This window comes from Bacillus cereus group sp. MYBK95-2, from assembly GCF_051915225.1.
GTDB classification, from domain to species: Bacteria; Bacillota; Bacilli; order Bacillales; family Bacillaceae_G; genus Bacillus_A; species Bacillus_A cereus.
Genome location: NZ_JBQAEH010000002.1, coordinates 458716 through 513960 on the forward strand (window position 1 = coordinate 458716; position 55245 = coordinate 513960).

A 55245-nucleotide genomic window follows, 5' to 3' on the forward strand; every position below is an offset into this window, starting at 1 on the left:
GCTGCGACGATTGGAGTGGTGATTGAAAAATGGAAATGAGATTAGATGTATTATTACTTTTACTAGCAGCAGGAGCTGTTACACTCGTGCCACGTATTTTACCTCTACTCGTATTTAGCAAACTACAAATTCCAGACTGGGGTTTAAAATGGTTAAATTACATACCAATTGCAATATTAGCAGCACTTTTAGCACAAGTTTTATTTATGCACGAGACGATGCAGTGGGATTATCTTATTGCAGCAATTCCAACATTTCTTGTAGCGATATATACTCGTAGTTTATTAGGTACAGTATTAACGGGAGTGGTTGTGATTATTTTGTTACGTTTCTTTTTCTAAAAAGGATTACGCTCATATAATAGCGAAAAGTGTAATAACATGAAAAATATAGGGGTGGTGTTATGATACTTTTAACGATAGGAGCAATTTTGTTAACGTTGTTTATTTTCTTTACTATCGGTTTCGTTACGTTTATGATGTTTGTTGATAAGGCGACACCTCAAATATATTATACACCTTGTGAATCAGTGACAGTGAAAACTAAAGGTAAACATAGAAGGAAGAAAAGTTGAAAGTTGGCTTTTCTTCCTTCTTCTATTACATCCCCGAAAGAACTAACAAAAACAGCCCAAATAAAAAACTAATAAAGGAAAGAAAACCGATATATATGGAGAACACACGATTGTTTCTCCATTCGCGCCAGAAAGTGATAAAACCTAATATACAAAGGAAAAACCAAATGGGTAGGAATAGGAACTCACTAATCTTTTCGGGAAGTAACGCATAAAAAGTTGATAAATATAAAATCCAATTTGTAAAAAATAAAATGCAAACGATAATAGATTGTAAGTAGGGCCGTTTGGAAAACTCCCCCTTTTTTACGGTTACGAAAATAATAGTTAGCACTGAGAAAAAGGCAATGAATATGAAAATAAGTAAGAGTAATGTAAGTGTCATTTACATCTCCTTTATAAGAGTGTTTTTTACAAGAAATGAATCTATTACATTATATGCTTGTTTTGTAGAGTGCTCGTTATATTTTTCAGTGTACGGATTTAGAAATCCATGTTCACCGTGTAGTTGTTTTATTTCTAATAAAGGGTTATTCTGTTGCTGCAATGTTTGAATGAAAGAGGATACTGAAAAACTAGATTCTTTTTCTGGGAATATAAGTAATGTAGCGCATGTAGGCTTTATGTGAACATAGTCGCGTATACGAGAACCGTAACATCCGATAATAAAATTTATTTTCGGATCGTTACTACATAGCCATGAGATGGTAGCTCCAACACTAAAGCCGATAAGTCCAATATGTGTATAACTACTAGAAAGATGAGAAATGAATTCTTCAATTTGCTTTTTTCCATCATCAAATCCAATATGATTTACAAAATGTTCATATGCTTTTTCTTCATCACGATAATGAAATGCGTGTTGTGATTGTAGAAGATTAGGGCAGAATACATCTATATGAGATGAAGTAAAGTGGTTGGTAACGTGATGCATATGGTCGTTCACACCATATATTTCATGAACAATAACGAGAGCTAATTTTTCCTTCATAGTTATAAAGTACCTCTATGAAACTTAAATTCTTTCTCAACAAGGCAAATACGCAGATGGAAGTTTTCATACCATTGCTCACGACCTCTTTTTTTCGCTTCTTTATGTAAGGTGTTCTTCTTCCAATTTTCAATCGCATCAAGTGATTCCCAATAAGAAATTGTTATTCCGAGTCCAGAATTACCTCTTGCACTTTCTACACCTAAAAATCCAGGTTGTTGCTTTGCAAGTTTCTCCATTTCTTCGGCAACGGTATTATAGTCTGTTGTATCATTTGATAAATTAGAAGTGAATATAACTGCATAATAAGGCTTGTTTTTTTCTAAAGTAGATGCCATTATTTTTCCTCCTTAATGTATAGTACGAATAATTAATCCATAGTTTGTATTTTAGCAGGTCACAAAAAGAAAAGAAGTAGAAAATTCTTATTTTTTCAGCTCATGTAAAATAAAGGGTTGAAGAAATTTATAGTAAGTAATCTGAAAGAAGAAAAATGCCACTTCAAAAGAGAAGTGGCATTTCTTATATTTCCTCTAAGCTATTAACTGGAACAGTTAATTCGCGTTCTGGGTTTTTTACTTCATATATGCGGGCGGTTTCATTGCTTTCATCGACGTGTTGAATCATAACAGGCATGCCTTGAAAACTGACATTGGCTTGCTCTGCTGACACAGAAAGCTCTATTGCACGTTGTATATTCATTTATATTCCTCCCATCATTATTATCTTTGCTAAAAAAGAGGAGTAATATACCATTTAGAGACATTCTTAAAGTTTTTGTATTATTTGTAATGTTTCTTTAATAAATGAAGTGAAGATGGAATCAGGATAGGACTGTACGATTTCATATGCTTCTGTTACTTCTTCAAGAGCTCTTTTTTTATCATTAAGTTTCACATAACAAAGAGCGCGATATGCCCCAGCTGTTGTAAGTCGTGCGTGATCAAGTGGATGGTTTATATAATCTGGTATGATAGCGCGTTGCAATGTTTTTAAAGCTTCTTCGTATTGTTTTAAACCATACAAAGCTTTTCCTTTTTCAAGATAATATGATCCATCATCTTGAAAAATTGGCTCATCTTTTAATTTTTCTCGAAATTGTTCTAAATGTTCTAATGCAACTGTATATTCATTAGCAATTGTGTTGTAGTAGAAAGCTTTTAAAAGATCAATAACCGCCGCAGAGAAATTATCTTCTGTAAAAATGGCGAATTGCTCTGATTTTTTTATGTAATGTAAATATTGTTCTTTATCAGCCGTGATTACTTTTTGATAAGATAAAATACGATAAAATTCATCTGTTTTATAATACACTTGATGCTTTTTTGAAAATGCAAGTGCATCTAAAATGACACTTTCACATTGTTCGTAATCACCACATGCAAGAAAAATAATTGCTTCATATAAATATAATTCGATATGTATAATGAGATCCATTTCTAAATGTTTCTCTTCATAGTCATTTCGGATACTAGCTATAAGTTGTAAACATTCAGCATATTTTTTACGTGTGAATATCGTAAAGGATAATTTTAATTTTGTTTCCGTACTATCCCGGTATAACGTATATTTCTCAAAAATAGAAGTAGCCTTTTCAACGTAATATTCAATATTGTAATCTTTCATTTTAGCCGCAGCTGTTACAAACTGTTTATATAAACGAGCAGTATTCAAAGTGGGAGGTAGCTCTTTTTGAACGATCGGTAGTAAAACCTCATATACTTCATCGTACTTGTTTGCTTTTATTAGTTTCTCCGTTTGTTGAATGAGTTCTACAATTTCTACATCATCTTCTTCTAATAAAAAACTCGTTTCACATTCAAGTTTGTCAGCGATATATTGTAGTGTTTTCATAGAAGGTGTAGCTTTTCCATTTTCAATTTGACTTAGCATACTTTTTGTGAGTTCTGAACCTGCTAGATCAGTTTGAGTAAGCTTTTTTTCTTTTCGTAACGTTTTAATTTTTTCACCGAGAGTAGCCATATAATTGCTCCTTTATAGTTAGAAAGTTAAATGTCATTAAACTTTTTGTTGTAAAAATTGGAAAGTTAATTATATAATAAGTTTAACACAATTTAACTTTTAAGGGGAGAGTGTCAAAAATGGGGGATATAAGTATAGGACAACATGATTCAAGAATGAAGATTGCAACGAGAAATATTATTTTAATGATGATTGGGAAAATGACGTCTTTGCTAGGAGCCGGTATTTATACGTTTGCAATGGGATTATACGTATTAAAGACAACGGGTTCAGGAATGGGGTTTGCAACTACGCTTATTTGTGGATCGATTCCAAGGCTAATCTGTGGACCAATTGCTGGTGCTGTAGCTGACCGCGTCAATCGAAAATGGCTTGTCATCGGTACCGATTTGTTAAGTAGTTTAACAATGTTTATTATGTTTATCCTTGCAACTACTTTTGGGCCATCACTTCTGTTTATTTATGTTTCAGCAGCATTATTATCAATTTGTGCGAGTTTTTACTCTGTTTCATTAACTTCATCTATTCCAAGTTTAGTAGATGAAGGACGTATTCAAAAAGCGAGTGCTTTGAACCAGACGGCAGCTTCTTTATCAAATATTTTAGGGCCGATTATTGGCGGAGTTGTATTTGGTTTCTTTTCAATTCAGTCGTTCTTTTTGTTAAATAGCATTACATTCTTTTTAGCGGTTGTTGTGCAATTATTTATCGTATTTGATTTATACAAAAAAGAAATGGCTGAAAGTAAAGAGCATTTCTTGACGAGTATAAAAGAAGGGTTTTCATATGTAAAAAGACAGCATGAAATATATGGTTTAATGAAAATTGCAGTAGGGGTAAACTTTTTTGCGAGTGCACTTTTCGTTTCACTTCCATATATTATTGTTCAAAATTTGCATCTATCTTCGAAGCAACTCGGTGTTGTAGAGGGAATGTTAGCAGTTGGGATGTTAATTGGTGCAATTGCGTTATCAGTACGTAAAGAAGTGAATAATCCGTTTCGTTCTGTTTATATTGGGTTGCTTTTATTTGCGGGCTTGAGTTTATGTACAGTGTTTCCATTAGTAGTCACCATCCCGAAAGTAGCAAGTTTTATTTACTATATCGCTTTTATGATGTTAACTGGTATATCAATGATGGTTGTAAATATCCCGATGCAAGTACATTTGCAAAAGACGACAGATCCAAGTTATTTAGGACGCGTTTTCGGCTTACTTGAAACAATTTCTACTGCAATCGCACCGCTCGGTATGATTGTGTATGGATTATTATTAGATATGTTGCCAACTAGCATTGTTATGATGACATTAGGCGGAGGTTTATTGTTAGTTGTATTAGTAGGAATAAAGAAGCATGTAATGAAAAAGCAAGTGGATGTGTCTGTCTAAAAGGCAATTTGACTTAATAAAATAAAAATGACCGAATTAGTATTTTAGTTTTTGAAACTCTTTTTCATGTATGTTACAGTATAGTGAGCAGGCAAAGAAAAGGAGACAACAGCATGAAAAAATTAAGTTTTGTTATGCTTTTTCTATTAGTCGTAATGGCTGGATGTAGCAATTATGACACATATATTGAAACAGGTATGCAATCATTGAAAGATGAAAAGTATAGTGATGCAACAATGTGGTTCGAAAAAGCAGAAAAAGAGAAATCAGGAAATGAAGCGAAATCATATAAAGAAGTTGCTGAGAGAATGGATCACGGAGCAACAGCATTAAAAGACGGTAAGTATTTAGAAGCGAAAGACATTGCAAATGAAGTGTTACAAAAGAAAAAAGATGATGAACTTGAAAAAGCTGTAACATCAAATGCAGAGAATATGCTTCAAAAAGCAAAAGATGTGGAAGAGAAAGTAAATGAAAGAGTGGCAAAGCGTAGAAAGGTAGAAGAAGAAGGAATCGATAAACTTATTAAAGCTGTCGATAGTATAGATGAAGTGAAAGAAAAAGAGAAGAAAGTATCAGAAGCATTAGATAAGGCTGAAGAGGCGCAAGCAAAAATTGAGGCAAAGAAAAATAAATAGATTTATAGTTTAAAAGGCTGTCGTGCATAACGACAGCCTTTTAATTTTTTGTTGTAAATGAAGTGATGCTTTGTAGTAAAAAAGAAATGATTTTAGAATTCCATCTGTCCTCATGATGAATCGTATAAATATTACGCTGAAATTCAAATTCAGGGATTGGTATATAGCATAGCTCATTTCGTTGTATTTCTTGCTCGATAGCAAGTTTAGAAATAAAGGCAATTCCATTACCATATTTTAAAATTTGTTTCATCGTTTCTAATGAGTCTAATTCAATTTCAGATTGGAATGTAATGTTGTGCGCCAACGTCCATTGTGTAAGTAAATCTCTCGTTGTAGATGGATTACGATGCAATAGTATGCGTTCCTTTTCGATATTTTGTAACGATACATTGTCTTTCTTTGAAAAATGATGTTCTTTGGAAAAGGCAAGAACAAGTGTATCGGGCATTATATTCGTTTGTTTTAAAAGTGGTTCATCAAATGGAGCAGCGGAAATTATCCCAAGATCGATTTCGTGATTTTGTAGCATCATTCGAATTTCAGGGGCTGTTTTCACTAGTAGCGTTATTTTTATATTGGGAAATTCGCATTGAAATTGATGAACGACTTCTGGCAAAAGATAAGTCGCTGGTACATAACTAGCGCCGATTGTTATAGCACCTTTATGAAAATCTTTAAACTCTTGCGTGACACGTCTAGCTTCTTTCATAAGCGCATCTATTTTACAAGCATAATGGTGCAAAGCCTCACCAGCCTCTGTTAAGAAATACCTTCCAGAACGTAATTCAAATAAAGACACACCGAGTTCTTCTTCTAAGCTTTTTATATGAAATGTAATAGTTGGTTGTTTAACGCCAAGTTTTTCTGCAACGATTGTAAGCTTTTTGTATTTCTTAATAAGTACTACAATTTCTAATTTTAAGAGATTCATTATGAATTGCCGCCTTTTTTATTTTAACTATAGAAAAAATCTATAGAAATAAATAGTTTATTAGAAGTTTTTTAATTTAATCTTTACAGTACATTAACATTGAGTATAAATCTTCCATATAGAATGAAAGCAGGTTAAGAATGAGGGGAGAGAGGTGAAGCAATGGATATTACAATTAGTGGATTAGAAAAGACATTTGGAAAAATACAGGCGTTAAAGCCGTTGCAGATTGTAATGAAACAAGGGGAATTCACTACACTTTTAGGACCTTCGGGGTGTGGGAAAACGACTTTGCTTAGAATGATAGCAGGACTTGAAGAACCGGATAAAGGAGAAATATATTTTGGAGACCAGTGCATGTATTCTGCTACAAAAAAGATAAAGACATCTCCTCATGAACGGAATATCGGTATGGTATTTCAAGATTTTGCTTTATGGCCGCACATGACTGTTTTTGAAAATGTTGCATTTGGTTTAAGGGCTACAAAGCAAACGAATCATTTACGAGAAAAAGTAGAAGATGCGATAAAGCGAGTTCGCCTGCAAGGTATGGAGAAACGGTATCCACACGAACTTTCTGGTGGACAGCAACAACGTGTCGCATTCGCTAGAGCAATTGTAACAAAACCTCACTTTATTTTGTTTGATGAACCGCTAAGTGCACTCGATGCAATTTTGCGAGAAGAAATGAGAATAGAGCTTATGGATATCGTTCATTCCATTGGTTTAACTGCACTGTATGTCACTCACGATCAAATAGAAGCAATGTCAATGTCAGACCAAATTATTGTCATGAAACAAGGAGAAATATTACAAAAAGGAACACCGGAAGATATTTATGTGAAACCGTCTCATGAATTTGTTGCCAAATTTGTTGGTAAGGCGAATTGGCTTGTAGAGGGTGAAAAAATGATTCGTCCAGAGCATGTGAGTTGGACAAAAAATGATGTGTGCGAAATGTATACAGGTGAAATTCAGCACGTTACATATGTAGGAGAACGTTATGAAGTGAAAGTAAATATGGGGACTTTAGGCATCTGGACAGCCTATCACAATAGTAAGCTAAGCATCGGTAAACCAGTATCGTTATATGTGCCAAAAAAATGTATTCATCATATAGGGGGAGAATCGTATGAAGAAATTCAGTTCGCTTAAGTCTTTATTTGTATGTACTTTATTATTTTCGGCTGTAGTAACAGGGTGTAGTTCAAAGACAGGTAATGCAGATGCAAAAAGTAAAAATACGAATGAAAAGAAAATTGTTGTATATAGTGCAGGACCAAAAGGGTTAGCAGAAAAAATTCAAAAAGACTTTGAAAAGAAAACTGGTATAAAGGTGGAAATGTTTCAAGGGACAACTGGTAAAATTTTAGCGAGAATGGAAGCTGAAAAGAAAAATCCAGTCGTTGATGTAGTCGTACTTGCATCATTACCAGCGATGGAAGGATTAAAGAAAGAGGGTCAAACGTTAGCTTATAAAGAAGCGAAACAAGCTGATAAGCTGCGTTCTGAATGGTCAGATGATAAAGGACATTATTTCGGGTATAGTGCTTCAGCATTAGGGATTGTGTACAATACAAAAAATGTGAAGACAGCGCCTGAAGATTGGAGCGATATAACGAAAGGAGAATGGAAAGGGAAAGTGAATCTTCCAGATCCAGCACTTTCAGGTTCAGCTTTAGACTTTGTAACAGGATACGTGAAAAAGAATGGACAAGATGGATGGAATTTATTTGAGCAGCTTAAGAAAAATGAAGTTACAGTAGCAGGAGCAAATCAGGAAGCGTTAGACCCAGTTGTAACAGGTGCGAAAGATATGGTCATTGCGGGTGTTGATTATATGACGTATAGCGCAAAAGCAAAGGGTGAACCTGTTGATATTGTATATCCAAAAAGCGGAACAGTTATTAGCCCACGTGCAGCTGGGATTATGAAGGATAGTAAAAATGTTGAAGGTGCAAAAGAGTTTATTGATTATTTATTATCCGATGATGTACAAAAACAAGTTTCTAAAGCGTATTTATTGCCTGGTAGAACAGATATAAAAGCTGAAAATAGACCAAATGTAGAAGAGATTCCAGTATTAAATATTGATTGGAAAACAGTTGAGAAAGAGCAAGATGAAATAGGAAAACAATTTAAGAAAGTATTTCAATAAGATGGTGATTCCATGGTAAATCGATTCGTATCAGTAAGACAAGTTGGAATGACGGTAGCGTTATTACTTGTGGCGATGTTAATCGTCATTCCACTTTTTCTTATTTTATTTTCTAGTGTATATGAAAATAGTAGTTGGAACTTTTTAAAGCCTTTTGAAGTGATGCAGAGTGGTGGATTAGCGGGGATTTTTCTAAATTCGATGCTTCTAGGTGTACTCGTTGTAATAGGTGCTACAATATTTGCATTTCCATTGGCATTTATTATGAGCAAAACAGATGTAGGAAAGTATAGTAAGTTAGATATTGTTTTTATGATTCCATTTATGACACCGCCGTATATTGGATCGATGGGCTGGATTTTGTTCATGCAACCTAACGGCTATTTTGAACAATTTTTCCCGATGCTAAAGACAGTTTCATCATCGTTTTTTAGTTTAGGAGGTATGGTATTAATTATGAGTCTGCATTTATTCCCATTCCTTTATTTCATGCTGAAAAATACGTTACTTCAGATTGGGAGTAGTAAAGAAGAAGCTGCAGCAGTTCATGGCGGAAGTTTTTTCTATCGTTTAAGAAAAATAATATTGCCGTTATTAGTATCAAGTTATGTAATGGGTGCTTTACTCATTTTCGTAAAGACGATTGCTGAATTTGGAACACCGGCTACATTCGGACGTAGAATAGGATTCCACGTGTTAACATCAGAAATCCATAAATTTATTTCGAGTTGGCCAATTGATTTTAGTAGTGCAACAGCATTATCTTCTTTATTACTTAGTGCTTGTATGCTCATTTGGTATATGCAAAATGTATTGAATCGAAAGTATTCATATGCAATAGTTAGTGGAAAAGGTGTGAAATCTAAAAGATATACTTTGTCTATATTTACGCGCGTTGTAGCATGGATGTATGTAATTGGTTTATTAATCGTATCAATTGGAATTCCATACTTTTCTATACTTATTGCTTCTTTTTCAAAATTAAGAGGCGGCGGTTTACATGTAAATAACTTTACAACAAGTCATTATGAAGCATTGTTTACAATGGGGTCTCCGGGATTAGAGGCTTTATGGAATAGTTTTCTTTTTTCACTCGTAACAGCGATTATTGCGGTAATGATTGGAGTCTTTTTGGCACTTATGATTCGAAAGGGGAAAAAAACCTCTGAAAAATGGCTTGATATGTGCGGTATGTTACCGAATATGGTACCAGGAATCGTTATGGTTGTAGGTCTTATTCTATTTTGGAATTCACCATATATGCCTATGTCAATTTACAATACACCAGTCATGGTTATCGTAACGTATGTTGTGCTGTTTTTACCTTACACGGTGCAATATGTAAAATCATCACTCGGACAAATTGATGATTCTCTCATGCAGGCAGGAAGTGTTTTTTCTGGAAATTATATTTATATTTTTAGAAAAATAATATTGCCTCTTATTATCCCAGGCATTCTTGCTGGATGGGCGATGACATTTACAATTTCGATAAGAGAGTTAGTAGCATCGCTTCTCGTATTACCTCCATCAGTAGAAACGTCAGCAACGTTTATTTTTGCTCAATTTGAACAGGGTGAAGTATCTATAGGCATGGCGATGGCCGTTGTTTCTGTTGGACTTACAACAATATGCTTATTACTGCTACAACATATGGAGCAAAAGCGAAAAGGGGTAGTATGATGAGGGTAGAAGTATGGGGAGGAGCAGGAGAGTACGGTCGCTCCTGCTATTTTGTAAAAAATAAAGAGACGAAAATAGTATTTGATTGTGGTATTAATCGATCTTATGAGGATGGTTATCCAAAAATAGAGAGAGAAGCTGCTCCATTTTTAGATGCGGTATTTTTATCACATATTCATGAAGATCATACGATGGGTTTACCTTTATTAGCGAAGTATGGATATAAGAAAAAAATTTGGACGACTCGTTATACGAAGGAGCAACTGCCGTTATATTATGAAAAATGGAGAAACTATAATGTGATGCAAGGGTGGAATTTACCTTATAGCGACCAACACATAAAAGATTTAAATTATGTATGTATTGATGAGATTAGCAATCCAAATGAATGGGTACAAATTACTCCTACATTGCGGTTTCAATGGGGATATAGTGGGCATGTATTAGGAGCTGTTTGGTTTTTAGTTGATATGTGTAATACATACGTATTTTATTCAGGCGACTATTCAGCAGAGTCTAATATACTACGAGCTAATTTACCTGAGAAATTGGGCCACAATATAAAAGTTGCAATTGTAGATGCCGCTTATCACACAGAGGATGTTTCGCAAAATGAAAGATTAGACAATCTATGTGCAGAAATTGAACGAGTTATGCAAAATAAAGGAATAGCATTATTACCGCTGCCACAACTTGGTAGGGCACAAGATATAGTATTGTATTTATATGAACGATATAAAGAATTTCCGCTTATAGTAGATAAAGAAATTTTGGCTGGATTTGAAGAGATGTTCGTATATAAAGATTGGATAAAAAATAATGAAGAACTTAAATGGGTTATGGAGAGTTTAAAAAGAAACATAATAGTGATGGATAATGATATTAGTATGCAAAATAGTTACGGAATAGTTGTAATGAGTGATGCGAATATGCAAACGAAACGAGCGCAGTTATATTATGAACAACTTCGGAATGAAAAACGGAATGCCGTTATTTTTACTGGGCATATTGCGAAAGGGAGTTTTGCAGAAAAAGTTATGAAAGAGCATGTAAGGAATACATGTAGGGTGAATCGAGTTGCGTATAAAGTTCACCAAAGTATAAGAGACGTTAAAGAGATGTTAAATACATTATTACCAGAACATACGGTGCTAGTGCACGCTTTGAAAGAGGATACGGATCGATTACAACAAAAGCTAAGTACAGCAGGATATGAAAATGTATATTCACTTGCAATGGAACGTATAGAAGTCATTTGAAATGTAAAGGGGATAGGTATATGAAAAAAGTATTTGTATTCGTAAGCATTTTCTTTTGTTGTTTCCTTTATAACGTTAAGGAAGGGTTTGCAGCTAGTCCAATGAAACCTAGTTTTGAAGTGAAGTTATTATTGAAGCCAGAACAAGTATTAGGTGATAACAAAGAGATGAAGCAAGAGGTACTAGAACATTTCCAGGCTGGTACAAAATATGAAAGAATACAAGTGCAATTTTTAGATACTGCGAATAAAAGTTTAAGCGAGGAAGGTTGGTTTGCTAGAATTCGAAAGAAAGAATTTAGTAAAGATTTTGAACTAACATATAAAAAAAGATATCCTATTCCAAATGGTGTAATTCAAGATGCACTAGAAGTAGCTAAAAAAGAAGGATTCGATAGTAATACGGATAGTTATGAGGCGGAAATAGATTGGGGATTTGAGAAGAAAACATTAAGCATTTCAAATAAGAAAAGTTACAGTGCTAAAGGATATGGAATACTTGATTTACCAAATAAACAAGCTGCTCAAAACATGTTAATAGAAAAATTACCAGGGAAAATGAACAAATGGTTGTATACAAATTGGGGAGAAGAGATGTTAAAGAATTCCCGTATTTACGGTCCTGTATTAATGAAACGATATACAGGAGAGTTTGAAAACATAAAAGCAAATATTGAAATTTGGCCATTAAGTAATACAGGAAAATTAGAAGATGACTTCGTAATAGAAGTGTCATTTAAAACAAATGAAGAAAGTATTGCGACAAAACAAAGGGAATTATTAATGGCGAGTTTAGAGAAAAAAGGCTGGTTGTTACCGAAAGATAGTTTGAAGACAGAGCTTATTTTTCAGTAAATAGTAAAAAGGAATCCATATGCCATGGATTCCTTTTTATATATGAGTATTAAGCTAAATCAACTGACACAAACATATCACTATTTTGAAGGTTTTTAGAGCGTAAACTATAAGCAACTACCTTCTTTTTATATTGTTTTACAACATCAACATGCTCTTCATGACTATAAATATAAAATGTAAAATCTTTTTTACCACGTTTTGCATTGATAATTAAAGGAGTGCCTTCATTATGGGGTGGTGCATAATAGCGATCTAAAAATAAACCTTCGTTAAAATCATGAATAATTTTTGATTTCTGTTCGCCTACTAAGTTATTTCCGTTCATTGTAACAGTCACATTCTCTTCTTCGAGTTGTGGATGTGTTTCAAAGCGACTAATAATGGATTCAATAACAGAGTTAGGAAGGCTAGAAACGATAATTTTAAATGCTCCAAATACAACTAACATTACAATAAACCAAGTCGTCATAGTATATCATCCCCTTTATTCTATTTAATAATATAACTCATATGGTAATAGTACATATGGTGAAGTTTTGTATAATTTGTGAAAAATATGCCATTTTCACGAACGAAATGTTAGAAAAATCAATTTTGTTACAAAAAGTTGAAATCGAAGTATTTTAAAAGAAAAAGGTTTATAATAAAAATATAACTAATAACCACATTACTAATTATAAGGAAGTGTAACTATGAGTACTGTAGCAATCGTATATGGTATTATTCTTTCCACAATTATTGTTTTGTTTTTTGTTGGGGTTTCACGTTATATTCATAAATGGAAAGAAGGCGTTGCGAAATTAAATCACATTGAAGAAGAACTTAGTGATTTAATGTTACATCATGGTAAGTAAACATTTATTTTTTAACTAAAAAATGTGAAGGATATCACAAAGCATGCTTTCCTAATGAAGGCATGTTTTTTTGTTGTTTAAGAAAAGAAGTGTTTTTGTATAAATAATCTAATTATTACTTAAAAAGGGAAATTTATTTAGTATAATATATAATATGTTTATTTTAGGGGGAGTATCATGAGGGGATTAAAAGTTGTTGGAATTATAGCTGGAATTACTATAGTAGGCTGTATAGCTTTCTTTTCAGTGAAGGAATATGTCAATTCCAAAGAAGACTCTAATTATGTGCTAAATTACATAAAAGAACATAAGGATGATAAAACAACTTCTTTAATTGTTAAAAGAAATGGTGAAACATTGACATCAATAAATGAAAAAGAAAAACTACCGCTAGCAAGTATGTCGAAAATCATTATAGCAATTGAATATGCTAAGCAAGTAGATGAAGGGAAAATAAGAAAAGACGAGCAAATTTCATTGAAAGAATTAGAAAAATACTATGTGAAAAATACTGATGGTGGTGCACACCCTGCATGGCTAGATGATGTAAAAGTTAAAGAGTTAGTGAAGGGTGGTCAAACTTCTTTAGAAGAAGTAGTGAAAGGAATGATCCATTATAGTTCGAATGCGAATGCATCATATTTATTAGACAAGCTTGGAGCAGCGCGGATAAATGAAAGTTTGAAAGAGTTAGGCTTAAATAGTCACGATGAATTTTATCCAACGTATACAGGGGCATTATATATGAGGGGCTATGTTGAAAAAGAACTGCATATTCCTCAAAATAAAGCATTGGACAAGCTACGTAATATGTCTAATGATGAATATGTTAAGCATGTATGGCAAATACATGAATGGATGAAAGACGAGAAAGAATGGACAAAACGCGAGATATCTTTAAAAGCCGATATGGACTTTCAGCGTATTTGGTCAGATCGGTTTATAGGTGCAAATGCGAAGGATTACATGAGTTTACTGGAAAAGATAAATAGCAGAAATTATTTTACACCACAAATGCAAGGTGAGATTGAGAATATATTTAAAGGAACCGTAGGAGAGGGTATGTTCGAATTTGCTGGACAGAAAGGTGGTTCTACTGCATTTGTATTAACAAATAGTTTCTATGGTACTGATAAAAAAGGGAATAAGATTGAGATTGTCTTTATGATGAACAATTTGAGTGAAAAAGCATTTGAAAAGCTTCTAAGTAATATGGATTACTTTATTCGAGATATTGTCATAAGTGAGAAATTCAGAAATAAATTATAATGAAATAATTTTATTATGTAAACAAAGGGGCACTTATGAAAAGTGCTTTTTTGTAATACAGGATTTTCCAATCTTATTATTGAATATAAATTGAAAATAAGAAAGGAGGTTGAAAAATGACAACAATATATTTCGTTCGCCATGCCCATTCTACATATACAAAAGAAGAACGGGAACGACCTTTATCTGAAAAAGGGCACTGTGATGCAGAGAATGTAACACATTTATTAAAAGATAAACATATTGATGTTGTTATTTCTAGTCCGTACAAAAGAGCAATCCAAACTGTACAAGGAATTGCGAATACATATAAATTATCAATACAAACAGAAGAAGATTTGCGTGAAAGATTATTGAGCACAGAGCCAGTATCAAATTTTAATGATGCTATGCAGAATGTGTGGGAAGATTGGAGTTTTGCATACGAAGGCGGAGAATCGAATGATATCGCACAAAGGCGCGCTGTAATATGTATGCAAAATATATTAAAACAATATGAAGGTAAGAATATTGTAATAGGTACGCATGGAAATATTATGGTATTACTCATGAATTATTTTAATTCGAAATATGATTTTGAGTTTTGGAAAACACTTCATATGCCTGATGTGTATAAATTAAATTTTGATAAAAATCGTTTCATTTCTGCTGAAAGAATAGAGAAAACAGGTCATCGGTTAAATATTTTGTAAAAGTTTATCAAAAAAAGAGGAAAGAGAGAAGTTATTGTAGAAGTATGACTTTGTAACATAAAAAATATATGTTAAAGGAGGCTGTTTACATGTTTGAGAAAGAGAAAGAAGGGCTTATTGAAGTTCAAAACGTATATGAAATTGCACCAGAAGATGGAACAATCATTGGTATGGCAACGGAAGAAGAAATGGAAATTGCTGCTGAACTAGAGTTACAGTACTATGCCCATTCTCGTTTGTTAGAAGCAAATATTCAGTTAGACGGTTCCTCCTACAAAGAGTTACTTCAGGAGTTCCAGGAGTACGAAAGAAAATCAATGAGCTTTTGGCGAGCGATACATAAACGTTTAGCTGTGCCATGGGCGTGGGTACTACGTATTGATGTTGCGAATGGCCCTATATATGTAAGTAATGGAAGTTCATATTACGAAGAAATCGATGATGAAGAAGATTATGAATAGATAAGTAAGGAAGCAGCTTTAGTTGCTTCCTTTTTTTATTTGTAAGAAATGAATCGCTTCAATAATAATATCTGGTCGATCATTTTCTATACCGTGACTAGCATGTTCGGCAAGAATATATTGGCTGTTAGTTGAGAGGTGTAATTGTTCGTGAATTAGTTCTTGCCACATTGCTTCAAGTTGTGTTGCTTCCTCTTTTGGCATGCCACCATTAGTCAATTGAGTAATAGAATATTGAGGATCTCTACCGATAACGATTAATGGTATTTCTAATGTTTTACATAGCTCTTTTAGTGAGAGAGCACAGTTTTTCCACTCCGATAGTTCAGAAGCTGTCGCTTTATATAATGAAGGCGAGGTAGAGAATTCAATTTGCTGTTTTGATTGATCGGTGAGAATAGGTTTTAGTTCGTTATAAAGTGTGTCTACATCCATTTTTGAATACATATTATATTTTTGAAACCAAACATCATCAGAATCAGTTTGATCAGAAATTGGTAAATGAAGTTCATCTAAACGGTGTAAGTTCATCGAAGTAGAATCAACTAAAATAAGTGCTTGCAGCTTATCTTCATGTAACATCGCAAAATGTTGTGCACATAATCCTCCATAGGAATGACCGATTAGAATAAATGGTTCTTGAATAGCTAGTTTGTTTAGTAACATATGTAGCTCTTTTGTAACTTGCCTTATTGTACGCGGCTGATTGCCTAAATCACTTTTTCCGTAACCTGGGCGATGGTATGAAACAACTGTAAAGTGCTCTGAAAGCTTTTCTATAATAGGAAACCAATCATAAAATGAGCAAGTCATTCCGGTTTGAATGACTACAGTTTGTTTACCATCTCCTTTTATATGTACTTCTATATTTTGCCCCATTATTTCTACAAATTTATGAATGTTAATTCCTCCTAAGCTTGAAATAATTTTTGAAAAGCAAAAACGATACACCAAACACCTATACCAAGTAGGACAGATGTACTAAGTGTAAATGAATTTTTTAAACCAATATAGACAATAAATAATAGTAGTGCTGATGCGGGGAATCCATATAATACCCCTAAAGCAAATTGACTCAATTCTTGTTTATTTCCGCCTTCGAATGAAATCCAAAATAAACTAAGTAAACTCACGAGAGGAAGGGCAGCAATAAAGCCACCTATCGTACTGTAATGTTTAGCGACTTCAGTGATAACGCCGATAATAAGTGCCGAAACGATTATTTTAACGAGGAAATGCATATTTTGCCTCCTTCGCTAATAAGGAAAATGCTTTTTCAATTAATTGTTGTTCTTCTGTTGATAACTGTGATTCTAATATTTTTATCTTTTCTTTATCTAGTAAAGTATGTTTTTCTAATACTTCAATTCCTTCAATTGTTAATGTAAGGTTTACCACTCTTTCATCTTTTTTATTTCTCTCTTTAACGATGAAACCCTTTTGAATAAGGCGTTTTATATGTTCAGATGCTGTGTTATGAGAAAGACTAAGCTCAGTAGCGACTTTTCCAATTGTTATATCTTTCTCACGAGAAACGATTTGTAAAATACGAATTGCTTGGTGGGAAAGGTTGTCCTCGTATTCGTATCGTAAGTGATAATAAATGCTCTCCCAATGTTGATTAATGTTGTACATAATAATAAATCTCCTTTTTATATCGTATAGTAAGATATATTCGTGATTTCAGAAATAAAACCCTTTTATTTGGATAAAAAATGTTGAAAAAGTTTATTTTTATTGAAATATAAGGTAATCTATGTGTAAAGGTATACATTTAGCAAGAGAGAGGATGATAGCTGTGAATACATTCAAATGGATTAGTCATGAACAGATGTATGTAGATGAAATACATGTTGAAAAATGTGGTCCTCTTTCAGTCGGCGTATATGGGGGAAATCAAGAGAGTGATGCATATGAACGAGGAGATGCGGTGCTGGCTTGGTGGGATCCTGAATTACAATTTGAATTTGTTATGATTTTTGATACACATCACAAAACAAAAAATATAGATTATATAATAGAAGCGATTTCGGAAAGAAAAGAAAAACTAAAAGAGTTATTCTCATATCCAATACATTTAGCTTTCCATCATACACATATGTACTTATTAGCGTTATTTACAGATGAGTTATTTATTAAAAAGTGTGATCAAGATGATGAGGAACTCGCTTGCTTAATTTGTTTACGAAAAGGCGAATTTTTATATTGGTTATCAGTTGGTGATTGTTTCGCGTATTTATTCCATTCTGAGAAAACGAAAAATGGAAAAGGACGATTAAATAAACGGAAGAATTACGAATATATTGGCAGGAAAAATATTTTTGCAGCAAATACACCTTGCTTTACGTCAGGTGTAAGAGGATTAGAAAAAGGAATGAATCACATTGTAATGGCAACGGACGGTATTTTAGAGTGTGACAAACGAAGGTTTGATGATGATCAATCTTTAGTAGAAATATTACACGACGGAAATAGCTTGCAGATTGAGCCCGTATTAACAAATGTACTGCAGTGGAAAGGTAGAGACTGTGCCACGATTATTGGATGGTCTATTGATACTGATAATAAACAATGTGCTAATTAATATAAAAGGAGTTCAAGGTTTTTATCCTTGAACTCCTTTTTGTTAAGCAATATGGATGTGATATGTTTTTAACCATTCATTTACTTGTAGCATATACTCCATGGCACTTCTTGCTTCAAAATTGTTAATCTCTTTATTACTTTGATCAGCAATTGAAAGTAAGATAGAATGGTTAATAAGTGAGAAAATAGGATTGTTTTTATTGCTACACATATCAAGTGTTAAATTACGGATTGTTTGTAAGTAGTGTGGATCTTGTGAAGTTGGATAAGCGCTTTTTCTTCTATTACGTACATCGTCAGGTAAAGCTGGTTGTAGTGCTCTACGTAAAATGCCTTTTTCAATATTATCAATACTTTTTATGTTGAAAGGAACATTCCATAAATATTCAACTAATCTATAATCGCAAAACGGTACACGAACTTCAAATCCAACAGCCATACTCATACGATCTTTACGGTCAAGTAAGAAAGGAAGGAATCTTGTTAAAAATAAATAAAACATTTGGCGTTGTTTCGCGGATTTTTTACTTTCCCCTTCAAGAGTAGGTACTTCAAGTATCGCTTCTTGGAATCGTGTATCAATATAGTTTTCTAGATTACATTGGTTACTTACTTCATTTAGTAGAAGAGGAGATGTATTTTTCCAATTTGTTAGCCAAGGAAACTTATCTACATATAGTAATTCTTCTTGATGAAACCAAGGGTATCCACCGAATACTTCATCAGCCGATTCACCGGATAAAGCTACGGTCGCATCTTTTTTCATTTCGCAAAATAGTAAATATAGTGAAGTTTCCATTTCACCAGCACTCGGTAAATCTTTCGCATGAAGGGGAACGAATAAGTGATTTGCTAATTCTTCAGCATTCACAATAATATCATGATGCGCTGTCCCTACATGTTCAGAAACGCGTTTTACCCAAGGAGCGTCTAAACCAGTGCGAGCAAATGTCAGCTCGAAATCTTTTGCACTATTTACAAAGTCAACGGAATACGTATGAAGTGTTTTATTTTCCGCAGCAAATTCTTTACCCGCAAGTGCAGTAATACCGCTAGAGTCTAATCCGCCTGATAACATACAAACGAGAGGAACATCGGCAATTAATTGTCTTTTTACTGTATCTTGTAAAATAGATAAAATATGCGAAGATGTATCTTCTATAGAGTCTGTATGGAACTTACTTTCTAAATTCCAATACTTCGTAACTACTTTTTTATGACGTGTAAATGTTATAGAATGTCCAGCACGTACTTCTTGAATATGTTTAAAGACGCCACATCCTGGAGTGCGAAATAAGCCTAATCCAAATATTTCATTTATTCCACCCGCATCAAGTTCAGCAGGGACAGATGGATGCGCTAATAATGCTTTAATTTCAGAGCCGAAAATAATACTGTCATTTCTTTCTGTGTAAAAGAGTGGTTTTACACCTAAATGATCTCGTGCTAAAAACAATTGTTGCTTCTGATCATCCCATAAGGCAAAAGCGAAAATTCCGTTTAAATATCGCACGCAGTCTTCTTTCCATTCTAAATAAGCATGTAGTAATACTTCTGTATCTGAATGGGTTTCAAATGCATGCCCACATTTTTGAAGCTGCTCTTTAAGTTCACGGAAATTATAAATTTCTCCATTATAGGTAAGAGCATACGTATAATCACCAGCACGGAATGTCTTCGGCTGTGTCCCGCCTTCTGGATCAATTACAATTAAACGCCGGTGTGCAAAGGCCGCATGAGGTGAAAACCAAAATCCTTCAGCATCTGGACCACGATGCTCAATACTATTTGCCATCTTTTTTAAAATAACATGTTGATTTGAAAGGTCTTCCTTCCAATCTACCCAACCTGTAATTCCACACATACACATCTCATCTCCTAAATTAAAATAGTAGATTAACGAAATAAAATGTACACTAAGTTAAAAAGTGACTATATAAATAGTGTACTACATGAATTAAATTACAGACTTGAGAAAATTTTCTTTGAACGCATAGTTATGTGAGACAATGGCTAAGGGAAAGTATTCCATTACATACAAAAAATAAAAAGATGAGAGAAAAAATTTTCTCAGACGTTATATAGGGTGTAAAAGCTTTTACAAAACAATAAGGGGAATCGCTACATGAAATCAAATGAGAAAAATTTTATAAAAAGATTACAGCGGCAAAAAGAAGACGCGTTAGAATTTGTTGTCGATACATACTTACCACTCATAAAGGGGATCACGCATAAAGTTCTACTTCCCATTCAAAATGATGGACTCATAGAGGAATGTATAAACGATATATTTCTTTCCATTTGGAATAACGCAAATAAATTTCATGGAGAGCCGAGTGATTTTAAAAAGTGGATTGCAGCTATTGCAAAGTTTAAAGCAATTGATTATTACCGGAAATCGACTAAAACGGTAGAAATCATTTCAGATGAGTTTCATATCAGTACAGAAAAATCAGCAGAAGACGAATTAATCGTTATGGAAGATAGGGAAGAATTATTGAAGCTCATTAATCAATTAGAACCGCTAGATCAAAAGGTGTTCATTATGAAATATTTACTTGGTATGAAGACAGAGGAAATAGGTGACAAGTTAGGATTAACTCGGGCAGCAATTGATAATCGAGTGTACCGTGGGAAAAAGAAACTACAACAAAATGCTACGAATATTAGTTTTGGAGGTAGTGCAATATGAAAGACATTTATGAACTATTAAATGATATTGATATAGACGAAAAAGAACTAGAAGAAATTGAGGCTTCTGAAATTGAAAAGGAAAAAGTAAAACGAAATGTAAAACAATCGATACGTACGAAGAAAAAGATGAAAAGTTGGAAAAAAGGTGTGGCTGCTGCATCTATTTTAGTAGGATTATCAGTTGCAACACTCGGTATCGGATTTCCTACATATGCGGGGGGATTGCCAATTGTAGGGGACATATTCCGATTTTTAGATAATGGTAGAACAGGGTTATATGAAAATTATAAAGAGTTTTCGACTGAGTTGAATATGACAAGGGAGAGTAATGGGGTTAAGGTTACAATTAATGATGCTGTGTTCGATGGTAGAACAATCACAATCACATACTCTATTGAGAGTGATAAAGATTTAGGTGAGAAGCCAAATATATTTGGATATCCGCAGGTGATGGGGTTTAATGGCGGGGGAGGAAGCTCTCAAGTAACAAAAGTTGGAGAGAAAAAGTACGTAGGTATGACTACGATGAGTGGTAATAGTAGTAAAAGGTTAGATGTTGCAAACGTTTGGTGGAATATGGAAGAGATTGAGTTGGATTATAAAGGTAATTCAATTAAGGGGAATTGGAACTTCGCACTTAGTTTAAAAGCAATGGAGAGTAAAGAAGTAAAGGTTAATAGGGTTTCTGAAAATGAATTAATAAAAGTAAATATAGACAAAATGGAAGTAACTCCGATGTCATTTATCGTTTTTTTCAATCAGGAAGAATCTAAAGTATTAAGAAGTATATGGGATAGCGCTGATGTGGAATTAGAAATAAAAGATGATTTAGGAAATAAATATGCTGGTGAAGGAAATGGCGGAACTAGTACAGTAGCCGAACCGCACAAAAGTAGTTGGAGTTCTACATTCCAAAAGTTAAACGAAAATGCAACAAAGCTTATCGTTACACCTCGTGTGCACTTGCGAGTACATACACCTGAAAATCATGGTGGAGTAGAGTATGTGAATGGGAAAGAGAAGAAAATAGAAGTGCCGAAAAAAGAAGCGAAGAGTAAAGATATTGTGTTAGATGATATTGTCATTGATTTAAAGAAATAAAAGAGAGACTGCCTAAAACCATTTAGGCAGTCTCTTTTTCGTTAAGAACTAGTAACGAGTAGTGCATGCGGATGCTGCGTTTTATATTCATCTTTCCACGGAATGTTTAGTTGTTCCCATGATTCGCCGCTATCATTGGATTGAAAGACGCCATTGTTATTTAACGTGTAGAACGTATGTGGTTCGGCTTCGTTTGTAGCAAACATCGAAATGACTGTACCGATTGCAGATGGTAGTCCTTGTTGTACTTGCTGGAACGGAGTATCTTTCGTTTTTCGATAAATATAAGATTCATAAGGGATACGGTGATGAGCCAGATCAGCACTCGGTGCAGCTGAAACGAGAATCGTATTGCAATCAGCTGGATCAATTGCCATGCTGTATAAATAATGATGTTCAAGTCCTTCACTACATGAGATCCAGCTGTTTCCATTGTTATAACTTTCAAGATAAGCACGATCAGGTCCGCCCATAAATCCGTCACCACATGATGCATAAAGACGATTTGGTGCTTCAGGGTGCATAAGTAATTGATGAGCATCGATAGGAGCACCGAATTTTTTATCAATCCATGTATGCCCTTTATCATTACTTTGAATAACAGCACCAGCTTCGATTGAAACGTGTATTGTATTAGGGTTGTTTGGATCAACTGTAATCCAGCGTACGTGATGGGTAAAAGGTCTAGGCGGGAAAGCCCACGTATAAGAAGATAATAATGATTTCATATTTTTAAGTTCAGTCCACGTTTCACCACCATTTTCAGAGCGAAATAAAGCGCTCGGTTCTGTGCCGACATAAACGACCCCATATCCGTTCACTTGTTCATTTGAGCTTATTGTTATGGAAGTGATAGAGGAGTGTAAAATACCATCTTCTTTAGGGAAATCAAAGTAACGATAAGAATCTCCAATTGGTCTCCATGAATCCCCGCTATCGTCGCTTAACCATAGACCTCGTCCGAATGTTCCGCAATATACACGGTTTGGGCGGAACGGATCAACAGCGATACAGGTAGGTTGCATATTTTGTAAGTGGTAAGTCGTTTCATAGTTATCATATTGTTCTTTCACTACAACAAGTTCACGTTCCATACAGAGAAATAAACGTTTCATTTTAGTAACCTCCTTAAAAAGTCTTTCATTAGTAAACAATATGAAAATAAAAAAGAAGTAGTCTTGTTTTTATTTGAGAAAAAGGGATTGTCTAAAAAGTAGCGAAGTGTGTATACAGAGGAAGCGGGCGTTTACAATCAGTTGATTCGGGATAAAGATGGGGAGTTTGTTTCATACTAACATACAGATATTGTACTTAAAGGAGTATAAGTATGGGACATTCGCATGATCATGGTCATTCAAAAAATAAAAAGGCATTACTAATTGCCTTCCTACTAACAACAAGTTTTATGATTGCAGAAGTTGTTGGTGGATTTGTAACAAATAGCTTAGCACTACTATCTGACGCGGGGCATATGCTAAGTGATGCAGTATCTTTAGCTTTAAGTTTACTTGCGTTTAAGCTCGGAGAAAAAACAGCAACAACTGCGAAAACATACGGGTATAAGCGAGTCGAAATGTTAGCAGCATTATGTAACGGTGTCGTTCTTATTGTCATTTCGGTATACATTTTTATTGAAGCAATCCGTCGTTTTAAAGAACCAGTTGAGATTGCTAGTAATGGGATGCTCATTATTGCAGTCCTTGGTCTGCTTATTAATATTTTATCAGCTTGGATATTAATGAGAGGCGGAGATGTGAAAGGTAATTTGAATTTAAGAAGTGCTTTCCTGCACGTACTAGGCGATCTATTGGGTTCCGTCGGAGCGATCATTGCTGCGTTACTTATTAAATTTTTCGGATGGACTGCTGCAGATGCGATTGCTAGTATTCTTGTGTCTATTTTAGTCATTATTAGTGGATGGCGTGTAACACGTGATACGGTTCATATATTAATGGAAGGTGCACCACAGCACATAAATGTTGAAGAGGTAAAAAGTACGTTATTAAATATTCCGATTGTCAAAGAAGTTCATGATTTGCACATATGGTCTGTCACATCAGATTTTCAAGTATTAACATGTCATCTTATTATTAAAGGGAATGAAACGCAAAGTGTATTAAAAGAGGCTACGTATGTATTAAAGGAGAAGTTTCATGTAGAACATGTCACCATTCAAGTAGAAATAGATGGTGAATTTCATCACGATGAGACAACTTGCAAAGTATGAAAGAAAAAGGATAAGAAAAAGTGTCATAACATTTTTCGCACGGCATACATATATATAATGTGGCCACAAATACTTTGCAAGGTAAATATTTCATGAAATTACTTTACTTATAAAGAGTCATCTTTTATAATCAAAAGTGGTAATTGATAAAGATTATCATTTTCAATGATCGTAGAAAGGAGTTTTTTAAAAGATGAGTAGTCAACTCCGTTTTGCTGTTGAAAATCGTAAGAGGCATTTAATTGATGAGTTAATTGGAGCAGGTGTGTTTAAGATTCGCGACCGACAATTATACGAGCTGTCTTTAGAGGAATTGGAAAAAGAGTACGAAGATATGGAAGATTATGCAAATGTTCAGGCATAGCTATATAGATTAGTCAAAGGAGAGCTGGTTACGATTTTGTGTAACCAGCTCTCCTTTTATTTCGTAGAAATTATTTTTTGTATTTCTTTCATGGGACGGAGCCAGTTTTGGGTCATTAATTGTTCCATTTGTTTTTCGTCCTGCTTCTGTAATGCTTGAATGATAGAGTGATGTTCTTCAATAGATTGACTTGCTGGAACAAAGTTTTGGAAAAACAAATATTCAAGACGTAAAACGTGAAGTTGCATATTTTCTAGAAAGGGTTCAATATATTGGTTTTTAGCAATAGAAGAAATTGTATTGTGGAATTGTATATCTAATTTTAAAGCTTGTTTTGCGTTTTTTTTCTCTATAGAGTGCTGAAAATGATCATTTATTTCAGAAAGTAGTTGAATATCAGCGTCTGTAATGTTTTGAAGAGCTTGCTTTCCTATAATAGAGTGAAGACCAGCCATCGTTTCATAAATGATAGATACGTCGTCTAACTTAATAGGAGCAATTTTCGTTTTTTGTCCTGGTACCATTTCCACTAATCCAGAAAGCTCTAATATTTGAAGTGCTTCTCTTACAGGTGTTCTGCTTACTCCGAGTGCCTCAGCCAATTCCCCATCATTAATTTTTTCATTGGGCTTCAGTACACCTTCAATAATCCAATTTTGTAGTTGATTTAAAACGAGTGATTTTGCTGAAATTCTTCCTGGTTTTTTATAATTTTGAGGGACAGGCATAGTGAATTCAATCCTTTCATTGTATATTTTCCTTTTTTGCATGAACAAGCTTTAATTTTTGTTTCCCTTCATCCGGTTTTTGGCTTAAGATGAGCACCATTACAATGACACAAAAAGCGCCTAATAACTGAAAAGATTGAAATGGCACGTGCAATATAAGTACAGAAGAAATAATAGCTGCGAGTGGTTCTGTGCAACCAAATAATGTTGTTTCTTTCGGAGTCAGGTATCGTATGCTGTCTAAGTATAAATAAAAGGCAATAAGTGTCCCGAAAATGACGACAAATGTGATGAGCGGTAGGGTACTTAGTTTTACATATTTCATAGTTGATAATAAAATGAATTCGTTTGTAGAAATAAAGTGTACAATCGTTACACCAATACCCCCAATAATCATGCCCCATCCAACGATAACGGAGGAAGACCATTTTTCTAACAATTCCTTTGAATATAAACTATAAAAAGCGAGAGATAATCCAGATAAAATACCCCAAATAATAGCTGGTGTAGAAACAGCCAAGTTATGAACAGACCCGTTTGTTAGTAAGAGAAAAGTGCCTACTAATGAAAGGGTAATTGAAATGAAATCAATTTTTGATGGACGAACGTTCCATTTGAAAAGTAAGTATACAGTGATGAATATAGGAGCTAAATATTGTAATAATGTTGCCACGGCAGCATTTCCTTCTTTAATTGAAGCGAAATACGTATACTGTACAGCAAGCATACCGAATAGACCAAACAAAATCATTTTAATAGCATCAGATTTTTGTTTCCAAATGCCAAATATCTCTTTTTTTCTCGTTCCGAATGAGGAAATAATGAGTAAAATAATTCCAGATATAAGTAAACGGATCGTAACTAACCATTCGGTTGAAACATTGTCATATTGAAAAAGCTGTTGTGCAGCTGTACCAGACAAGCCCCATAAACAAGCACCGATTATGACCATTATAATTCCTTTTAATCGATTTGAATCCATATGATTTAAAATTCTCCTTTCTAAAAATATAAATTGAATACAATATGCAATATATCACAGAATAACTCGTTAATAAACTGAAATTTCTAATTTTATTTTTTTTATGTATAGTAAAATATTGTAGAGGAGGGGGAGTATATGTTAGCTGGATTTTTAGTTTGTTTATTTGTTGGGTTACTTATCATTTTTTTAGGGTATCAAATACATGTGAAAAAGAGGTTGTTTTTATTAGCAGGATATCAAGAAGAAACGTTTGTTGGAGATAAAAATAAATTAGCGAAGCTTTCAGGAGCATTTTCTTATATAGTTGGAGTTGCTACTATAATATTACCGCTTGGCTTGGAAAAAATAGGGGATGTAGTTGGTATCGTATATGCTATATTAATTGTTTTAGGTACAATTGTATTTATAATTAAAGCAAACCTATTAAATAAGAGTGCTATAAAGTAAAAAGGCTTCATTCTACTGAAGCCTTTTATTAATTATTATGAAGTATAAGTAAAAGCCGGAATAGGATCAATAAATGTATTCCACTTTTGTCCCATTTCCTTTTCTGTTAATAGACAATCATCTAATGATTGTTCAATCACAGAACGATTCATATCAATACCGATAAATACGAGCTCAGTTATTCGATCTCCATATCGCTCGTCCCAGTTTTTTAATACTTCTGGTTCTTCTGCAATCATTTGATTTCTTTCAGTTTCAGGTAATGCGGCTATCCATTCACCGGCTCCTTGAATTGTAATAGAGGAACCTGCTTGAGATAGAAGCCCTATCATATTATTACGAGATGCGAGCCAGAAGAATCCTTTCGCTCTTACAACATCTAAAGGCCATTTTTCTAGCCAATTCATAAGGCGCTCGGGATGGAAAGGATATTTGCGACGGTAAACAAAGGAATTGATACTGTATTCTTCCGTTTCCGGTGTATGATGTTCACTATTTAATTCTTGTATCCAGCCGGCCGATTGACTAGCTTCTTCATAATTAAATAGATTTGTGTTTAAAATTTCTTGTAATGGTACTTTGCTAAACGAAGCTTCAAGAATTTTTGCATTAGGATTTAATTTTTTTAGTAAATGATGAAGCTCTATCACATCTTCTTTTTCTAGCAAATCTATTTTATTAAGAATAATTACGTTTGCAAACTCAATTTGATCTATTAATAAATCAATAACTTCCCGGGTATCATTCTCATCGATTGCTTGTTTTCGGTCTAATAAACTTTCTCCGTCTGCAAAATCATCCCAAAACCTATTTGCATCTACAACTGTAACCATCGTATCGAGGCGACAATTTTTTGTTAAATCAATGTTAAGAACTTCGTCTGTATAAGTAAATGTTTGAGCAACTGGAATAGGCTCACTTATACCAGAAGATTCAATAATAATATAGTCAATATCACCATTTTCAACAAGACGATTCACTTCTATCATTAAATCTTCTCGTAGTGTACAACAAATACAGCCATTTTGAATTTCTACTAGTTTTTCCTCCGTACGTGAAAAACCACCCTTTTTTATAAGAGATGCATCAATGTTTACTTCGCTCATGTCATTAACGATGACAGCTACTTTTAAGTTATTCTTATTAGTCAAAATGTGATGTAGTAAGGTAGTTTTTCCAGATCCTAAAAAACCACTTAATACAGTGATAGGTACTTTTTTCATGAAATGATCTCCCCTTTAAATCGTAATGATTACGTTTTATGTTAAACGATGGGAAAAGAAAAAGCAAGAATAAATCATAATGATTACGATTTAAGAATAGAAATAGACTATAAAATTTGTGCTGTAGTATGGAGCATTTGGACAAGCACATGTTTACATATAAATAAAATGGAGGCGAGAAGCTTGGTCTTTAATAGAGTTTCAAAAGAATTAGTAGGCATAGCTCTTATCGCTATGTTTCTCTTTTTATTATTTTTTGTAGATTTTACAAGTCTAGCAAATTTGCACAAAAATATGCCACAGGAATGGTTGAATGTGAATACAGTATTTTTAAGTATCATTTTTGAAGCAATACCCTTTATTTTATTAGGGGTAATTGTTTCTTCATGTATTCAAGTGTTTGTGACGGAAGATATGATTCAAAAAGTAATGCCGAAATCTCCGATTGTTGCAATGATTCCGGCAGTATTTGTGGGAGTTCTTTTTCCAATGTGTGAATGTGTCATTATACCAATTGTAAGAAGGCTCATTCAAAAGGGGTTACCACTTCATGTAGGCATTGTTATTTTACTGAGTGCACCCATTATGAATCCAGTTGTTCTTTTATCTACTGTATATGCGTTTCCAAAAAATGATTACGTTGTATATGCACGCTTTGGGATAACAATTTTAGTTGCTCTATTCATAGGTCTAATTGTGTATTATTGCTATCGCGAAAGAAATGTTTTAAAAGATGTAGAGGTTTCAGTTCAAACAAGCAATAAAAAGAGTTGGAAAGATGTTATGAATCATATTGTAGATGAGTTTTTTGATACTGGTAAGTATTTATTGATTGGTGCTTTTTTAGCAAGTGTATTTCAAACGTTTTTTGATCGGAATGTACTGGATGCAGTAGCACATAACGAAGTAATTGCCCCCTTTATTATGATGGGATTTGGTTATGTTTTATCAATTTGCTCTGCAGCCGATGCTTTTATAGCGGCATCTTTTGGACATGTTTTCTCGGTAAAGGCACTTCTCGCATTTCTTGTGTTTGGGCCTATGCTTGATATGAAAAATACGTTAATGCTATTTGCATATTTTCAAAAGAGATTTGTATTCTTTTTGATAGGAATTGTCATTATATCTGTGTATACCATCCTGCAAATCATAATGTTATAGGAGGTGAGAAAGAATGGGGAAAGAGGAGCAGAAGGCATATCATTGCTATATTCGTGGCATTATTTTAATTGGTTTAGCAATGCTCTTATTTAAACTACTTGTAACAGGTAATATTTATAATTTTATCGCTCCAAAAATGATCAAATTTACGTATATAGCTTTTGTAGTAATTTTAATTTTTGGTACTGTACAAGTTTGGGGAGATGGAAGAGAGAAACAGCATGATTGTAATTGTTGTAAACATCATACAACATCAAAATCAGGGATAAAAAGTTTCTTTGTATATGTTTTATTTGTCGTTCCGATAGTTAGTGCTTTTCTCTTTGGAAGTGTAACAATTGATGGAAGTTTAGCAGAAAAAAGGGGTATGAATCAAAGTGTACAGTCGAGAAGTCTGGAAAGGAATGAAAAAGAGGGGGAACAGGTTAATTTTGATGGGCGAGAAGTATCCGTGGATCCAGAAGAAACATCAAATTTATCAACGACTTATAAAACGGAAGAGCAAGTAGTAAAAAGTATGTTAGGACAGCGTAAACTACAAGTAAAGGATAAGGATTATGTTCAAACAATGAATGTAATTGGTCAAAATGTCAATTGGTTTAAAGGGAAAGAAATTACATTCTTAGGGTTTATATATAAGGATAAAGATGTGACGGGTAATAAAGCAGTAGTGGCTCGATATGGTATAACTTGTTGTATTGCGGATGCATCAGTCTGGGGGATGATTGTTACCGGGAAAAATATTGAAAAAATTCCAGAAGAAACATGGGTGAAAATAACAGGATTATTAGATGAAACGACATATAAAGGAACAGTCTTTCCACTTGTAAAAGTAAACAAAATCGAGAAAATTAATAAGCCAACTGACCCATATGTATATGATGCTTTACCTCAATAGAAAAGAATAAATTCTTCATATTTTCATGAAATAGAATCATAATCATGGCAATAAAAAAATAAAGATAAGAGTAATTTGGTTTGTTAAAAATATGTGCAGAAGGAGTTATGCGATGAACTGGGTTACTCATAAACCATCATTTGAATTTGAAACATTTAGTCCTATTATTCGGTCACAATCTGCGTGGAGTGGACATTTAGATTTTGCATATGACTTAGTACGATTTGAAAAACCGGAAACTTTAGTTGAGTTAGGTACACATCTAGGTGCTTCTTTCTTCAGTTTTTGTCAAGGAGTAAAAGATGGAGGGTTATCGACTAAATGCTTTGCAGTAGATACTTGGGCTGGAGATGGGCATACAGGTCCATATGGAGAAGGGGTTTTTCAAATAGTAGAAAAAGTAGTGAGCGATAACTACCTTAATATAGGAAATTTAATTCGATCTACTTTTGATGATGCTGTAGACCGGTTTCAAGATGAAACGATAAATCTTTTGCATATTGATGGCTATCATACGTATGAAGCTGTTTCTCACGATTATAATACATGGCTACCGAAAGTCGCGAAAAACGGTATTGTATTATTTCATGATATTGAAGTTAGAAGTGGTGATTTCGGCGTGTATAAGTTTTGGGATGAGGTAAAAGCGAAGTGCCCTCATTTTCAATTTGCGCATTCATATGGACTGGGAGTGTTATTTCCGAAGGGTTGTAGTGATAAGTTTGAGGAAATACTTAAAAATAAAGAAGAAATACAAAATATGTATAAATAAAGATAGGGCATACATCATTTTAAGGATGTGTGCCCTATTTTTTGCGTAGAAAATAATGGTGTGAATTAAAAAGTTAAGATAGTTGTAAAAAGTTTTGTTGCAGCAAATATTAAAAAAGTTAGTATGGGATTGTTCCTTGTAAATAAAGTGAAGCTTTAATATGTTCATATCGATTCGGAATTTTACAGTAGTTAATTTCTTACCTAAGTGCTTTGCACTTACTGAATTTTAAGGCGGAGGTCTTATTGGCCGAAAATATCGGGATAAATAAAAATACAACATTTTTTATATTTTTCATTGCGAAAAACGTAATCTACTTTTACAATAGAAAGGGTTGTGAATATATTATACTGGAAAAATAAATCGAAATAATATGAAAATTTTGTTTTGTCTTCGCTAATTGTATATTACATACATGTAAGACGACATACGTCATGTTATCGACTTGTAAGGAGAGAAAAAAATGAAAAGTGTAAGATTACCATCGATGCTAGAAATCATAGTTCTTTTATTACTATTTCTTGCTGTTGTCTTTTCCTTCCAAACGATTTTTGATCTCCCAATTCAATTAGCGCTATTTATTTCATGGTTTTTAGTAATTGCGCTTGGATTAAGATTAGGATTTCGTTATCAAGAATTGCAAGATGCAATTACGAAAGGGATTTCTAACGGATTAGAAGCAATACTGATTTTAGTTGCAGTAGGTGCTTTAATTGGAACGTGGATTGCTGGTGGGGTAGTACCAACATTAATCTATTATGGATTAGAATTTATTCACCCTAGCATATTCCTATTAGCAACATTAATTATTTGTTCTATAACTTCTATCGCAACAGGAACGTCTTGGGGAACAGTGGGAACAGCAGGTATTGCTATGATGGCGATTGGTGAAGGACTTGGTTTACCACTTCCGCTTGTTGCTGGTGCAGTTCTTTCAGGAGCTTATTTCGGCGATAAATTATCACCACTTTCTGATAGCACAGTTCTTGCAGCTTCTATGGCGAAAGTAGATGTTATTGCTCACGTTCGAGCTATGCTCGTATTAGATGTTCCGGCTTATATTATTACTAGTATTATGTTTACTGTAGCTGGTTGGATGTATGGCGGCGATAATGTAGATTTGAATCGAGTAGAATTTTTAAAAGAAGCTTTATTAAAGCAATTTGATATTAAAATATGGATGCTTGTTCCGGCGGTCATTGTTATCGTTCTATTAGCGATGAAGAAACCGTCTATGCCAACAATTGCAATGGGAGCTTTAATTGGTGCAATTTGGGCAACTCTTTTCCAAGGGATGAACTTTGGAGAGGCGATTGGAACAGCTTATAACGGATTCTCAATTCAATCTGGTGTTGAGTTTGTTGACAAGTTATTAAACCGTGGTGGAATTAACGGCATGCTTGGCTCAGTAGCCGTTATTATTTTCGGTTTAGGATTTGGTGGATTACTTGAAAAACTAGGTGTTTTAAAAGTAATCGTATCAAAATTTGAGAAGAAATTAAATTCTGCAGGTAATGTAACATTGTCTACATTAATCGTGGCATTCTTAGCTAATATATTTGGTTGTGCGATGTATGTATCACTAATTTTAACACCAAAAATTATGGAAGATAGCTATGATAAATTAAAAATAGACCGTCGTGTATTAGCGCGTAACTCAGAAGTAGGTGGAACGTTAACTTCAGGTATGGTTCCATGGTCTGATAATGGTATTTTTATGGCTGGTATTTTAGGTGTAGCAACGTTCTCATACGTTCCGTTTATGTGGTTAAGCTTCGTATCGTTAATTTTAGCAGTTATTTACGGATATACAGGCAAATTCATCTGGTATGTAGATGATGCAGATAAAGGAAAGCAAGCATCATAAAATAAAAATCACCTTCTACAATATGTAGAAGGTGATTTTTTTATTTTTTAATAGCATTTGCTGAAGTTATTTCATTCTCATATTTAGCAATTTTTTGTTGTATCTTTTTTAAGTTTTTTTCAATGTCTTGCATGAACTGTAAGACATTGGTCTCCTGTTGTTTCATTAATGCTAACCTTTGAAGGATGGTAGATTCTCCTTCCATAGACCAGTCGATAAATTGTTTTATTTTTTGAATTGGCATACTGGTGTTTTTTAAACACAAAATCATTTCTAAATATTTCAGTGCTTCTTCATCAAAAACTCGATCTCCTTTTTCGTTTCTTTGCAGAAAAGGAAACAGTCCTTGTTTATCGTAATAACGTATTTGAGAAATAGTTAAATGTTGCATTTTGGCGACTTGCCCAATTGTATAATACATATCATTCATCCTTTTATTACCAAGGTATAATGCCATCTTTGTTAAGTATTTTACCATTATAGTTTGTTTCACTTAATGCATATTTAATAATAATTTTAGCACTTTCAGTGGTTGTATGGCCACCAGGGGAATTTCCATTAAGATCCGTAGTTGTAAAACCAGGAGTTACCCCAAATACTTCTGGACCGTTAGTGGCAAATTCTTTACTAAAAGCTAATGTTAAAGCATTAATAGCTGTTTTGGAAGAATTATATCCTAGTGTATTAATTGGATGTGTTTCACCATTAGCAAACATTGTTAGTGAGGCCATGTCAGTTGTTACATTTATTATTTTACTGTTGCTTGAATTCTTTAATAATGGTAAAAAGGCTTGCATCATTTGGAAAGTTCCAAAAAAATTAACTTCAAATCCTTGGCGTAAAGTTTCAATATTTAATTCACTAGGTAGTGTATTGAAGTCTAGCGCTATGCCTGCGTTATTAATTAATAAATGTAAGTGGTCAGTCATTTCGTAAATTTTCTTTATTGCTTCTTGAATGGATTGTGAATTTGAAATATCTACTTGAATATAGGAAACGTTTGAAACATTTAAAGATTCTACGGCTTGTTGTCCAAGTTGTTCATTACGAGCACCTAAAAATACGTGATAATCTTTTTCTGCTAATTGACGAACAAGTTCATATCCAATTCCTTTATTTGCACCTGTTATAAAAGCATATTTTTTCATATTGAATTCCTCCAGTAGTGTTATAGTAGGTTACAATGGAAAGGATACAGCCTAAACTTAAGTTTAGGTCAAGAGGAATTTTTTAAAATAAATATAGAATATCTATATATAAGAGTGAGAATTCTTATCATTTAAGAGAAAGTCTGTTATTATAAGAGATGTAGGTATTATATTTTCAAGGGGATGAAAACATGGAGTACAGAATTGAAAGAGATACATTAGGAGAAATAAAAGTTCCAGCTGATAAATTATGGGCAGCACAAACACAACGTAGTAAAGAAAACTTTCCAATTGGAACAGAGCAAATGCCACTTGAAATTGTAAAAGCATTTGCAATTTTAAAGAAGAGTGCAGCGCTTAGCAATCAAAAATTAGGAAAGCTATCAGAAGAAAAAGCAGAAGCAATTGTAGAAGCTGCGGATGAAGTGATTGCAGGGAAATGGAATGAACATTTTCCGCTTGTCGTATGGCAAACAGGTAGTGGTACACAGTCAAACATGAATGTGAATGAAGTAATTGCAAATCGTGGGAATCAAATTTTGAAAGAGAAGGGATCTGACGTACATATTCATCCGAATGATGATGTGAACATGTCACAAAGTTCAAATGATACATTTCCAACGGCGCTTCATGTAGCTTGTGTAATCGCAGTAGAAAATCACGTATTACCAGCAATTACGAAATTAAAAGAAACTTTAGCAGAAAAAGTAACTGCATTTGAACATATTATAAAAATTGGTCGTACACATTTACAAGATGCAACGCCGTTAACTTTAGGGCAAGAAATTAGCGGATGGCACCGTATGCTTGAAAAAACAGAGCGTATGATTGCAGAGAGCAATACATATATGAAAGAGTTAGCAATTGGTGGAACTGCGGTTGGAACAGGTATCAATGCTCATCCTAAATTTGGTGAGATGGTATCAGAGGAAATTAGTCAATTTACAGGTAAACAATTTGTTTCTGCACCAAATAAGTTCCATGCATTAACGAGCCATGATGAAGTTGTATATACTCACGGTGCATTAAAAGCATTAGCTGCGGATTTAATGAAAATCGCTAACGATGTACGTTGGCTTGCAAGTGGTCCACGTAGTGGTCTTGGAGAAATTATTATTCCAGCAAATGAACCGGGAAGCTCTATTATGCCAGGGAAAGTAAATCCAACGCAAAGTGAAGCATTAACGATGGTTGTAGCGCAAGTGATGGGGAATGATGCAACAATCGGATTTGCTGCGAGCCAAGGTAACTTTGAGTTAAATGTATTTAAACCTGTTATTGCTTATAACTTCTTACAATCAGCTCACTTATTAGCGGATGCAATTGTTTCGTTTAATGACAATTGTGCAGTTGGTATTGAAGCAGATGAAGAAGTAATTAATGAAAATGTGAATCGTTCACTAATGCTTGTAACAGCGCTAAACCCACATATCGGATATGAAAATGCAGCGAAAATTGCGAAGCATGCTCATAAAGAAGGGTTAACTTTAAAAGAAGCAGCATTGCAATCTGGGCTACTAACAGAAGAGCAATTTGATGAAATTGTGGATCCAAAGAAAATGATTGCTCCAAAAGAGTAATAGAGAAAGCCAAGGTTCTTAGTATAGAATCTTGGCTTTTTTGATGTTCATTTTTATGTTTCATCTACTTGCAATACTACAAGCTTCAAAATATATTATTTGTTAGCAGGCGTATTCATTACTTTCATCTGTGGGCAGTTCTCTTTTAAGAGTGAAATGAATTTTTCTTCTTCTAGTGGTACGAAAGTGGTCACTGAGTCAAATAAATTGTAATGGATTTCTAATTGTTGTCTAGTCCATTTTTTTGAATGAAGTTTTTTACCAGAGTATTTAACGTGACGAATATCTTCAAATGGAATTTCAGTATGAAAAATGAAACCGTGTTTTACAACAAGAGATGATTCCGTTATGTTGTAGTGAGAGAAATAGAATGAAGAAAGATTCACGATATTTAATAGCATCATGAGAGTGAAAAAAATAGAATTTTCATTTTGGAAGAATAACGAAACGAAAAAAATAATTATAAATAATGTAATGAAAATGACGTGGAATGGATTTTTTTTCGCTTTAAATTTCAAGTTAGTCACCTCGGTATACTTGTTCTTTAACTAAATTAAATCATAACATTGTGATAAAACGTGTGAATATGCAGAATTGCATATTCGCGCGTTTTATTATTCATGTAAAATTTCTTGATGGGATAAATTCAAAAGAAGTTTTGTAATAGTGGAGTGGCATAAAGTGACTTACAAGAATAGAAAGATAGCGTTAGTCATAATTAGTTGTATGATCATTATGAGTAGTTGTGCTAATAAATTTGTTGAAGATAGAAATCGAAAGCATACATTTGTACAAGCAAGTAAGGTTTTAGTAGAGACTGTAAATAGAATATATAAAAAGTAAAGGATGTTTTCTTATACGAAAACATCTTTTTTGTAGTTAAAATTGAATACTGAAGTTTTGGAATGAGTGAATACCAGTTCCATATTCACTAATCGCATATGTATTCTGTGCAATTTGTTTAACGGTAAACTAAGGGTCTTGAAGAATATTTATGTTCTATTTCACATCCTATAAAATGAATTTGTATAAACATATTCGCTTTTCGTTGTATTAAAACCTTTTGTTAGATGTTTTTATAAAAGTTTATAAAATGGGCAAACGAAACGTTGAAATGTTTGTTTGTGTTGTGATAAGATGATGAAGTGATAATAAACGATATATTGATTTGTTTGGTTTTAAATAAACATTTTGAAGGAGTGTTTAGTATGAGCGATATTTCAGAGAAGTTTTGGGATGCGTCAATAGAGGAATTAAAGAAAGGGTATGTGTTTGATGAAGAAAAAGAGGAGTACATTTGCTTAGCTTGTGGTGAAACATTTATTAAAGGTGTTATTTATCAAGATAACCAAATTTTGTATGAAGCAGAGAAGTTCGTCCAATTGCATATTCAAAATGAGCATACGTCTATGTTTTATTATTTGTTAAATATGGATAAGAAATTTACTGGTTTAACGGATTTACAAAAGAAAATGGTTCAGTTTTTCCATATGGGACTGAATGATAAAGAAATTGTAAAAGAGATGGATGGCGGAAGTACATCAACAATTCGTAATCATCGATTTACACTGCGAGAGAAAATGAAGCAAGCAAAAGTATTTTTAGCGCTAATGGAATTATCAGAAGAAAAATCAAAAGTACAAACGAAATTTGTGCCAATTCATAGAACAGCAACGATGGTGGATGATCGATACAATATTACGGAAGAAGAAAATGATGAAGTATTAAAAGCTCATTTTACAGAAGGATTAGATGGACCTCTCTCTAAATTTCCGAAGAAACAAAAGCGTAAATTAATTATATTGCGCCATTTAGTGAAGAAGTTTGATAGTAATAAAAAGTATACTGAAAAAGAAGTAAATACAGTGATAGAAAATGTATACCCTGATTTTGTAACTTTAAGAAGATATTTAATCGAATATGGATTTTTAGATCGAACAGCCGATGGAAGTCAATATTGGGTGAAGTTATAATCATACGAAAAGAAAATGAATAGAAGCACAGTATTATAACAACTATACAAAGAGATAGAGATTGAAAATAGATGTTTAATAAAAGGAGAAATGAAATTTGAAACCACCTGCAGATAACAATAAAGAAGGTGCGGAGTCACATAAGTTGGAAAGTGAGAGTAAACCGATTTGGAAATCGATGTCGATGTTTTTAGTACCGTTATTATTAAGTAATGTACTACAATCAGTTGGACAATTATTTGGTATGGTAGTAGTAGGAAGATGGCTTGGAGTTAATGATTTAGCGGCTATATCAGCATTCTTCCCATTATTTTTCTTGCTCGTTTCATTTGTAATTGGTATCGGTTCAGGAAGCTCTATTTTAATTGGTCAGGCGTTTGGTGCTAAAAACGAAGATCGTTTAAAAGCTATCGTTGGTACGACGTTGACGTTTACCTTTATTATTGGAGTTGTGTTGGCGATAATAGGCAGTATTTTTGCGATGGATATTATGCGTCTAATGGGAACGCCAGAAAATATTATTGAAATAAGTGTACATTATGCACGGATTTTATTTATATCGATGCCAGTATTATTTTTATATTTCGCATATACAACATTTATGAGAGGTACAGGAGATTCTAAAACGCCATTTTACTTTTTAATTGTAAGTACAGCGCTAAATATGATCTTATTACCGATTCTTATTTTTGGATGGTTAGGAGCTCCGAAATTAGATGTGTATGGAGCGGCCTATGCATCTGTTATATCTACAGTTATTACGTTTATTGTCATGCTTGTGTATTTAAAGAAGAAAAATCACCCATTACAACTAGATGGAACGGTTAGAAAATACCTTCGAATGGATGGGGAGTTATTAAAGCTATTACTAAGGCTCGGTATTCCAGCGAGTATTAATATGATATTAGTTTCATTATCTGAAATTGCCGTAATCGCATTTGTAAATCGTTACGGTTCGGATGCAACAGCTGCTTACGGCGTTGTGAATCAAGTTGCAAGTTATGTACAAATGCCAGCAGTTAGCCTTGGTATTACAGTTTCCATTTTTGCGGCACAATCGATTGGTGCGAATCAATTTGATCGATTACAGAAAGTTGTGAAGGCCGGAATTATTATGAACTACGTCATCGGTGGTGTGTTAATATCTCTTATTTACGTATTCTCAAGAGACATTTTATCACTATTTTTAACGAGTCAAACTACAATTGAAATTGCTCATAGCTTAGTTATGATTACATTATGGAGTTATTTAATTTTCGGTCATGCACAAATTATTAGTGCGACAATGCGAGCGAGCGGTACAGTACTTTGGCCAACTGTTATTGGAGTTGTTTCAATTTGGCTTGTAGAAGTACCCGTAGCATATTATCTTTCTTACCATACAAGTCTTGGAATAGAAGGCATTTGGATCGGGTATCCAGCAGCATTTATTGTCAGCTTAATATTACAGTATGCATATTATAAGCTTTCATGGCAAAAGAAACGAATTACACGATTAGTTAGTTAAATAGAAAAATGTCCCTAAGTTATTAGACTTAGGGACATTTTTTCGTAAGTTCAGGTTTATAAATAGCTTTTTAAAGTTATATCAAAATGTTGTCTAATGAGTGTTTTATCACTCATATAAAACTCCCACGCTTTTTCCGGTTCACCGATAATCTCAAAGGATTCCTCTGTAATATATAAAGCGCAATTATCCTCCAGTGCAATTCCTTCTATATTCCCTTGATGATTTTGTAAAAAGGAATGGAAGGCGTTCATTCTGTTTAATTGATTATAATGTGGACAAAATCTTTTATTAACAATACCCCATCCGTTACTCTCTATATAACCAGAACCTTCATAATCTGATCGGATACTAGACGTGAACCAACACATAGCACCAGCGCTATAACCAGCAATAAGTGTTCCTTGCTGCAGAGCCAATAATAATTTTTCATCGAGTCTATGTTCTTTCCATTGCGTAAGCATGTGAATATAGTTCCCGCCACCTAAATAAATTAAATCGGCTGAATGAATCATCTCGTCTATTTCATACTTTGAAGGTGAATCTGTTGTACTACGTAAAATTTGTACTTCACAATGTAATTGTTTTTCAAAAGTGTCTAAAAATAATTTTATATAGCTTTCATCATCATGACTAGCCGTTGGAATAAACAATATTTTTGGGTACTGTTTATTTGTTAATTCTATAAGGCGTTCATTAATAGGCAAGTGATTTGAATCTTGTAAATCACCGCCACCAATGACAGCTAATTTCATAGTAAAGCACCACCTAATTATTTTTGTTATATAAAAATTCGATAGAAGAGAGTTACATTCCTTCCGTAATGTAATCAATAATTAGAAAATGTAGCTTAAGTATATCGGAATAGTAAAGAAACTACTGACTATATATACCAATGCATTAGAAACCATACATTGATATATAATATTTCATACTAATGTTTCAAAATATGGAAAAATATGTTTAAATAGATATAATGACGCATTGATTCATATTGAATTTATACTTATATTTTAAAAGGGTATCGGAAATAATAGCGATTTTTTAAAACAGTTTTTACTTTTAATAGGAAGTTGTATTACAATATGTTAAAATTATTTCAATATATTTATTTAATATGAAATACAAAGAAGGAGAGTGAAAAAAGTGGATTTTCGATTTGAATTTACAACGAAGCTGAAAGAATACTTAGACGATGAGAAGGATGAAAAAATAATAAAAGATGGACACAGAGATGTAATTTTTCACTATTTATATGCGTTAGAGACTGAAATTGGCGTTGTTAAAAATCCTAATTTTACTTTTTTTGCATCAGGAAGACGTTCACATATAGTGTTAGAAAACGTTGAATTTAAAACAGAAGTAAATGTAAAAAGTAATATAATTGAAATTACAAAAATAGTGGATAATGTAGCTATTCCGTTAGATACTATCGTAGCGAAAGATCGGGAATTATTTGCACTTGGACGTAATGAGAAGTTTAGTGTACAAATATTAGAGCAGTATCTTTTTGATACATTTGGAGAAAAATTAGGTTTAAAATGAATGGAATAGCCTATGTATTTATGGGTAGTTAATTTTCATATATATCATTTACGTTTGACCTTTCATTTAATTTATACTACAATTCGTAGTGTGAAAGGAGTTGTACAATGTTTACTCAAAACTATAAGTTAAATGAGCACGGGTTAAATCATTTCTTTGGACCGCTTGAAGCGAAAATTATGGAGATTGTTTGGTCTAGCGATGGTATTACTATTAAAGAAGTGCAGCAGAAATTAAGTGAAGAATCACCTGTGAATTTTAACACTGTTATGACAGTTATGAACAGGTTAGTAGAGAAATTACACTTAGAAAAACAGACTGTGAAAAGAAGTGGTATATATCGTGCTGTACAAACAAAAGAAGAATTCTTATCCAATCAAACGAAGAAAATGACACAGGAATTGATGGGGGAATTTGGAGATTTAGTTGTAAATCATATGTTAGATGAGTTAGAGCAGGCTGATCCGACTTTAATAAAAAAGTTAGAAGACAAATTGAGTCAGTTAAAAAGAGAGGATTAATGAAATGAAATGGCAAATGCGTAAAATCGTATTGTTAGCAGTAATTGTTAGTATCCTCTTTTTCAGTATGTTAGTGTATTACGTTACATATCCATTTCTGTTTCAAAATAAGATGTTCCTTCTTTCAAATTTTTGCTTGTTCCAGTTAGAAAAACATATGAAAGAATTATCGCTGATTCGTATTATAATCGCTGGATTATTACTACTTACTGTATTAATCGTGTGCAAAAGAATTTGGCGACAATTTTTCTATAGTAAAAAATTACAAAAAGTACTTATCCCTTTCGTCCGAAAAAGAAAACAAATATATATATTGCCGACTACGGAAGTTGCGGCATTTACAATTGGGCTATTTCGTCCGAAAGTTGTCATGTCGGAAGGGTTGCTTCAAACATTTTCAGATGAAGAAATTGATGCGATTATTTTCCATGAAGAATATCATCAAAAGAATTGGGATCCGCTAAAATTATTTTGTTTTACGCTATTAGCAGAAGGAATGATGTACATACCGATATTAAAAGGGTTGTTACAGCGATATCATACGTATCAGGAGCTAGCTGCTGATAAATATGCGATGCAAAAAATGGAATCTTCATTTGAGTTAGGTAGCGCGTTATTAAAATTAATTAAAATAAAGACAATGGAAAATCGATGTGTTACAGCTTCATTTGCAAAAACAGCAATAAATTTACGAATCGAGCAAGTGTTAAATGAAAAGGTTGTTAAGCTTACTATTCCGTTACATACGAATTCGGTATATGTAACAGTAGGTTTATTCTGTATGTCGGTTGTACTTATTGTCGGAGAGTGCATATAGCCTCTTTTTTTAAGAATAAACACTACTTATTGTAGTGTTTAAGGGGGAATAAAATGAATGCAGCAGATTTAACAATTTGGCTTGTGGCTGGGGCGGGAGTATTGTCATTTATATCACCGTGCTCTTTACCGCTATATCCATCTTATTTATCTTATATTACAGGTGTGTCTATCCAAGATTTAAAAGAAAATCGTGGGATTATGCAAAAATCAGCGATTATACATACAGTATTTTTTATGATCGGATTTTCGGTTATATTTTACGCGTTAGGTTTATCGGTAAGCTGGATTGGAATAACATTTTCATCTAACCAAAAATTGATTCAACAAATTGGTGGGATTTTTATTGTTTTAATGGGGCTATTTATGACGGGCTTGTTTCAGCCTAAGTGGCTTATGGCAGAGAAAAAGGTGCAGTATAGAAGTAAATCGACTGGATATATTCGCTCGATTTTAGTCGGTATGACATATGCAGCGGGTTGGACGCCATGTGTTGGACCGATATTTTCAGCTGTACTCATGCTTGGCGCGACGAATCCTGAAGGGGCGCTTCTTTATATTACAGCGTATACTCTTGGGTTTGCGGTTCCATTTTTCGTGATGGCATTCTTTATTGGGAAGGTAAAATGGATTGTTACATATGCCAATGTCATGATGAAAATTGGCGGTGGAATGATGATTGTAACAGGTATTTTATTGTATACAAATCAAATGACGAAAATTACAGCATTCTTTATTCGTCTATTCGGTGGATTTACAGGTTTTTAAAAATGAGGAGGAAGAAAAGTGAAGAAAATAATTGCTATTATATTAGTAGGGGCACTCGTTTGGGCGGGGGTTAACTTTTATAATTCAAAGAAAGAAGAGAAGGAAAGAAAAGCGAAACAAGCAGAGTTACAGGAGAAAGAAGTATTACCACAAGTCGGTTTTAAAGCACCTAGCATCACATTAAAAGGATTAGACGGAAAGTTACAGTCGTTAAATGATGCCAAGGGAAAACCGTATATTATTAATTTTTGGGCATCATGGTGTGGGCCGTGTGAAATGGAGGCACCTGACTTAGTTCATATGTATGATAAATATAAAAAGGATGTTGAAATTTTTGCGGTGAATGCAACTGTTAGTGACCCAGTACAAGAAGCAAGCGCATTTGCTAATCGTTATGGTTTTGAGTTTCCTGTTCTACTAGATATGGACGGAGTAGCTGGACTAGATTATAAAGTATTCTCTTTACCGACGACATTTTTTGTTAATAAAGATGGAATTATAGTAGATCATGTACGAGGTGTATTACCACCAGATCAATTAGAAAAGAAATTTAAGAAATTGATTGAGAATTAAAAGGAGATTTGGTGACGATGGAGTGGATTGTGAGGTTACAACCCATATCTCTTATAATTGGAAGTCTATTTGGTTTTATGTTGATGAAACGAAAGATGAAGTATCAAAATGTATCATATGAAAAAATGATGGATGCCGTAACAAATGCTTTTCTTATCATCGTATTTGTATGGAAGTTTGCACCAGCAATTTTAAATCCTGTATGGGCTTTTGGGGCGCCGGTGCAAGCAATATTAGCTATTGGAAGTATGCAACATATTGTAGTAGGATGCGTAATTGCGAGTGTATACATTTTTTGGAAAAGTAAAAAGGAACAATTTTTGCTTCGTATTTTACTTGATGTACTCCCTTTTGGATTGTGTGTGTGCATTATCTTTTATTTTCTATTCCATCATGAAGTAGGTGTACAAACGACACTACCATGGGGAATGAATATATATGAATCTAAATTTTTATATCATCCTATTTTCGTATATGAGATCATCCTTGCTCTTTGTATAATGGGCTTGTTATGGATGAAAAATGAAAGGCTCGGAAATGGAAAGAATATAAGTGTTTTTCTAATTATTGAGGGGTTTGCTCATATTATTATTTCGCTTGTTAGTGAACAAAATTCGGTTCTGTTTGGTCTATCAGCAGAGCAAATAATGAGCTTTTGTATTATTAGTTTAGGGATTTTGTTGGTGCCGAAAAAATAAAAGATAGCCATGTACAGAGAGTATCTGTATGGCTATCTTTTATAAGCATATTTCTTCATCATATGCTAAATCATTATATTGTAGAAATCTAAAAACCCCTTTATTAGGGGTTTTTAGGTTTCTATAGGTCTGCATGTGTTTCTTGTTTATCTGTATCCCATTTTGGAAGTTGTTTTGCTTGTTGACTTTCAGTAAAATTATTAAATCCAAAAGCAAGTATGCATGTAAAGGTTAAAATAGCTAAACTAATCTTTTTCATTATCTTAGTGCCTCCTTAGTTAATAATTTTTGTTTTGCTTCGTAAGTTTTGAAAAAATATTTTTGAGATTTCTCTATTTTATTCACTTTATGAAATTCTACTGCTAATAATTCGTAATATTCTTGTACATAATCGTATAATTCTTTACTGTTAAAATATGTAGTGCCTGCAATGATTGCGTTTTCTAAGTCGTCTAGAATACCAGTGTGTTGTGTTTTTAAGATAGTGAAATGGTGTTTATATTCTTGATTATTTAATTCATTACAAATTTCTAAGCCTTTTTGAACCCAATCGTTTGCAAGTTCTTTTTCATTTAAACTAAAATGTTCTTTGGCTTGTAGAAAATTGGCTTTTAGGTGTTTAGGTAATTTGTTTGTAACTATTGTAAGATGTCTAATAGCGAGGGTTGATAGATTTTGAGAAGAGTAGAGCCAACCTAAGTTATTTCGAACTTTTAAGATTAGTGTATCGTCTTTCAGCTTTTGTAAAATATTGATTGCTGAATTATAGTTCTCTTCGGCTTGTTCGAATTGTTTTAAATAAACAGAACATGAGCCTAAAATGTTTTCGCATAGAGCTATTTTAATTTCATAACGTGGATATTTTGAGAAAATCTCTTTAGCTTGATTTGCATAATTGATTGCTGTAAGTGGTTTGTTTGTATGGTGATTAAATATAGCAAATTTATATTTATATTCAGCTTCTTCTAGTTCGCCTGGTACATGTTTTAAAAGGGATTCAGCTTTTTCGTATTCTTTTTTTGCTTCATCATAATTTCCAATAATGGTAGCATGTTCAGCTTTAAAAAAGTGATAATAATAAGTAATAAAGTCTTCAGTTATTGGATTGTCTAAACGAACAATTTGACTAAAAGTATCATACTTAATGTTTGTCCAATCGGTTAGGACCTTATATTTAAAGTTTAGTAGGGAGTAGTAAAGCGATAGAGTTTGATCAGCTTCAATTTTATTAATCTGTTTCTCTATTTTTTCTTTTAATTGTTTCGCTTCAATTAATTGCTCCGCTACCATTACTTGATATAAAATGTTTAATTCGTTGACAATCTGTTCATGCCCTTTTAATAACACACTCATTATATATTCCCCCATTCGATAAAAGTATCCTAATTTAATTATTTCTATAATAGCAAAATAGAAGAAGTATAAGAGTGATTTTACCATATTTTTCAAAAAAATTCTGAAAAATTAATTAATTTTACATATTTCTTATTTTTATGTGAATATTACAAGTGCCTCTGGTAGTGGTGGGATGAATCTGACTCATGATACGTTAGCATCAATGGGAGGGATAGTTTTACTTGTAAATATGTTTTTAGGAGGATTGTTCGGATTGGGTCCAACTGTTAAGTTTTTAACAAAAATTTCACTTTCTTATTTAATAAAAACAGGATAATCCTCACTTTATAAGAATCATCCTGTTTTTATTGATATATTAAAAAATCGGCGGAGTAACAGAAAATAAGACTATCGCGTTTTTTTCAAAATGATTCACCCATTTATGCTTTAAATAAGCAGGTATTTTTACACTGTCGCCAGTTTCTAATACGTATTCTTCCTCATTTAAATATAATGTGATTTTCCCATCTAAGACAAATGCTAATTCTTCTCCTTTATGTTCTAGCACATTTTCTGATGAAGCTGTATTAGGCGGGACGGTCATAATTGCTGTTGCTAAATTTCCAGTGAAATCAGGTGAAAGCATTTCATATGATAAATTATCAATAATCATTTTCTTTCGTTTATGGGAACGTACAATTAAATCGTCTGTATTTGTATCTTCAAGTAAAAAGCTAAATGTTGGCACATCAAGAGTTTTAGCAAGCACTTTTAATGTTTGGATAGAAGGGTTAGCGGACCCGCGCTCAATTTGACTTAACATTGATGGTGTAATATCGGCCATCTTTGCTAGTTCTTTACTAGTTAAACCTTTTTCTTTTCTTTGTTTTTCAATTTTTTTACCAATATCTATATTTTCCATAATGAAAATCTCCTTAATAATTATTAAATTATATTTAAAAAAATTAAATTAAAATTAACTTAATGGGATTATTTGTGTTAAACTATATTAAAATTAATTTAATTATAATTTATTGTATGGTGAGCTACAAGGATATAAGGAGGAAACAAAATGAAAGAAATAGGGGCATTACAAGCAGAATATCCATTAGTGAATAAGCTTATTGCAACAGAAGAAGTATTTTGGATAAATCCAAACATAGAAAAGTATGAAACAGCAATAAAAGATTCACCACTTAATGAAGAGAATGTAAAAGATGCGGAAGAGAGATTAAAGCGTTTTGCACCATATATTGCGAAAGTTTTTCCTGAAACGAAAGGGGCGAACGGCATAATCGAATCACCTTTAGTGAAAATACCTTCTATGAAAGAAGCTTTAGAGAGAAAATATGAGCAACCTATTTTAGGAGAATTATTATTAAAATGTGATAGTCATCTTCCAATATCAGGATCAATTAAAGCTAGGGGCGGTATTTATGAAGTGTTGAAACATGCTGAGCAACTAGCATTGCAGCACGGAATGGTAACAGAAGAAGATAATTATTCCGTTTTAGATAGTGATACATGTAGAGAGTTTTTCTCGAAATATTCAATTGCAGTAGGTTCTACAGGGAATTTAGGACTTAGCATAGGGATTATGAGTGCGAATCTAGGTTTTAATGTAACTGTTCATATGTCAGCAGACGCAAAAGAATGGAAGAAAGATTTATTAAGAAGTAAAGGTGTAAACGTTATTGAATATGAAGATGATTATAGCAAAGCAGTAGAAGAAGGAAGAAGACAAGCGGATGCGGATCCTAGCTGTTATTTTGTAGACGATGAAAACTCGCATGATTTATTTTTAGGATACGCAGTAGCAGCATCACGATTACAAAAGCAATTAGAAGAGTTAGAGGTTGTAGTAGATGAAAATCATCCTTTATTTGTTTATCTTCCGTGCGGAGTAGGAGGAGGACCTGGCGGAGTAGCATTCGGTTTAAAGTTATTGTATAAAGATAATGTTCATTGTTACTTTGCAGAGCCAACACATTCTCCTTGTATGTTACTCGGCTTAATGACAGGCCTTCATGACAAAATTTCCGTTCAAGATATCGGAATTGATAATGTAACAGATGCGGATGGACTTGCGGTAGGAAGGCCATCTGGATTTGTCGGTAAAACGATGGAACCATTTTTGAGTGGGAATTACACAGTAAGCGATGAAGAGTTATATAGATTGTTAAAAGAGCTAGCTGATACGGAGAATATTTATTTAGAGCCTTCTGCACTAGCAGGTATGATAGGGCCAGTGAAAGTATGTAAAGAAGATGAGTATTTACAAAAGCTACAGTTAACAGAGAAGGTGAAAAAAGGTACTCATATTGTGTGGGGAACGGGTGGAAGTATGGTTCCAAACGATATAATGGATGAATATTATAGGAAAGGTTTGGAATTAACGATATAAGAAAAATGAGGCTAGTTGTAGCCTCATTTTTTCATGTACATAAAAATCTTTGTTATTTTCACAATAGTTCTTTATAGTATATATAAAGGATAACTAATATTGAATAAATACAACAAAAAGCTTTATTTTACATAATAAGAGGATGTGTATACGATGTCATTACAGACTAAATATATAGCGGGTATTTCGCTTGGGGTTATGGGTGTCGGCTTTGCGGCTTCTATCCCTTTTCAAGGAACGATAGCTGGAGAGATTATACAAGGGGGATTTGAAGCTGGGTTAGTTGGCGGGCTTGCAGATTGGTTCGCAGTTACAGCATTATTCCGTCACCCGATGGGAATACCAATTCCGCATACAGCTTTGTTACCTAAAAATCGTAAACGAGTAACGAAAGGGCTCATCAATACGTTAGAAAATGAATGGCTGACGAAAGAAAGTATTACGAATAAAGTAAAAGAGATGCAGTTAGCACAAATGGTACTGCAAATTGCTGAGAGAGAAATGCAGTCTGATGCTGTGAAAAAGGGGATTGTAACGATTGCAGAGAAAGCAATTGTTACAATAGATACAGAAAAGTTAGCTGTTATTATTGAAAAAGAATTAAAAACATATTTGCATACAATTAATACAAGTAACATTTTACAAGTGCTTGTTGATCAATTAGTTGTGCAAGAATATGATGAAAAGACACTTGATTACATTTTAGTAAAAGTGAAAGATTGGACAGCGCAAGATGAAGCACGCTACCAGCTTGGAAGTTTAGGTATGAAGGCGATGGAAAATATAAAAGTAGATGGATTCTTACAGTTTACATTGAAATCGTTTATGAATATTGTAGATGAAGATAAAATTGGCGGCATTTTGCAGAAGTTTATTATTAGCAATATTAACAGCTTACAAGATGCAGATAATAGCACGAGACAACTTATATTAGCGAAAATTCGTCAAGAAATTATAAATGTAAAAGAAAATGAAGCGTTACTACAAGAATTAGAAAATTGGAAAGAAAAATGGATTGCCAATTGGAATGCTACTGACAAAATAAAAGAGATGCTAGAGCAAGTACAGCAAAGAGCAGTTGCTTTTGTAAATAATGAAGAATTTGCTGATAAATATGTTATTCCATTTTTACAAAAACAAATGAATAAAATAAAAGAAGATGAACAGACAGTTCAAAAAATAGAAGATTGGTTACAAAAACAAGTTGTAAGTCTTGTTGAGAAGAACCATTCGAAAATTGGTAAGCTTGTACAAGAAAATCTTGATAAGTTAGATGATAAGACGTTAATCGAAATGATTGAAAATAACGTCGGTAAAGATTTACAGTGGATCCGAGTAAACGGGGCGGTTTGCGGATTTATGATTGGATTAGTGTTAGAAGGAATTAAAGCGATTATATGAGAAAAACCTTCCGCAATTGCGGAAGGTTTTTTATTTTTCGAGAACACTCATATTCAAATTATAAGCTTTCTCAATATTTAACTTGTACGTCCCATTTCCAGTTTTAATCGAATTTTTATACCAATGTTCTTGGGTGTTTAATTCTGGATGTTCTTCTGAAGAAGTATTTTCGTTTTTCGTTAAATCTTCTACTTGTTCCCAAGGTGTACTTCCATGTGTTTCTTTTTGATTCGTTACTGCTGTTAAAGATACATCACTTTCTTTTGCAAGATGGACAGACACTCTTGAGCTTTCCTGTACAAACCAATTATTTTGTAATTGACCTGGATAAAGAGATAGTTCGTTATTTGAAGCACGGATTTCCACATTTTTATTTTGTGGAAGAACAAGCGTTGGTTTCACCTGTGGTGCTGAATTAAATAACGTATGCTGAACAGGTAATGATTTTAAAGTGATATACATCGTTTCTCCAGCCGTTTGAACTGAAAGGAAATCATCTCGTTTTAAATTGAGTTTTTCATTTGCTTTCGTTGTCATTTCATAAGTTCCCAAAAGATGAATTTGATTTGTATTATTTCCCTCTATCGTTAGAGGTTGATGTCCTGCATCTACTACGATTTTTTTGATAGATTCAGGTATATCAAATTGTCCGTCTGGAATATTACTCGTTTGCCTCGTTGTGTTAATAGAGTGACGAACTTCTTCTAGTAATCCAGTTGATAATAAACAGTAAAAAGCAATTCCGACGCTTCCTAAAACACCGATAAAGAAAATACTAAAAATATCATATTTAATAAATGATTGTTCCTTCTTAGAAAATAGAAGGTATAGTAAAACTTCAGCTCCAAGTATGATAAGTAAAACTGGCCACCATGCAGTTAGTGTATCTAATACTTGAATTCCTTTTACGACTGAAAATAGTAAAAAGCACCCTAACGATATAATAGAAAGCCCCATTGAGAATGTTCCAACACGCCAAGTCCTCATTCGCTTGTCCCACCTTTGTTTTCTTTATTTCCAAGTAACAATTTAAAGCCGCCGCCAATTAAAAGGAGCGCAACGATAGATGTCTGGAAATAGCGATAATATAGTTCACTAAGATGAATATTAAATATAGTTACAAAATAATCATTCAAAATAGGAAGGACTGTTTGATTTAATAAATAATAACCACCGAGTGTAATTAATCCGATACCGATCCATCTTTGATGATTTATAAAATAATCGATAATGGGTTCGTCTTGTACTCGTTCTTTTCCGTATTTTGCTGTTTGCTGTAACGCATCAAAAAAGCTATAGAACCAAATGATTGGTACTAAAAATAAAAACGCAGAAAGTCTTAATAAGTCGAGTAAATAAATAGATAGTAAAAAGGCTGCCATAAGCTGAAGACCACGGCGTTGTAAACCTAAATACATATGACCTGCTCCAGGGAACATCGCTAAAATAGAAGCAAATGTTTTACTTTTCTTTCCTTGCTCTCGATGTTCTTCAAAATCTTCGAAAATAGTACGGTCAATTAATTGCTCGTCGCGTTCTTTTTTCTGTAGTTGCTGAACAACGTCAAAGAAATTATAAATCCATAAAACAGGTAACGTAATAAGAAAGATAAGGAAACTTCCTTGAGATGTTAATAATGTTACAAATATAATCATGCTGCCTAAGCCAGCGCAAGCGACTAAAAACGTAAGACCGCGTTGCATAAGTCCTAATTGGAAATGGCCAAGTCCAGGGATGATGGATAGGAGAATGATATAAAATCGTTCGCTCTCTTTAGAGGAATTTATCAATTCTCCAGCTTCTTGTTTTTTCGTTTGTTTTATAATGGTGATAACTAAATCTAGTAAGTTAATTACCCATAGAACAGCTAGTAAAAATAGAGAAAGAAAAGCAATATCACGTTCTCTTACTACTATGGTACAAAATACTGCAAAGGAGAATAGAAATAAAGATCCTCCGCTATATAAAATAAACCGTCCTAGCTTTTTTAAGTATAAATGTCCAAGCCCAGGAATTAGCCCTAATACAAGTGCTAAAAAGGGGTTTTTATTCATGCTTTAAACCTCCGTCCTTTTTTGATGTATCTACCGATTTGTTTACAATTTGTTGTGAGATAGAAGACTCGTTATGTTTTGAAGATTTCTCGAAATTTGATGTCGCTGTAAAAATATATTGGAATAAACCACTTACCATAAAAATAATTGTAGCTGCAGTCGCAATTATGTAGTGAATAATTGTGCGTTTTAGTGAGTTTGTTTTTATATTTTCATTAGGTTGTAGCGTTTCAAAATTAATTTGCGTCATAACTTCGTTCGTAAATGAATCATCATTTATCATTGGAAGGTTTTCATGTTGTTCATCAATACTTTCCATATAAAGTGTTAAACAATGATCACATTCGTAAAGATGTTCTTCCATAGATTCACGTTTATTGTTTTCTATAAAATCTAATGTATAATTGCGCCAATCTTCTTTTGAATAATGCATCATAGAAACTCTTCCTCCTTCCAATGTTTTTTAATCCATTTTCGTGCCCGATACAGTTTCATTTCGACTGTTTTTACTTCGATGTTTTCCTGTAAAGCAATTTCTTGATAACTTTTTTCTTCTAAGTAATGTGCGAGAACGACGTCACGGTAATTTTCGGGAAGTTCTCTCAGTTTTTGAGCAATGAGTAATTTCTGCTCTTTCGTCAATAATAAAGCCTCAATATTATGAGAGGACTTTATATTTTCCTCAGCTTCTTTACATAAGGAGAGTTCTTCACTTTCTCTAGCTTTCTTCCTCTTATAATCAATAGCGTGATTGGTGGCAATACGCGCCATCCACGTTTTTAATCCGCGAAATTGATAATTTGGGAGAGAGGTGTGAATTTTTACGAATACTTCTTGTGTAACATCTTTCGCATCTTCTTCATGTCTTAAAATAGAAAAGATAACTTGAAAAATATAATGACGATATGTTTGTACAAGGATACGAAAAGCATGCTCGCTTCCTTGCTGTGCTTTTTCAATTAATTGTTTTTCCTCAATGGGTCTCTCCCTCCTTTTTGACGCATTCTATTATATAGACGTAAAGAATGATAAGTCACCCTACACATATTGTAAAAAAGAATAATATATTTTTTGCAGGAGAGCTAGATGAAAAAAGGTGTGAAAAAATGGTAAAGAGAAGTATATAATGAGCAAGTAGGAAATGTTACACGGAGAAAGGATGTGAATGTTAGTAGGGGAAGGGCCATACTAACAAACATGAAAATTAAAATATTAATAGCGGATGATAACTCTTTTATTAGAGAGGGCATGAAAATTATTTTAAATACATACGAAGAGTTCGAAGTAGTAGATACTGTAAATGATGGGGAAGAAGCTGTAGCATATTGTAAAAAGCATGAAGTTGATATTGCTCTTTTAGATGTTCGCATGCCAAATATGAACGGGGTAGAGGCGACGAAGTTCATTTGTGAAGAGACGAAAACAAAACCGCTTATTTTAACGACGTTTGATGATGATGAATATATTTTGGATGCAGTAAAAAACGGAGCGAAAGGTTATTTGTTAAAAAATAACGATCCGGAGCGTATTCGTGATGCGATAAAAGGAGTATATAACGGTCAAACTGTTATGCAAGATGTTGTCCTCGATAAAATTAAGTCTAATTTAATGGAAAGTAAAGAGGAAGAATGTAAAATTGATAAGAGCCTTTTCACAGAAAGGGAGCTTAGTATTATCGCATTAATTGCAAAAGGTTTCTCGAATAAAGAAATTTCGAAACAGCTTTTTATATCTGAAGGAACAATTGCAAATTATATTACGTCAGTTTTAGGGAAAACTGGACTTGAACATCGCACACAAATTGCGATTTATTACTTAACAGGGAAAGTAGATTAGTGATATGGAATTTTGGCTAACTGTAAGTAAATTAATTGTCTTTTTATATATTGTGTTTAGTTATATTTACGCAAATGTAGTAAATTTACCTTGGGTTATATTTACTTTACTTATTTACCTCTCTGTAAACGTAATGATTTCTATATTTAAAAAAGATACGTATAAAAAATTATTAATCTGTATGTCAATTGGCATAATTATGTTATTTACATGGAGGGTTCATCCATTTTTTATTTTGTTTTTACCTTTGAACTTATACGAAATTACATTCCATTACATAGAAAAGAATTGGCCACGCTTTGTTGTTATGATGCTCCCAATTACGATTGCAGATGAAAGTATTCGAATGACTTATGGATTAATTGTTGCATTTTCTTTTCTCGTTTTAACTATAGCAGATCGATATATATCGCGTGTAGTAAAGCTTGAATCGCAAAATGATAAGATGCGAAAAGATATGCAACGACTTACGAAAAGCTTACATGAAAATAAAGAGTACATAAGACAATCTGAATACACATTTAAGCTAGAAGAGAGAAATCGGTTATCGCAAGAAATTCATGATAAAATTGGTCACTCGATGACGGGTGCACTTATTCAAATGGAAGCAGCAAAAAGGTTAATGGAAATAGATAAAGAAAAATCTGCGGAGTTATTACAAAATGCAATTCACATTTCAAAAGATGGAATTGAAAGTATTCGCATTACATTAAAAAATATGAAGCCTCCAACTGAGCAAATTGGCATTCATCGTATGAAATTATTCATAGAGGAATTTGCCGGTAAGAATGATGTGAATATTCCTTTTGTATACAAAGGGAACTTAGATATGATTTCTCCCATTCAGTGGAAAATTATCGGTGAGAATGTTACAGAAGCACTAACAAATGCAATGAAATATGCTGATGCGACAGTTATTTCTATAGATATTCATGTACTTAACAAGATGGTTAAGGTGCAAGTGAAGGATAACGGAAAAGGGGTAGCTCTTGTTAAAAAAGGTCTCGGTATTATGGGGATGGAGGAGCGAACGGCGTCTGTAAACGGAAAAATTATTGTAGATGGGACAAGTGGTTTTTCAGTAACGATGTTGTTGCCAATATAAAGAGAATGGTACGAGGATGAACCATCTCATATGAAAAAAGTGAATATTCTCATGTGAAAAGAATGAACTTCTGCACTGAGCAGGTTCATTCTTTTTGTTTATACTAAAAGCAGAGAAACCGAAATAGGGGTGAAAATGATGAATACATTAGAAATTAAAAATTTAACGAAAAAATTTGGTGATTTCATCGCAGTTGATAATATGTCTTTATCTATTAAAGAAGGAGAAATATTTGGCTTTTTAGGATCAAATGGTGCTGGTAAGAGTACAACGATAAATATGATTGCTGGTTTGTTAAGAAGTAATGAAGGTGAGATTAGCATACTAGGAAAAAATATAAAGAAACATAATCGATTTGCGAAAATGAATATCGGTATTGTTCCGCAAGATATTGCGATTTATGAAGAGTTAACTGCCTATGAAAATGTGAAATTCTTTGCTGGATTGTACGGGTTACGAGGAGCCGAATTAAAAGCTAGGGTAGAGGAAGCTCTTAAATTTGTAGGACTTAGTGATAAACAGAAAAGCTATCCGAAGAACTTTTCTGGTGGGATGAAGCGAAGACTGAATATCGCTTGTGCAATTGCTCATAGACCGAAGTTAATTATTATGGATGAGCCGACAGTTGGAATTGATCCACAGTCAAGAAACTACATTTTGCAGTCAGTACGTAAATTAAATGAAATGGGAAGTACAATTATTTATACGAGTCACTACATGGAAGAGGTAGAAGAGATTTGTACGAAAATAGCGATAGTAGATCACGGTAAAGTAATTGCAGAAGGTACGAAAGAACAGTTAAAAGCAATTATTACTGACACGAAAGATATTTGGATTGAAGTGAAATCGGTAGAGAATTTAGATGTAGAAAAATTAAAAGAGATAAACGGTGTGAAAGCAGTTCAAATTGAAGAAAACGTAATTAAAGTGAATTCTGATGCGGGATTAAATAATTTAAATAAAATCATTCAACACTGTATCAATCATGATATTGAAATTCGTTCATTAGAGGAGCAGGCTCCCAACTTAGAAACAGTATTTCTTACCTTAACCGGAAGAAACTTACGAGATAAATAAAAGGTAAATGAAGAAAAGGTAAAGGGAGGTTCATCAATTGAACATCTTCAATATTGCAATTATGCACATTAAAAGAGAATTTAGAGACGTAAGAACTTTAGTTTTTATGT

At 33.4% G+C, this 55245-nt stretch carries 67 protein-coding genes (2 of these 67 cut by a window edge); 41 read left to right on the forward strand and 26 right to left on the reverse strand.

Annotated features, from left to right (window positions below):
* The 3 genes from ACTFN4_RS09350 to ACTFN4_RS09360 form a co-directional block, all read left to right on the forward strand.
* A protein-coding gene (locus ACTFN4_RS09350) for an AzlC family ABC transporter permease (RefSeq protein WP_000030490.1) crosses the window boundary here: on the forward strand, positions 1 to 39 show its 3' end. Its footprint begins 687 nt before the window's first position; only the last 39 of its 726 coding nucleotides appear in the window; the start codon falls outside the window, past its left edge; it ends in the stop codon at positions 37 to 39.
* Positions 30 to 341, forward strand: coding sequence for an AzlD domain-containing protein (locus ACTFN4_RS09355; RefSeq protein ID WP_000425944.1), 312 nt, complete (start codon positions 30 to 32; stop codon positions 339 to 341). Before ACTFN4_RS09350 ends, ACTFN4_RS09355 begins: the two co-directional genes overlap by 10 nt.
* Positions 342 to 403: 62 nt before the next feature.
* A complete protein-coding gene (locus ACTFN4_RS09360) occupies positions 404 to 574 on the forward strand; it encodes a DUF3951 domain-containing protein (RefSeq protein WP_000602246.1) in 171 nt (56 codons plus the stop codon).
* A gap of 25 nt (positions 575 to 599) precedes the next feature.
* On the opposite strand, the gene ACTFN4_RS09365 is transcribed toward ACTFN4_RS09360, so the two are convergent.
* The 5 genes from ACTFN4_RS09365 to ACTFN4_RS09385 all read right to left on the reverse strand — a co-directional run bounded on the left by ACTFN4_RS09365 (position 600) and on the right by ACTFN4_RS09385 (position 3548).
* The gene (locus ACTFN4_RS09365) at positions 600 to 959 is read right to left on the reverse strand and encodes a hypothetical protein (RefSeq protein ID WP_439962230.1); all 360 of its coding nucleotides are present in this window, start codon (positions 957 to 959) and stop codon (positions 600 to 602) included.
* Positions 960 to 1565 carry a dienelactone hydrolase family protein gene (locus tag ACTFN4_RS09370; protein ID WP_439962231.1) on the reverse strand — a complete coding sequence of 202 codons (606 nt, stop codon included), beginning with the start codon at positions 1563 to 1565 and terminating at the stop codon, positions 960 to 962.
* Positions 1566 to 1567: 2 nt separating this feature from the next.
* Positions 1568 to 1903: an antibiotic biosynthesis monooxygenase family protein gene (locus ACTFN4_RS09375; RefSeq protein WP_000168851.1), complete on the reverse strand. Its 336-nt coding sequence runs from the start codon at positions 1901 to 1903 to the stop codon at positions 1568 to 1570.
* Positions 1904 to 2087: 184 nt separating this feature from the next.
* Positions 2088 to 2267, reverse strand: a complete 180-nt coding sequence (locus ACTFN4_RS09380) for an H-type small acid-soluble spore protein (protein WP_001025733.1) — start codon at positions 2265 to 2267, stop codon at positions 2088 to 2090.
* Positions 2268 to 2333: 66 nt separating this feature from the next.
* Positions 2334 to 3548 carry a helix-turn-helix domain-containing protein gene (locus ACTFN4_RS09385; protein WP_439962232.1) on the reverse strand — a complete coding sequence of 405 codons (1215 nt, stop codon included), beginning with the start codon at positions 3546 to 3548 and terminating at the stop codon, positions 2334 to 2336.
* 119 nt (positions 3549 to 3667) lie between these two features.
* On the opposite strand from ACTFN4_RS09385, the gene ACTFN4_RS09390 reads away from it, so the two are divergent.
* Positions 3668 to 4936 carry an MFS transporter gene (locus ACTFN4_RS09390; protein ID WP_033696027.1) on the forward strand — a complete coding sequence of 423 codons (1269 nt, stop codon included), beginning with the start codon at positions 3668 to 3670 and terminating at the stop codon, positions 4934 to 4936.
* A gap of 113 nt (positions 4937 to 5049) precedes the next feature.
* The gene (locus tag ACTFN4_RS09395; RefSeq protein ID WP_000736443.1) at positions 5050 to 5574 is read left to right on the forward strand and encodes a DUF4398 domain-containing protein; all 525 of its coding nucleotides are present in this window, start codon (positions 5050 to 5052) and stop codon (positions 5572 to 5574) included.
* A gap of 40 nt (positions 5575 to 5614) precedes the next feature.
* Here ACTFN4_RS09395 and ACTFN4_RS09400 read toward each other — a convergent pair whose 3' ends face one another.
* Positions 5615 to 6508: a LysR family transcriptional regulator gene (locus tag ACTFN4_RS09400; protein ID WP_001050612.1), complete on the reverse strand. Its 894-nt coding sequence runs from the start codon at positions 6506 to 6508 to the stop codon at positions 5615 to 5617.
* Positions 6509 to 6670: 162 nt separating this feature from the next.
* Between ACTFN4_RS09400 and ACTFN4_RS09405 the strand changes: the two genes are divergently transcribed.
* Genes ACTFN4_RS09405 through ACTFN4_RS09425 form a run of 5 tightly spaced genes read left to right on the forward strand, consistent with a single transcriptional unit; the run spans position 6671 to position 12462 of the window.
* Positions 6671 to 7663, forward strand: coding sequence for an ABC transporter ATP-binding protein (locus ACTFN4_RS09405; RefSeq protein ID WP_439962233.1), 993 nt, complete (start codon positions 6671 to 6673; stop codon positions 7661 to 7663).
* A complete protein-coding gene (locus ACTFN4_RS09410) occupies positions 7641 to 8666 on the forward strand; it encodes an ABC transporter substrate-binding protein (protein WP_000714684.1) in 1026 nt (341 codons plus the stop codon). The genes ACTFN4_RS09405 and ACTFN4_RS09410 overlap by 23 nt, the downstream gene beginning before the upstream one ends.
* A gap of 12 nt (positions 8667 to 8678) precedes the next feature.
* Positions 8679 to 10349, forward strand: coding sequence for an ABC transporter permease (locus ACTFN4_RS09415; protein WP_000248165.1), 1671 nt, complete (start codon positions 8679 to 8681; stop codon positions 10347 to 10349).
* Positions 10346 to 11608, forward strand: coding sequence for an MBL fold metallo-hydrolase (locus ACTFN4_RS09420; protein WP_033689189.1), 1263 nt, complete (start codon positions 10346 to 10348; stop codon positions 11606 to 11608). Before ACTFN4_RS09415 ends, ACTFN4_RS09420 begins: the two co-directional genes overlap by 4 nt.
* A gap of 20 nt (positions 11609 to 11628) precedes the next feature.
* Positions 11629 to 12462, forward strand: coding sequence for a hypothetical protein (locus tag ACTFN4_RS09425; RefSeq protein WP_000755315.1), 834 nt, complete (start codon positions 11629 to 11631; stop codon positions 12460 to 12462).
* Positions 12463 to 12511: 49 nt separating this feature from the next.
* On the opposite strand, the gene ACTFN4_RS09430 is transcribed toward ACTFN4_RS09425, so the two are convergent.
* Entirely contained in the window at positions 12512 to 12934 is a 423-nt protein-coding gene (locus tag ACTFN4_RS09430; protein WP_439962234.1) for a YfmQ family protein, read from the reverse strand.
* Between the two features lie 41 nt (positions 12935 to 12975).
* Between ACTFN4_RS09430 and ACTFN4_RS09435 the strand changes: the two genes are divergently transcribed.
* The 5 genes from ACTFN4_RS09435 to ACTFN4_RS09455 all read left to right on the forward strand — a co-directional run bounded on the left by ACTFN4_RS09435 (position 12976) and on the right by ACTFN4_RS09455 (position 15741).
* Positions 12976 to 13092 (forward strand): hypothetical protein, encoded by a 117-nt coding sequence (locus ACTFN4_RS09435; protein WP_001987133.1) that lies wholly within the window; start codon positions 12976 to 12978, stop codon positions 13090 to 13092.
* A 65-nt stretch (positions 13093 to 13157) separates the two neighbouring features.
* Positions 13158 to 13319, forward strand: coding sequence for a hypothetical protein (locus tag ACTFN4_RS09440; RefSeq protein ID WP_000108701.1), 162 nt, complete (start codon positions 13158 to 13160; stop codon positions 13317 to 13319).
* Positions 13320 to 13496: 177 nt separating this feature from the next.
* Entirely contained in the window at positions 13497 to 14588 is a 1092-nt protein-coding gene (locus tag ACTFN4_RS09445; protein WP_439962235.1) for a serine hydrolase, read from the forward strand.
* 116 nt (positions 14589 to 14704) lie between these two features.
* The gene (locus tag ACTFN4_RS09450; protein WP_000208265.1) at positions 14705 to 15280 is read left to right on the forward strand and encodes a histidine phosphatase family protein; all 576 of its coding nucleotides are present in this window, start codon (positions 14705 to 14707) and stop codon (positions 15278 to 15280) included.
* Between the two features lie 89 nt (positions 15281 to 15369).
* Positions 15370 to 15741, forward strand: coding sequence for a hypothetical protein (locus ACTFN4_RS09455; protein WP_000461779.1), 372 nt, complete (start codon positions 15370 to 15372; stop codon positions 15739 to 15741).
* Between the two features lie 18 nt (positions 15742 to 15759).
* On the opposite strand, the gene ACTFN4_RS09460 is transcribed toward ACTFN4_RS09455, so the two are convergent.
* Genes ACTFN4_RS09460 through ACTFN4_RS09470 form a run of 3 tightly spaced genes read right to left on the reverse strand, consistent with a single transcriptional unit; the run spans position 15760 to position 17376 of the window.
* Positions 15760 to 16692 (reverse strand): alpha/beta fold hydrolase, encoded by a 933-nt coding sequence (locus ACTFN4_RS09460; RefSeq protein WP_439962313.1) that lies wholly within the window; start codon positions 16690 to 16692, stop codon positions 15760 to 15762.
* Positions 16653 to 16982 carry a DUF3147 family protein gene (locus ACTFN4_RS09465; protein WP_439962236.1) on the reverse strand — a complete coding sequence of 110 codons (330 nt, stop codon included), beginning with the start codon at positions 16980 to 16982 and terminating at the stop codon, positions 16653 to 16655. The genes ACTFN4_RS09460 and ACTFN4_RS09465 overlap by 40 nt, the downstream gene beginning before the upstream one ends.
* Entirely contained in the window at positions 16966 to 17376 is a 411-nt protein-coding gene (locus ACTFN4_RS09470; protein ID WP_000282376.1) for a MarR family winged helix-turn-helix transcriptional regulator, read from the reverse strand. Before ACTFN4_RS09470 ends, ACTFN4_RS09465 begins: the two co-directional genes overlap by 17 nt.
* A 121-nt stretch (positions 17377 to 17497) precedes the next feature.
* Here ACTFN4_RS09470 and ACTFN4_RS09475 point away from each other — a divergent pair, with 121 nt between their 5' ends.
* Positions 17498 to 18325 (forward strand): protein phosphatase 2C domain-containing protein, encoded by an 828-nt coding sequence (locus ACTFN4_RS09475; protein WP_002040904.1) that lies wholly within the window; start codon positions 17498 to 17500, stop codon positions 18323 to 18325.
* 42 nt (positions 18326 to 18367) lie between these two features.
* On the opposite strand, the gene asnB is transcribed toward ACTFN4_RS09475, so the two are convergent.
* On the reverse strand, positions 18368 to 20191 hold the full coding sequence (gene asnB / locus ACTFN4_RS09480; RefSeq protein ID WP_000333931.1) for an asparagine synthase (glutamine-hydrolyzing): 1824 nt from the start codon (positions 20189 to 20191) through the stop codon (positions 18368 to 18370).
* A gap of 261 nt (positions 20192 to 20452) precedes the next feature.
* Between asnB and ACTFN4_RS09485 the strand changes: the two genes are divergently transcribed.
* Positions 20453 to 21019, forward strand: coding sequence for a sigma-70 family RNA polymerase sigma factor (locus ACTFN4_RS09485; protein WP_000840007.1), 567 nt, complete (start codon positions 20453 to 20455; stop codon positions 21017 to 21019).
* The gene (locus ACTFN4_RS09490; RefSeq protein WP_044306863.1) at positions 21016 to 22122 is read left to right on the forward strand and encodes a DUF4179 domain-containing protein; all 1107 of its coding nucleotides are present in this window, start codon (positions 21016 to 21018) and stop codon (positions 22120 to 22122) included. Before ACTFN4_RS09485 ends, ACTFN4_RS09490 begins: the two co-directional genes overlap by 4 nt.
* A gap of 41 nt (positions 22123 to 22163) precedes the next feature.
* Here ACTFN4_RS09490 and ACTFN4_RS09495 read toward each other — a convergent pair whose 3' ends face one another.
* A complete protein-coding gene (locus tag ACTFN4_RS09495; protein ID WP_000825323.1) occupies positions 22164 to 23237 on the reverse strand; it encodes a WD40/YVTN/BNR-like repeat-containing protein in 1074 nt (357 codons plus the stop codon).
* Between the two features lie 212 nt (positions 23238 to 23449).
* Between ACTFN4_RS09495 and ACTFN4_RS09500 the strand changes: the two genes are divergently transcribed.
* Positions 23450 to 24349, forward strand: coding sequence for a cation diffusion facilitator family transporter (locus ACTFN4_RS09500; protein ID WP_000510034.1), 900 nt, complete (start codon positions 23450 to 23452; stop codon positions 24347 to 24349).
* A 193-nt stretch (positions 24350 to 24542) separates the two neighbouring features.
* The gene (gene fbpA / locus ACTFN4_RS09505; protein ID WP_000098303.1) at positions 24543 to 24713 is read left to right on the forward strand and encodes a Fur-regulated basic protein FbpA; all 171 of its coding nucleotides are present in this window, start codon (positions 24543 to 24545) and stop codon (positions 24711 to 24713) included.
* A gap of 56 nt (positions 24714 to 24769) precedes the next feature.
* Here the strand turns inward: fbpA and ACTFN4_RS09510 are convergent, their stop codons facing one another.
* Together ACTFN4_RS09510 and ACTFN4_RS09515 are read right to left on the reverse strand one after the other, a co-directional pair.
* Positions 24770 to 25441: a GntR family transcriptional regulator gene (locus tag ACTFN4_RS09510; RefSeq protein WP_025709161.1), complete on the reverse strand. Its 672-nt coding sequence runs from the start codon at positions 25439 to 25441 to the stop codon at positions 24770 to 24772.
* A 16-nt stretch (positions 25442 to 25457) separates the two neighbouring features.
* Entirely contained in the window at positions 25458 to 26423 is a 966-nt protein-coding gene (locus ACTFN4_RS09515; protein ID WP_000378080.1) for a DMT family transporter, read from the reverse strand.
* Positions 26424 to 26561: 138 nt separating this feature from the next.
* On the opposite strand from ACTFN4_RS09515, the gene ACTFN4_RS09520 reads away from it, so the two are divergent.
* Positions 26562 to 26873, forward strand: coding sequence for a DUF3784 domain-containing protein (locus tag ACTFN4_RS09520; protein WP_000879373.1), 312 nt, complete (start codon positions 26562 to 26564; stop codon positions 26871 to 26873).
* A gap of 35 nt (positions 26874 to 26908) precedes the next feature.
* Here ACTFN4_RS09520 and ACTFN4_RS09525 read toward each other — a convergent pair whose 3' ends face one another.
* Positions 26909 to 28096 carry a GTP-binding protein gene (locus tag ACTFN4_RS09525; RefSeq protein ID WP_000757668.1) on the reverse strand — a complete coding sequence of 396 codons (1188 nt, stop codon included), beginning with the start codon at positions 28094 to 28096 and terminating at the stop codon, positions 26909 to 26911.
* A gap of 168 nt (positions 28097 to 28264) precedes the next feature.
* Here ACTFN4_RS09525 and ACTFN4_RS09530 point away from each other — a divergent pair, with 168 nt between their 5' ends.
* From ACTFN4_RS09530 to nhaC, 4 genes are all read left to right on the forward strand, one after another.
* On the forward strand, positions 28265 to 29257 hold the full coding sequence (locus ACTFN4_RS09530; RefSeq protein WP_171053853.1) for a permease: 993 nt from the start codon (positions 28265 to 28267) through the stop codon (positions 29255 to 29257).
* A 13-nt stretch (positions 29258 to 29270) separates the two neighbouring features.
* The gene (locus ACTFN4_RS09535; protein ID WP_439962237.1) at positions 29271 to 30155 is read left to right on the forward strand and encodes a TIGR03943 family putative permease subunit; all 885 of its coding nucleotides are present in this window, start codon (positions 29271 to 29273) and stop codon (positions 30153 to 30155) included.
* A 112-nt stretch (positions 30156 to 30267) separates the two neighbouring features.
* Positions 30268 to 30927, forward strand: a complete 660-nt coding sequence (locus tag ACTFN4_RS09540; RefSeq protein ID WP_001104669.1) for a class I SAM-dependent methyltransferase — start codon at positions 30268 to 30270, stop codon at positions 30925 to 30927.
* A gap of 463 nt (positions 30928 to 31390) precedes the next feature.
* Complete coding sequence (gene nhaC / locus ACTFN4_RS09545) at positions 31391 to 32794, forward strand: Na+/H+ antiporter NhaC (RefSeq protein ID WP_000843992.1); 1404 nt, start codon at positions 31391 to 31393, stop codon at positions 32792 to 32794.
* 40 nt (positions 32795 to 32834) lie between these two features.
* On the opposite strand, the gene ACTFN4_RS09550 is transcribed toward nhaC, so the two are convergent.
* Both ACTFN4_RS09550 and ACTFN4_RS09555 read right to left on the reverse strand, forming a co-directional pair.
* Positions 32835 to 33215: a MerR family transcriptional regulator gene (locus ACTFN4_RS09550; RefSeq protein WP_439962238.1), complete on the reverse strand. Its 381-nt coding sequence runs from the start codon at positions 33213 to 33215 to the stop codon at positions 32835 to 32837.
* A 16-nt stretch (positions 33216 to 33231) separates the two neighbouring features.
* Positions 33232 to 33942 carry an SDR family NAD(P)-dependent oxidoreductase gene (locus tag ACTFN4_RS09555; protein ID WP_000759544.1) on the reverse strand — a complete coding sequence of 237 codons (711 nt, stop codon included), beginning with the start codon at positions 33940 to 33942 and terminating at the stop codon, positions 33232 to 33234.
* 191 nt (positions 33943 to 34133) lie between these two features.
* Here ACTFN4_RS09555 and fumC point away from each other — a divergent pair, with 191 nt between their 5' ends.
* On the forward strand, positions 34134 to 35522 hold the full coding sequence (fumC, locus tag ACTFN4_RS09560; RefSeq protein ID WP_000456608.1) for a class II fumarate hydratase: 1389 nt from the start codon (positions 34134 to 34136) through the stop codon (positions 35520 to 35522).
* Between the two features lie 95 nt (positions 35523 to 35617).
* On the opposite strand, the gene ACTFN4_RS09565 is transcribed toward fumC, so the two are convergent.
* Entirely contained in the window at positions 35618 to 36040 is a 423-nt protein-coding gene (locus ACTFN4_RS09565; RefSeq protein ID WP_000669069.1) for a PH domain-containing protein, read from the reverse strand.
* 690 nt (positions 36041 to 36730) lie between these two features.
* On the opposite strand from ACTFN4_RS09565, the gene ACTFN4_RS09570 reads away from it, so the two are divergent.
* Together ACTFN4_RS09570 and ACTFN4_RS09575 are read left to right on the forward strand one after the other, a co-directional pair.
* Positions 36731 to 37495 carry a DUF2087 domain-containing protein gene (locus ACTFN4_RS09570; RefSeq protein ID WP_439962239.1) on the forward strand — a complete coding sequence of 255 codons (765 nt, stop codon included), beginning with the start codon at positions 36731 to 36733 and terminating at the stop codon, positions 37493 to 37495.
* A 97-nt stretch (positions 37496 to 37592) separates the two neighbouring features.
* Entirely contained in the window at positions 37593 to 39002 is a 1410-nt protein-coding gene (locus ACTFN4_RS09575; protein ID WP_000804124.1) for an MATE family efflux transporter, read from the forward strand.
* Positions 39003 to 39058: 56 nt separating this feature from the next.
* Here ACTFN4_RS09575 and ACTFN4_RS09580 read toward each other — a convergent pair whose 3' ends face one another.
* Positions 39059 to 39757: a peptidase E gene (locus ACTFN4_RS09580; protein ID WP_000762114.1), complete on the reverse strand. Its 699-nt coding sequence runs from the start codon at positions 39755 to 39757 to the stop codon at positions 39059 to 39061.
* A 391-nt stretch (positions 39758 to 40148) separates the two neighbouring features.
* Between ACTFN4_RS09580 and ACTFN4_RS09585 the strand changes: the two genes are divergently transcribed.
* The 6 genes from ACTFN4_RS09585 (at position 40149) to ACTFN4_RS09610 (ending at position 43923) form a co-directional block, all read left to right on the forward strand.
* A complete protein-coding gene (locus tag ACTFN4_RS09585) occupies positions 40149 to 40547 on the forward strand; it encodes a DUF3942 family protein (RefSeq protein ID WP_000347525.1) in 399 nt (132 codons plus the stop codon).
* 107 nt (positions 40548 to 40654) lie between these two features.
* Entirely contained in the window at positions 40655 to 41068 is a 414-nt protein-coding gene (locus ACTFN4_RS09590) for a BlaI/MecI/CopY family transcriptional regulator (protein WP_000495053.1), read from the forward strand.
* Positions 41069 to 41072: 4 nt separating this feature from the next.
* A complete protein-coding gene (locus ACTFN4_RS09595) occupies positions 41073 to 41885 on the forward strand; it encodes a M56 family metallopeptidase (protein WP_000871939.1) in 813 nt (270 codons plus the stop codon).
* Positions 41886 to 41938: 53 nt separating this feature from the next.
* A complete protein-coding gene (gene ccdA, locus ACTFN4_RS09600; protein ID WP_000990443.1) occupies positions 41939 to 42652 on the forward strand; it encodes a cytochrome c-type biogenesis protein CcdA in 714 nt (237 codons plus the stop codon).
* 18 nt (positions 42653 to 42670) lie between these two features.
* Positions 42671 to 43225: a TlpA family protein disulfide reductase gene (locus tag ACTFN4_RS09605; protein WP_000719879.1), complete on the forward strand. Its 555-nt coding sequence runs from the start codon at positions 42671 to 42673 to the stop codon at positions 43223 to 43225.
* A 17-nt stretch (positions 43226 to 43242) separates the two neighbouring features.
* The gene (locus tag ACTFN4_RS09610; RefSeq protein ID WP_000454847.1) at positions 43243 to 43923 is read left to right on the forward strand and encodes a prolipoprotein diacylglyceryl transferase family protein; all 681 of its coding nucleotides are present in this window, start codon (positions 43243 to 43245) and stop codon (positions 43921 to 43923) included.
* Between the two features lie 121 nt (positions 43924 to 44044).
* Here ACTFN4_RS09610 and ACTFN4_RS09615 read toward each other — a convergent pair whose 3' ends face one another.
* Complete coding sequence (locus ACTFN4_RS09615; RefSeq protein ID WP_000724012.1) at positions 44045 to 44182, reverse strand: hypothetical protein; 138 nt, start codon at positions 44180 to 44182, stop codon at positions 44045 to 44047.
* Entirely contained in the window at positions 44182 to 45276 is a 1095-nt protein-coding gene (locus ACTFN4_RS09620; RefSeq protein ID WP_000114849.1) for a tetratricopeptide repeat protein, read from the reverse strand. The genes ACTFN4_RS09615 and ACTFN4_RS09620 overlap by 1 nt, the downstream gene beginning before the upstream one ends.
* Positions 45277 to 45418: 142 nt before the next feature.
* Here ACTFN4_RS09620 and ACTFN4_RS09625 point away from each other — a divergent pair, with 142 nt between their 5' ends.
* Positions 45419 to 45595 carry a hypothetical protein gene (locus ACTFN4_RS09625; RefSeq protein WP_002025592.1) on the forward strand — a complete coding sequence of 59 codons (177 nt, stop codon included), beginning with the start codon at positions 45419 to 45421 and terminating at the stop codon, positions 45593 to 45595.
* 39 nt (positions 45596 to 45634) lie between these two features.
* On the opposite strand, the gene ACTFN4_RS09630 is transcribed toward ACTFN4_RS09625, so the two are convergent.
* Complete coding sequence (locus ACTFN4_RS09630) at positions 45635 to 46180, reverse strand: helix-turn-helix domain-containing protein (RefSeq protein WP_439962240.1); 546 nt, start codon at positions 46178 to 46180, stop codon at positions 45635 to 45637.
* 150 nt (positions 46181 to 46330) lie between these two features.
* Between ACTFN4_RS09630 and ACTFN4_RS09635 the strand changes: the two genes are divergently transcribed.
* Together ACTFN4_RS09635 and ACTFN4_RS09640 are read left to right on the forward strand one after the other, a co-directional pair.
* Complete coding sequence (locus ACTFN4_RS09635) at positions 46331 to 47662, forward strand: D-serine ammonia-lyase (protein WP_000658538.1); 1332 nt, start codon at positions 46331 to 46333, stop codon at positions 47660 to 47662.
* 153 nt (positions 47663 to 47815) lie between these two features.
* A complete protein-coding gene (locus ACTFN4_RS09640; RefSeq protein WP_000058300.1) occupies positions 47816 to 49063 on the forward strand; it encodes a DUF445 domain-containing protein in 1248 nt (415 codons plus the stop codon).
* Between the two features lie 30 nt (positions 49064 to 49093).
* Here the strand turns inward: ACTFN4_RS09640 and exsE are convergent, their stop codons facing one another.
* Genes exsE through ACTFN4_RS09660 form a run of 4 tightly spaced genes read right to left on the reverse strand, consistent with a single transcriptional unit; the run spans position 49094 to position 52095 of the window.
* The gene (gene exsE / locus ACTFN4_RS09645) at positions 49094 to 50050 is read right to left on the reverse strand and encodes an exosporium protein ExsE (RefSeq protein WP_001261429.1); all 957 of its coding nucleotides are present in this window, start codon (positions 50048 to 50050) and stop codon (positions 49094 to 49096) included.
* Entirely contained in the window at positions 50047 to 51117 is a 1071-nt protein-coding gene (locus ACTFN4_RS09650; RefSeq protein WP_001039115.1) for a hypothetical protein, read from the reverse strand. The genes exsE and ACTFN4_RS09650 overlap by 4 nt, the downstream gene beginning before the upstream one ends.
* A complete protein-coding gene (locus tag ACTFN4_RS09655) occupies positions 51110 to 51553 on the reverse strand; it encodes a hypothetical protein (protein ID WP_000972341.1) in 444 nt (147 codons plus the stop codon). Before ACTFN4_RS09655 ends, ACTFN4_RS09650 begins: the two co-directional genes overlap by 8 nt.
* Positions 51550 to 52095: an RNA polymerase sigma factor gene (locus ACTFN4_RS09660; protein ID WP_256737415.1), complete on the reverse strand. Its 546-nt coding sequence runs from the start codon at positions 52093 to 52095 to the stop codon at positions 51550 to 51552. The genes ACTFN4_RS09655 and ACTFN4_RS09660 overlap by 4 nt, the downstream gene beginning before the upstream one ends.
* 219 nt (positions 52096 to 52314) lie before the next feature.
* Here ACTFN4_RS09660 and ACTFN4_RS09665 point away from each other — a divergent pair, with 219 nt between their 5' ends.
* From ACTFN4_RS09665 to ACTFN4_RS09680, 4 genes are all read left to right on the forward strand, one after another.
* Positions 52315 to 52953, forward strand: coding sequence for a response regulator transcription factor (locus ACTFN4_RS09665; RefSeq protein WP_000694093.1), 639 nt, complete (start codon positions 52315 to 52317; stop codon positions 52951 to 52953).
* Positions 52954 to 52957: 4 nt separating this feature from the next.
* Positions 52958 to 54058, forward strand: a complete 1101-nt coding sequence (locus tag ACTFN4_RS09670; RefSeq protein WP_000397690.1) for a sensor histidine kinase — start codon at positions 52958 to 52960, stop codon at positions 54056 to 54058.
* Positions 54059 to 54196: 138 nt separating this feature from the next.
* Positions 54197 to 55135, forward strand: coding sequence for an ABC transporter ATP-binding protein (locus ACTFN4_RS09675; RefSeq protein WP_001093804.1), 939 nt, complete (start codon positions 54197 to 54199; stop codon positions 55133 to 55135).
* 37 nt (positions 55136 to 55172) lie between these two features.
* On the forward strand, positions 55173 to 55245 hold the beginning of the coding sequence (locus ACTFN4_RS09680; RefSeq protein WP_439962241.1) for an ABC transporter permease. 1037 nt of this gene lie beyond the right edge of the window; the window shows 73 of its 1110 coding nt (coding positions 1-73); the start codon lies at positions 55173 to 55175; its stop codon lies beyond the right edge, outside the window.

What these genes read in the sequence shown, in the direction of transcription:
- ACTFN4_RS09355 (WP_000425944.1), top strand. Translation starts at nt 30, where the DNA reads ATGGAAATGAGATTAGATGTATTATTACTTTTACTAGCAGCAGGAGCT.
- ACTFN4_RS09360 (WP_000602246.1), top strand. Translation starts at nt 404, where the DNA reads ATGATACTTTTAACGATAGGAGCAATTTTGTTAACGTTGTTTATTTTC.
- ACTFN4_RS09365 (WP_439962230.1), bottom strand. Translation starts at nt 959, where the DNA reads ATGACACTTACATTACTCTTACTTATTTTCATATTCATTGCCTTTTTC.
- ACTFN4_RS09370 (WP_439962231.1), bottom strand. Translation starts at nt 1,565, where the DNA reads ATGAAGGAAAAATTAGCTCTCGTTATTGTTCATGAAATATATGGTGTG.
- ACTFN4_RS09375 (WP_000168851.1), bottom strand. Translation starts at nt 1,903, where the DNA reads ATGGCATCTACTTTAGAAAAAAACAAGCCTTATTATGCAGTTATATTC.
- ACTFN4_RS09380 (WP_001025733.1), bottom strand. Translation starts at nt 2,267, where the DNA reads ATGAATATACAACGTGCAATAGAGCTTTCTGTGTCAGCAGAGCAAGCC.
- ACTFN4_RS09385 (WP_439962232.1), bottom strand. Translation starts at nt 3,548, where the DNA reads ATGGCTACTCTCGGTGAAAAAATTAAAACGTTACGAAAAGAAAAAAAG.
- ACTFN4_RS09390 (WP_033696027.1), top strand. Translation starts at nt 3,668, where the DNA reads ATGGGGGATATAAGTATAGGACAACATGATTCAAGAATGAAGATTGCA.
- ACTFN4_RS09395 (WP_000736443.1), top strand. Translation starts at nt 5,050, where the DNA reads ATGAAAAAATTAAGTTTTGTTATGCTTTTTCTATTAGTCGTAATGGCT.
- ACTFN4_RS09400 (WP_001050612.1), bottom strand. Translation starts at nt 6,508, where the DNA reads ATGAATCTCTTAAAATTAGAAATTGTAGTACTTATTAAGAAATACAAA.
- ACTFN4_RS09405 (WP_439962233.1), top strand. Translation starts at nt 6,671, where the DNA reads ATGGATATTACAATTAGTGGATTAGAAAAGACATTTGGAAAAATACAG.
- ACTFN4_RS09410 (WP_000714684.1), top strand. Translation starts at nt 7,641, where the DNA reads ATGAAGAAATTCAGTTCGCTTAAGTCTTTATTTGTATGTACTTTATTA.
- ACTFN4_RS09415 (WP_000248165.1), top strand. Translation starts at nt 8,679, where the DNA reads ATGGTAAATCGATTCGTATCAGTAAGACAAGTTGGAATGACGGTAGCG.
- ACTFN4_RS09420 (WP_033689189.1), top strand. Translation starts at nt 10,346, where the DNA reads ATGATGAGGGTAGAAGTATGGGGAGGAGCAGGAGAGTACGGTCGCTCC.
- ACTFN4_RS09425 (WP_000755315.1), top strand. Translation starts at nt 11,629, where the DNA reads ATGAAAAAAGTATTTGTATTCGTAAGCATTTTCTTTTGTTGTTTCCTT.
- ACTFN4_RS09430 (WP_439962234.1), bottom strand. Translation starts at nt 12,934, where the DNA reads ATGACGACTTGGTTTATTGTAATGTTAGTTGTATTTGGAGCATTTAAA.
- ACTFN4_RS09435 (WP_001987133.1), top strand. Translation starts at nt 12,976, where the DNA reads ATGGTAATAGTACATATGGTGAAGTTTTGTATAATTTGTGAAAAATAT.
- ACTFN4_RS09440 (WP_000108701.1), top strand. Translation starts at nt 13,158, where the DNA reads ATGAGTACTGTAGCAATCGTATATGGTATTATTCTTTCCACAATTATT.
- ACTFN4_RS09445 (WP_439962235.1), top strand. Translation starts at nt 13,497, where the DNA reads ATGAGGGGATTAAAAGTTGTTGGAATTATAGCTGGAATTACTATAGTA.
- ACTFN4_RS09450 (WP_000208265.1), top strand. Translation starts at nt 14,705, where the DNA reads ATGACAACAATATATTTCGTTCGCCATGCCCATTCTACATATACAAAA.
- ACTFN4_RS09455 (WP_000461779.1), top strand. Translation starts at nt 15,370, where the DNA reads ATGTTTGAGAAAGAGAAAGAAGGGCTTATTGAAGTTCAAAACGTATAT.
- ACTFN4_RS09465 (WP_439962236.1), bottom strand. Translation starts at nt 16,982, where the DNA reads ATGCATTTCCTCGTTAAAATAATCGTTTCGGCACTTATTATCGGCGTT.
- ACTFN4_RS09470 (WP_000282376.1), bottom strand. Translation starts at nt 17,376, where the DNA reads ATGTACAACATTAATCAACATTGGGAGAGCATTTATTATCACTTACGA.
- ACTFN4_RS09475 (WP_002040904.1), top strand. Translation starts at nt 17,498, where the DNA reads ATGTGTAAAGGTATACATTTAGCAAGAGAGAGGATGATAGCTGTGAAT.
- asnB (WP_000333931.1), bottom strand. Translation starts at nt 20,191, where the DNA reads ATGTGTGGAATTACAGGTTGGGTAGATTGGAAGGAAGACCTTTCAAAT.
- ACTFN4_RS09485 (WP_000840007.1), top strand. Translation starts at nt 20,453, where the DNA reads ATGAAATCAAATGAGAAAAATTTTATAAAAAGATTACAGCGGCAAAAA.
- ACTFN4_RS09490 (WP_044306863.1), top strand. Translation starts at nt 21,016, where the DNA reads ATGAAAGACATTTATGAACTATTAAATGATATTGATATAGACGAAAAA.
- ACTFN4_RS09495 (WP_000825323.1), bottom strand. Translation starts at nt 23,237, where the DNA reads ATGAAACGTTTATTTCTCTGTATGGAACGTGAACTTGTTGTAGTGAAA.
- ACTFN4_RS09500 (WP_000510034.1), top strand. Translation starts at nt 23,450, where the DNA reads ATGGGACATTCGCATGATCATGGTCATTCAAAAAATAAAAAGGCATTA.
- fbpA (WP_000098303.1), top strand. Translation starts at nt 24,543, where the DNA reads ATGAGTAGTCAACTCCGTTTTGCTGTTGAAAATCGTAAGAGGCATTTA.
- ACTFN4_RS09510 (WP_025709161.1), bottom strand. Translation starts at nt 25,441, where the DNA reads ATGCCTGTCCCTCAAAATTATAAAAAACCAGGAAGAATTTCAGCAAAA.
- ACTFN4_RS09515 (WP_000378080.1), bottom strand. Translation starts at nt 26,423, where the DNA reads ATGGATTCAAATCGATTAAAAGGAATTATAATGGTCATAATCGGTGCT.
- ACTFN4_RS09520 (WP_000879373.1), top strand. Translation starts at nt 26,562, where the DNA reads ATGTTAGCTGGATTTTTAGTTTGTTTATTTGTTGGGTTACTTATCATT.
- ACTFN4_RS09525 (WP_000757668.1), bottom strand. Translation starts at nt 28,096, where the DNA reads ATGAAAAAAGTACCTATCACTGTATTAAGTGGTTTTTTAGGATCTGGA.
- ACTFN4_RS09530 (WP_171053853.1), top strand. Translation starts at nt 28,265, where the DNA reads ATGGAGGCGAGAAGCTTGGTCTTTAATAGAGTTTCAAAAGAATTAGTA.
- ACTFN4_RS09535 (WP_439962237.1), top strand. Translation starts at nt 29,271, where the DNA reads ATGGGGAAAGAGGAGCAGAAGGCATATCATTGCTATATTCGTGGCATT.
- ACTFN4_RS09540 (WP_001104669.1), top strand. Translation starts at nt 30,268, where the DNA reads ATGAACTGGGTTACTCATAAACCATCATTTGAATTTGAAACATTTAGT.
- nhaC (WP_000843992.1), top strand. Translation starts at nt 31,391, where the DNA reads ATGAAAAGTGTAAGATTACCATCGATGCTAGAAATCATAGTTCTTTTA.
- ACTFN4_RS09550 (WP_439962238.1), bottom strand. Translation starts at nt 33,215, where the DNA reads ATGTATTATACAATTGGGCAAGTCGCCAAAATGCAACATTTAACTATT.
- ACTFN4_RS09555 (WP_000759544.1), bottom strand. Translation starts at nt 33,942, where the DNA reads ATGAAAAAATATGCTTTTATAACAGGTGCAAATAAAGGAATTGGATAT.
- fumC (WP_000456608.1), top strand. Translation starts at nt 34,134, where the DNA reads ATGGAGTACAGAATTGAAAGAGATACATTAGGAGAAATAAAAGTTCCA.
- ACTFN4_RS09570 (WP_439962239.1), top strand. Translation starts at nt 36,731, where the DNA reads ATGAGCGATATTTCAGAGAAGTTTTGGGATGCGTCAATAGAGGAATTA.
- ACTFN4_RS09580 (WP_000762114.1), bottom strand. Translation starts at nt 39,757, where the DNA reads ATGAAATTAGCTGTCATTGGTGGCGGTGATTTACAAGATTCAAATCAC.
- ACTFN4_RS09590 (WP_000495053.1), top strand. Translation starts at nt 40,655, where the DNA reads ATGTTTACTCAAAACTATAAGTTAAATGAGCACGGGTTAAATCATTTC.
- ACTFN4_RS09595 (WP_000871939.1), top strand. Translation starts at nt 41,073, where the DNA reads ATGAAATGGCAAATGCGTAAAATCGTATTGTTAGCAGTAATTGTTAGT.
- ccdA (WP_000990443.1), top strand. Translation starts at nt 41,939, where the DNA reads ATGAATGCAGCAGATTTAACAATTTGGCTTGTGGCTGGGGCGGGAGTA.
- ACTFN4_RS09610 (WP_000454847.1), top strand. Translation starts at nt 43,243, where the DNA reads ATGGAGTGGATTGTGAGGTTACAACCCATATCTCTTATAATTGGAAGT.
- ACTFN4_RS09615 (WP_000724012.1), bottom strand. Translation starts at nt 44,182, where the DNA reads ATGAAAAAGATTAGTTTAGCTATTTTAACCTTTACATGCATACTTGCT.
- ACTFN4_RS09620 (WP_000114849.1), bottom strand. Translation starts at nt 45,276, where the DNA reads ATGAGTGTGTTATTAAAAGGGCATGAACAGATTGTCAACGAATTAAAC.
- ACTFN4_RS09630 (WP_439962240.1), bottom strand. Translation starts at nt 46,180, where the DNA reads ATGGAAAATATAGATATTGGTAAAAAAATTGAAAAACAAAGAAAAGAA.
- ACTFN4_RS09635 (WP_000658538.1), top strand. Translation starts at nt 46,331, where the DNA reads ATGAAAGAAATAGGGGCATTACAAGCAGAATATCCATTAGTGAATAAG.
- ACTFN4_RS09640 (WP_000058300.1), top strand. Translation starts at nt 47,816, where the DNA reads ATGTCATTACAGACTAAATATATAGCGGGTATTTCGCTTGGGGTTATG.
- exsE (WP_001261429.1), bottom strand. Translation starts at nt 50,050, where the DNA reads ATGAGGACTTGGCGTGTTGGAACATTCTCAATGGGGCTTTCTATTATA.
- ACTFN4_RS09650 (WP_001039115.1), bottom strand. Translation starts at nt 51,117, where the DNA reads ATGAATAAAAACCCCTTTTTAGCACTTGTATTAGGGCTAATTCCTGGG.
- ACTFN4_RS09655 (WP_000972341.1), bottom strand. Translation starts at nt 51,553, where the DNA reads ATGATGCATTATTCAAAAGAAGATTGGCGCAATTATACATTAGATTTT.
- ACTFN4_RS09665 (WP_000694093.1), top strand. Translation starts at nt 52,315, where the DNA reads ATGAAAATTAAAATATTAATAGCGGATGATAACTCTTTTATTAGAGAG.
- ACTFN4_RS09670 (WP_000397690.1), top strand. Translation starts at nt 52,958, where the DNA reads ATGGAATTTTGGCTAACTGTAAGTAAATTAATTGTCTTTTTATATATT.
- ACTFN4_RS09675 (WP_001093804.1), top strand. Translation starts at nt 54,197, where the DNA reads ATGAATACATTAGAAATTAAAAATTTAACGAAAAAATTTGGTGATTTC.